Below are 57,671 nucleotides of genomic sequence, written 5' to 3' on the forward strand. Positions count from 1 at the left end.
GGAATCATTTAAAATTAATAGGCTGTACAGGTAATAACTTAAAAAATGTAAGTCTTGATTTACCATTGGGTTCATTGGTATGCATAACCGGAGTATCAGGCAGTGGAAAATCGTCATTAATTACCAATACTTTATATCCCATATTAAATAAACATTTTTATCGTGCTGAAAAAGAACCTCTACCTTACAAGAAAATTGAAGGTATTGAATTTTTAGATAAAATCATAGATGTAGATCAATCTCCAATAGGTCGTACCCCTCGATCCAATCCTGCAACATACACAGGAGTCTTTACAGATATACGAAATTTATTCGCTCAATTGCCAGAATCTAAAATTAGAGGATATCAATTACGAAGATTTTCATTTAATGTAAAAGGCGGAAGGTGTGAAGTTTGTCAAGGTTCAGGACTAAAACTTATAGAAATGAATTTTTTACCGGATATATATGTTCATTGTGAAGCCTGTCATGGTAAACGATTTAATAGAGAAACCTTGGAAGTAAGATATAAAGGAAAGTCTATTTCAGATGTGTTAGATATGACTATAGACGAAGCAGTGGAATTTTTTCAGCCGATTCCTAAAATTCATCGTATTATAAAGACTTTGCAAGAAGTAGGCTTAGGCTATATCACTTTAGGACAGCAATCAACCACCTTATCTGGAGGTGAGGCTCAGCGGGTTAAGTTAGCAAAAGAATTAAGTAAAAAACAAACGGGAAAGACCATTTATATTTTGGATGAGCCCACCACAGGTTTACATTTTGAAGACATCAGAATTTTAATGGAAGTAATTAACCGTTTGGTTAACCTAGGTAATTCAATTATAATTATCGAGCATAACCTCGATGTAATTAAGGCAGCAGATCACATTATTGATATCGGATTAGAAGGAGGAGATAAAGGAGGAAACATAATAGCACAAGGAACTCCTGAAGAAGTGATAAAAAATAAAAGCAGTTATACAGCTAAATTTTTAAAAGATGAATTGTAATTAATACGGTTAGTGATCTATAAGATTTAACTATAGAATTTAATTAGCTGTTTGAGTGTATAAATTTAAAAAATTGATTTGATAAGCTTTTATTGATTGTAATTTAAAAATTATACTCAGTAAATTAATTGTAGTACAACTTCTCTTAGGTATTTATTTTTATTAACATTTATAATTTTTGTTAAGAAAATTTTAAGATAATCAGTAGAAATTTGCAATAATATTTTAAATACATATTATGAATGAGATCTTTCTGAATTATAAATTTTTACAAGGGATATACTTAATGATTTTAAGTGTTTTTCTCTGAAAGTAATAAACAAAAATGAAAATTTTTATTGGTAAACTGCTAAATTGTGTTTATATTTGTTAAAGAAATCTTAACAAAGGTTTAAACTAAACACACAAATACAATTATGAGTAAGAAAAGAATAGCCATTGGTTGTGATGAGGCAGCCTATGCTTTAAAAATTGTCTTAAAAGATCATTTAGAGAAATTGGGATATGAAGTCAAAGACTTCGGAGCTGAAAAGGGAGAAGTGGTTTTATATCCTGACGTTGCTGCAAAAGTAGCGAAAGCAGTAGCGGCAGGAGATTTTGAAAGAGCTGTCTTAACTTGTGGAACAGGTATTGGTATGGCTATCACAGCTAATAAAATACCGGGTGTGAGAGCAGCAGTTTGCCATGATCCATTTTCTGCTGAAAGAGCAAGGAAAAGTAATAATGCTCAAATTATTTGTTTTGGAGAACGAGTTATTGGGCATGAACTTGCGAAAAGTTTGTTGAATACTTGGTTAGATTCAGAGTTTGTCGGTGGCAGTTCTGCTCCAAAAGTTCAACGAATATGTGATTATGAAGAAGAATATTTCAAGAAATAAATTTTCGAATTATATAAAAAAAGATATTTTTATTTATTTTTAGTTACTTTTTAATAATTATTCAATCAAAAAAGAGTAAGTTAATTGAAACCTTACTCTTTTTTATTTTATTTATGCTCTTTTAACTAATCTGATTTTTTAAGAAGATAATTGTTTTTTTAAATTATTTAGATAATTTTTTTCCAAAAGCTAAATCTCCGGCATCTCCTAATCCGGGTATAATATATTGATTATCATCTAATTCTTCATCAACAGATGCAATCCATAACTCTGAATTTTCGGGTAATTTAGTTTTAATATATTCTATTCCCGGTTTAGAGCCTATGGCTGCAACAATATGTACTTTTCCGGGTTTACCTTGACTTAATAAAACTTCATAAACATTAGCTAAAGATTCTCCTGTAGCTAACATAGGATCTGATATTATTAAAGTTTTATTTTGCAAAGAAGGCGTAGCCAAATATTCAACTACTATTTCAAATTCTTTATTACCATTAGAATGATGCCTAAATGCAGATACAAATGTTGTTTCAGCTTGATCAAAAAAATTCATCATTCCTTGATGTAAAGGTAAACCCGCTCTTAAAATGGTGCATAATACCGGTTGTTGGATAACTAATTCTGTAGGTTTAGTTCCTAAAGGAGTATTGATAGTAACAGTATGATATTCTAATGTTTTACTTAGCTCATACCCTAAAATTTCACCAATTCTTTCTAAATTTTTTCTAAATCTCATTCTGTCTTTCTGAATTTTAACATCTCTTAGTTCTCCTACAAAATGATTTATTATTGATTTAGATTTACTGAAATCGTGGACTATCATAACTATTGTTTTTTGTAAATATAATTCATTTGCACTAAATTTTATAATTAACAAGTGGTGATAATTAATTATTATTTAGTACTAATATCCGTAAAAACTTCAATAAATATTTTATTTCTTTTATCTTTTTGATACTTTTGTTCTTTAGTCCAAATATCTAAAACAGTATTTAAATTGTACTTTATTGAATTTCTTGAATACATTTCAAGATTTATACCCAAATAGTTTAAAAGTGAAAATTCATCGCTTAAAGAAATAACTTTAAAAGCTGTATTTATATTTTTTCCATCTCCGTAATCCGCAATTGCCTTCATTAAAATTTCTGCTTGATTTTTTAAGAGTTTTAGTCTTTCATCATTTTCATTATTTTGATTATTCTCACTATAACAAATGATAAGATTCAGAATTATGGTAAGATTGATCGGATCATTTTTAAGCAGTTCTTCCCCCAATATAACAGCTTTAGCATATTTTTTGGAAGCTAATTGCTTCATAAATTTTAAGTGACGAGGTTTTAATTCCGAAGATTTATACTTGTATGAAGAAAATAGCTTACCATAGTAAAGGTAGTACGACTTTTGATACTCTTTATGAAAGGCTGATGTATCGTTTAAGAATTCATATATAAGATGATCATAATAAAAGGGTGAGTTCTTGTCATTAACAAATGCTTTTAATTGTTCAAAATTTATTTGTTGAGAAAATGCAAAATTTAAAGCTAACAAGGGTAAAATAAAATAAATGAATTTCATATAATTTAGTAATGTTATTAGTATTTGAAAGGATAAATATAAATATTATAGTAAGTTTGCTAATTATTAATTATTTTTCTTTTTTTAAAGGAGTATATATACTATTTGAATTTTGGAATGTATGGGGCTTAAAAATTTTGTTATTAAATATTATACCATATTTTTTAACAGTACAAAAAGCTTTTTAAAAAGACAGCTTGTTAACGTCTGATTCGTATATATCTACGTGAAAAAGTAATTTATATGGTAAGTTTTTTATCAATTTTTTATACATTTCTAATATAAACGCATGAAAATTTGTTAATTTAAAGGCATTTAATGAGTTAAGTTTTATTTCATATTAATTATTTATCATTTTTTTAATATTAAAAAAAATCTCTATCCAATGTTGAAATTTTATTTAAATTGAATTAAGTAGTTGACTAATTATATATGCTTCGCTCCAACATGCCTGAAAATTAAATCCTCCAGTAAGTGCATCAATATTTAATACTTCTCCTGCAAAAAATAAATTAGGTATTAATTTAGATTGCATGGTCCTAAAATCAACTTCTTTCAAATCAACTCCTCCGGCTGTTACAAATTCATCTTTATGGATATTTTTTCCACTAATTTGTAATTGTGTGTTAGTAAGTGATTCTGCTATTTTATTAATATCTTTTTTACTTAAGTCAGCTAGATTTTTATCATGAATATGAAGATTTTCTAGAAGATTATTCCAAAATCTTTGAGTCAAATTATATATTTTTAAAGTATATACTGATTTTTTGGGATGTTTTTCTTTTTCCCGAATTAATTCCTCTCTTGCATTATCAAAAGTATCAGAAATCCAATTAACTCTTAAAATAAATTTATAATTCATCTTATAAAGTTCCCGAGCACTCCATGAAGATAATTTTAGAATTGCAGGTCCACTTAATCCCCAATGAGTGATAAGTAAAGGACCAAATTCCTTAATCTTTATTGAAGAAATATGTATTTCGGCTTCAGGAAAAGAAATTCCTTGTAAATTATGAAGCAATGGATCATTACATATAAAGGTAAACAAGCTGGGGACAGGAGGTATGATAGTGTGTCCTAATTGATTTAAGATTTTCCACATTTTCATGGAGCTTCCTGTTGCAATAACTAAAGTATCGGCATAATAGCTAGAATCAGTTGTAATAACTTCAAATTTATCCTTGAATTTTTTAATAGTTATTACTGATGAATTGTAATGAATTTCTATATTTTCTTTTTTAGTTTGCTGAATAAAAGTATCTATAATGGTTTGAGAAGAGTTAGATTCGGGAAAAACTCTATTATCATTTTCAATTTTCAAATTAACTCCTTTTTGCAAAAACCATTCAAACGTATCTGATGGTTGAAAATAATTAAATACACTTACCAGTTCTTTGGATCCTCTAGGATAGTATTTTACAAGTTTATTAGGTGAAAAACAAGCATGAGTAATATTACACCTTCCTCCGCCTGAGATTTTTAATTTCTGTAGTGGTTTTTTAGCTTGTTCCAATATAATAGTTTTCCATTTACTGTGATGGATGTTGGAAGCTAAAAAAAAACCGGAAGCCCCGCCTCCTATAATTATAAGCTTTTTCACTTACATTTAGCTAAATTTTAAACAAAATTTTTTGAGAATATTTATTTTATAATAAAGGTTGGAATATGTTCCAACCTTTTCAATTATCCTTTCTTAAATAAACGTTTTATTCTAGATAATAATGAATTGTCATAGTTTTCATCTTCTTCAAAATATCCATATCCGTAACCATATCCATATCCATATCCGTAACCATAACCGTATCCATAGCCTCCAGGGTTTACGTAATCATTGAAAATAATTCCAATATGATTTACTTCATCATTATTATATTTCTCATTAATTCCTTTTAAAAGCTGCTTATAAGTATAATTGCATCTGGTAACATATATTCTGGCATCAGAAAGACCCATAAGATCATACGCATCAATTACTAAACCTACAGGTGGAGAATCGATGATAATATAATCATACATTCCTCTTAATTTTTTGATTAACTCTTCATTTTCTAAACTAATCAATAGTTCCCCCGGATTAGGTGGTATAGGTCCGGCCGGAATAAGATCTAAATTTTCGTATTCAGTTTTCTTAATAATTTCATCTAGAGAATTTGATCCGGATAAATATCCAGACAATCCGACTTTATTACTGATTTTAAAATCATCAAAGATTCTAGGTTTTCTCAAATCCATTCCAACCAAAACCGTCTTTTTACCACTTAATGCTAAGACTGAAGCTAAATTTATTGCTATAAACGTTTTACCTTCACTCCCAATAGAAGAAGTTATTAAGAAAACTTTACCTCCTTTAACCTCCTTTTCGTTATATAGAAATCTCAAGTTGGATCTAATAGCTCTAAAACTTTCAGATATGCTTGATTTTGGTCTAACTAATACAGCTAAATTATTTTCAGTGTTTTTTGGTCCTATGGTGCCAATAATTGGGATTTTAGTAGTTGATTTTAAATCAGAAATTAATTTGATTTTATTATCCAACAGTTCGATTAAAAATAATAAAATAAAAGGAATAACTAATGAAATCCCAATATATTTATATTTATTTTTCTGGGTGTTAGGTGTAATGGGAGCTTGTCCGGTATTTTTTGCTTTATCTAATACAGTAATATCAGAAATTGTAGTAGCTTTTCTCATTTCTGCCTCAGATAATTTGTCTAAAAGAGTGTTGTAAATTCCATCATTTAATAAATAACCCCTTTGGGCATTTACAAATAATCGTTCTTTTTCCGGAAGAGATTCAATATCTAATTCTAAATTACTTATTTGATTATTGATATTTTTTAAACTAGCAGAAAGATCTTTAGACGAATTATTTAGAAGAGATATAACTTTATTCTTAGCATTATTAATTTTATAATTTATTTCATTAATGGGTTCGGAATTATCTCTGTATATTAATAATAAATCTCTTTTTTCTTGCTCTAATGTTTGAACATTTTGCAACAAACCATCTATATTATTATCCGATGTACCTAAAATATCTCCATTCAAATAGGTATTTTTGTCGAATGATGTTTTTTTAAAATTATTTAAGATTTCTATTTTTGATTTTAACTCTTCTCTTTTAAGATCTAATGTTTGTATTTTAGATAAAATAACACTGATACTTACATCTGATTTTGAAAAAATCTTATTGTCTTTCTGAACCTTCTGAAATACAACTGTTGAACTATCTAATTTCTTTTTAGTTATTTTAAGTTGGTTTTTAATAAAATCAATGGTGTTTAAATTGACTTTATTTTTATCTTCCAGTCTTTTTTTAATTAATTCTTCAACAGACTTATTTAAGAAATTAATCGTTCCATTTAAACTTAATCCTTTTTTAGTAATAATCATAATAGAAGGAAGGTCTTGATCAAAATCAATGGAAACTAAAGATTTTATCTTGGATACGGAATAATTTATAGTTGATAAATAAAAATAAAAACTTAGGTCAGTGATATGATCCCCAAATCTACCACCATATTCTTTATTTTTTACAAATTTAAATTTTAAATTGTTTGTTTTTATCCAAGTATTTAAAGGAACAATAAGTTCTTTAACATACTTGTCTTTACGAAAATAATAATTTTCATTGGTGAAAAGGAAACAAGTTTCATTTAAATAATCAGGAAACGTAAGTTTAAATTTGTTATTAGGAAGTATATCGACTTTAACGTCTGAATATAAAGCTTGGGGATATTTTGTATCTACTACAACTTTAAAAGGAATATCCACATAATCTATTTCTGTAGTTTTAATATTTCCTTTTAAATAATAATTTATAAATAAATCTAGAGACTTAACAAGATTTTCATTATGTGTTCTTGAAGTTAATAATTTTTTATAGTATATTCCTTGTGTAGCTCCAGAATTTCCGCCCCAAATAAAATTTATAGACTGATTGGGAGCCAAGACGCTTGACGTACCGGAAGATATACTAACCGTGGTAGACGATTGGTAAAATCGATCTGAAAAACGATTTACGAGGAAAGCTACAGTCCATCCAAATATAAAAGCGATTAAAAACCAATACCAATTTTTTATAAGCCTTCGAATAAATCTTTCAAAACTAAAAAAATTATTTTCCAAAAAATCGGAATTTTTATTTTTTTGTGATTTATTATGATGAGTATTTTGCTGATCAGTAGTATTCATGTTTCGATACTGGAATTATTATAATGTTTTGAAAAATAAATACGTTGTGATTGCTTGAATACCTACAGATAGGAATTGTGTAACATCTCCAATAGTGGTACCTCCTCCTAAACCAGATATTTTCTCTTTTAGTGGGTCAATAATTATTTGATCTCCAGATTGTAAATAAAAATAAGGGGAATTTAAAATATCATCACGAGTTATATCAAGTACAATATTTTTTTTCCCTTCTGGGTACTCTCTAATTATTCTAATATGTCTTCTGTCTGCGTATCTTGTTAAATCACCGGATTTTGCTATGGCTTGCAACAAATCAACTCTATTGGATAATTCCATTTTTTCACCCGGTGAAGCAATTTCTCCTACCATATAATATTTGATTGCACCTATATTCATTCGAACTTCTGCCTTTCCGTCGTTATATAAAACCTCATTCAGTCTAGCCTGAACTAAATCTGTTATTTCATGTAAAGTTAATCCATACACATAAAATTCTCCTAATCCGTATATGGAAATATAGCCATTAGCATCAACAATTAATCCACTTGTTCTTAATCTGCCATCCCCATTATTGGCACCTCCTTTAAATGCAGTAGTATTTTCTTCACTTAAAAATCTGGAAGCATTTTTATCCGAAGTAATAAGAGTCATAGCTAAAATGTCATCTTTTTTCACCCTGTAATTTTCATAAATTACCGGTACTAATCCATATTGGTTATATTGTAGATTTTCACTGGGCTGAAGATACTTTAAGTCTTTAACTCCAATGCAAGAACTTAAAAATAAAGCAAAAGAAATAATAAAAAAAACTTGATTGAATTTCATATAATAACTTAAACTGCAAAAATAGTTATTTTTTTATTAATTGCATAAGATTAGTAGTTTCTGTTTCAATATTTATTATATCGTAATTATTTAAATCTATTTTTTTATAATCGGAAATATAATCATCGATTTTTTCAAAATGAAAATATAATTCCTCTTCAAATTTTTCAAATTTAGGGATACTATCTAAATATACAATTTTGGGTATGAAATTAAGATCTAATTTTTGTAAAAATGTGTTTAACAGTGCATCAATATTAAAAGAATTTCCCATATTTATTATAAAAATGCCTGAGTAATTAGCAGGAGAAGCTATTTCAATCAATCCCTTTGAAGCTTGATACTTAGAAATAAAGAAACGTTTCATATTTCTATTGGTAATAGTAATTGGTAATTGATTTTCAATTTGATATTTAAATATGGTGAAAACCGATCCGCTACTGTTAAAAACATTACCAAAACGTATTATTTTAATTTTTATATGATTAGGATTTGTATCCCCCAAAATTTTTTTTAATAAATATAATTCCGAAATCCTTTTAGATATTCCCATAATATTTATGGGATTTACAGCTTTATCAGTTGAAATGAATATAAATTGTTCTGTAAAGCAATTATTAGTTGCAATTTCTAATAAATTTATAGTTGCATTTACATTCACAGATATAGATTCATCAACATTATTTTCTAAAATATCTATATGTTTATAAGCAGCTGCGTGGTAGATAATTTGAATCGGAAATAATGAAAAAATTTTTTCCAGTAATTTTTTATTTCTAATATCACCCAGAAATAAATGTAAACGATTGTTTTCAATCTCTTTTTTAAATTTTAGTTTGATTTTGAATATGGCATATTCTGAATGATCGATGATTATAACTTTTTTACACTTATTCTCCAATAATCTTTGTACTAGTATGCTTCCTATTGAACCACCACCACCGGTAACTAAAACAATTTTATGATCAAAATAAGAAAATTCTTTTAATGAATAATCTATTTTTTTATTAAATAATTCTTCAAAAGAAATAGTCTGGTTATAAATTTTGATTATATCTTCTTTATTTGGCATTATTTATTAAATATTTTTATCAATTATAGTAATAATCTTATTTAAATCTTCTTCATTTAAACTATCTCCGGAAGGAAGGCAAAGTCCATTTTTGAAAAGCGTATTTTCAAAATAAGAATCACCATAAAAAGAAAAATTTTTAAAAGCTTTTTGTCTATTTAATGGATTCCAAAGAAATCTTGCTTCAATGTTATTTTTTTCAAGTAAACTTTTAATCTTTTTATTTATGGAAGCAGGAAATATAAAAGCACTCAACCATCTATTGGAAAAACTGTTACTTAATTCTTTTTGATAGTCAATAGCAAATTTGTTTTTTAAGTTTGAAAGGTAATAATTAAAAATATTTCTTCTTCTGTTTACTTTTTTTTCCAATTTGTCAAATTGTGCACTTCCTAAAGCTGATAGAATATTGCTTGACGAATAGTTATATCCTATTTCGTTATGTTTATAATAATCCACTTTTTCTTTCGCTTGAAAAGCTAACTTTTCAGCATAGTTATATTTTTCTTTATTAGGTAATATGAGTGCTCCTCCTTGAGATGTAGTAATAATTTTATTTCCATTAAATGATAAAATACCATATTTGCCTATGGATCCTAGGGGTTTATTATGATAGAACGAACCTAACGCCTCAGCAGCATCTTCAATAATGGTAATGTTATTATTATTGCATATATCAATAATTTTTTTCATTTGTGCAGACATTCCGTAGATATGAGCCACAATTAATACTTTGGTTATAATACCTTTTTTTTTTAAATCTTCAATTGCACATTGGAGAAATTCCGGTGATAGGTTCCATGTTTCTTTTTCAGAACCGATAAAAATGGGAATGGCTTTTTCATATACAATTGGAAAAGCAGTTGCTGCAAAGGTAAAGTTAGAACATAATATATAATCTCCTTCTTTAACTCCGGCTAATTTTAAAGCCAGGTGAATTGATGAAGTTCCGCTGTTAGTCAATAAAATATCTTTATTAAAATAATTTGATAATTTACTTGTAAAATCTTTTGTATAGGAACCATAAGGAGAAATCCATCCACTTTTTAAGGCTCGAACAACATTTTCTATTTCTGAATGATCAATAGTTGGAGGAGATAAATATATCTTAATGTCTTTATTCACGCTTTTTGGTTTTTATCTGGGTTAAAAATAAGGGTAGAAAAGAAAATATAAATCCTAATAATAAAATTATAACGAGTAATAAATGTACATTAATATGTCTTAAAAAATATGCAACCAGGATAACAATAGCATTTTCTGTAACTATAACTAATGATACTTGTTTGTGAGATAAGCCCATACGTAAATATCTATGATGCATATGGTTTTTATCTGCCTTAAAAGGGGAGCGTCTTTTATAAATACGTATTATAAAAACTCCTATTGTATCAATAATCGGAATAATTAAAATGGCAATAACAATGACTGGTGCTGTTTGAATCCAGTAAACAGGAATTCCAAAAGGGTATTGCAATAAAAATAAGTTAAGAAATTTAATTCCCATAAATGAAAGTAAGAAACCTATAATCATTGATCCGGTATCGCCCATAAAAATTTTATACCTTATAGAAAAATTATAATGTAAAAATGCTAGCAAACTTCCTATAATGGTCAATGCAAGTACAATCATGGGATAATTAATTGAGCCCAATCTCCAAAAAGTTATTATAAAAGCGCAACAAACTAATATTGCAATACCAGAAGCTAAACCATCAATACCGTCTATTAAATTGAAAGCATTTATTAAAAATATAAAAATTAAAACGGTAAATAAAATACTAAACCAATAGGGAAGTAAATTTATACCAAAAATCCCGAAGAAATGTCCTATCCTTACATTGGATCCTACAGAAATCATTAAAGCAGTAACGATTTGTGCATAAAATTTTTTGTTGGGGGCCACTACTAATATGTCATCCATTAATCCAATAAAAAAGAGGACAATTATAGCTGAAAATAAAAAAATATAGGAAGAGAATAATTCATAAGCACATATGGATGACATAATGGTAACAGAATAAAAAATTGAAATTCCTCCCAAATTTGGAGTTTCTCTATGATGAGAACTTCTTTCCTTAGGTCTGGCCATTAAATTTTTTTTATAAGAAACTCTAATGATTTTTGGAATGGTCAAATAAGTTAATAAGAAAGAACCTATAAAGCCCAATATACATTTTAGATAGAAACTATTAATGCCTAAAAAATCTTTAATATTTCTTATATCAAATTCTTCCATATTTATTTAAGCTTATTTAATAACTAATGTTATTATGCAATTATTATGAATTTAACAAAGATAGATTTAAAAAATTAATATTTGGAATGTTTTTTATTAGAATTTTAATTGATTTTTATTTTACTAAATAACAATACAAATAAATATAACTGTTATTAAAATTAGAAGATTAAAATTTATGTGATATAAATATAGGGTGCCAGCATGTAAATAAAAACTATAAATATAGTTAAATATAAATTTAATCAAAACTAAATTTTATGTGATATAAATATATAATAATACAAAGTGAATTAAAAATATAAATTATTAAAATTTATATAATTAGTATAAAAATTAAATAATTATATGTTTTAAATTACTTTATATTTGTTAAAAAAATATATATACAAAATAAATATATTTAAAATATTCATTTATATTTGCTTTGTAAATTATAAATAACATAATAATATGAGAAAAATTTATTGGCTTTTTATTTTTTTATTTTCATTAATTAAAGCCCAGGTCAAGGTAATTGATCTAAGTACGGGGCGCTATGACAATGGTACAGTTATGCCTATAGAAATTGTAGATCCGGATTGGACCTATACACGGCCGGACGGATCAGAACATAAAACTATAACCAGGCATACTTATTCCGGTTGGTATTTACCCGCTTTAAGTGATAATACGTATAATGATCGTTGGATTACCGGAGAGCCGGGAGATCCTACGGAAGGCTACTTTATTTATAAAAGTAAAACTTTTGTAGTTCCTAAAGGTTCTAAAGCAAAACTTGAAGTTAGAGCTTTGGCATTTGTAAGACAATGGACCTATTTAGTTCAAAAAAATAATGATGGTACAGAAACAGAAACACAAATTTCTCAGACAACCTGGATGAAAGATGGTGCTAAAGGTTGGTTCAATTCCAGGAACCCTTTAGTGGAGCTGGATCTTACATCGGGAACTTATTGCATTAAAGTCAAAGTTTATACAAATAACGGTAATGTTCGACAATCACTAAATGTAGCCTCAAAAGTTTATATATCGCCATCTAATGAAAAAGATTATACGTTAGCACCCAATAGTTATATTTTCGATATAGACAAAGCAAAGAAAGAGAATTTGGGAGGAATATTCATACCTGTAAAGAAAGCTTTTGCAGTATGGGAAAATAATGAATACTTTAAAAAACCTATTCCTTCCGGAAAATTATCTGCATCTATATATTGGGAAGATGTGCCCGGTTTAATTCGTTCCACGCAAATTAACGGAAAAGGAGAAGATGCTAATATTGAGGTAATGATAGATAAAGCGCGGGGAAAAGGAAATGCTGTAATTGCACTGCATGTTGGATCCAACGGAAATTATAAAGATCCGATATATTGGAGTTGGCATGTATGGGTTACGGATGACCCTTCTAATGGGGCTAAATTTGGTCATAAGATTCCCTTAAGTAACGGTAGGTTTGGTGAGTTTGAAGAAAAAAATATTGAGGGAAAGCCCTTTGAAGTTAAATTTATGGATCGTAATTTAGGAGCATTGAGTACTAATTTAGTTGGACATGGGTGGACAAAAACAGGAGGCTTAATGTATCAATGGGGGCGAAAAGATCCTTTTCCTCCGCTCACCCTTAAAGACGGAAACAAATACGATGTAATAGGAAGTGTATCTCCCGATCCTGTAAAGTATAAAGATTTTGATATAAAGAATAGAAAGTTTGTAGTTTTTAGAGAAAATTTAAGTAATTATACTTATCCGGAAGATATGAAATTTAATATTCAATATTCTGTCCATAACCCACTAACCTATATTAATCGTGACTATAACGAAAATGGTACCAATTATACACAATGGTTTACTAATGTGAGAAAATATAATGAAAAATCAAAAGAGAGTTTTAATTTATGGGGTGATAACACATCAGGAAAATTTAAGAACTCTTTTACCTATCAATTGAAATCTCCATTTGATCCTTGTCCACACGGATGGCGAGTTCCGTCATTTACGGCTCAATCAGGTGATGTTTCAGATACATCTCCTTGGGGGCGCCAAAGAATAGATTTACCAGGAATAACCGGGAATCATCAACTGCCAACAGATGTCTTCACCAAAAATGGCAATAGCTTATATGAAGGAATAAAGATTTATCCCGGATTTGGAATGGATTTTACTCATGAATCCCGTAGAAGGATAGGTAAAATTCCTCTTACCGGTAAATTCAATAAATATTCCGATACCAGAGCTTTGTTTCAAGATCAGAGTAATCAAGGATATTTATTGAGTGCAACTATGGGAGAAAACGGACTTATTAGAAGCCTGATTGTTACCGCTGATCCAGTTGAATTATTGGACGGAGAAGCTAATGTAAGAACTAGGACTAATTTTACTTCTCATGCAGAATCTACCGAAGCCGGAGCGGTACGTTGTATGCAGGATCCTAACTTATTTAGAATAGATGATTTTACAACTGAATATATTGATGCTGATTATATAGATTATTTTACAGGATTAAATAATCCGAATACTTATATTGTTAAAGAGGGTGAAGAATATAAAGAAATACCTGTTAATAAGGCCTATGCTATGTATAATCAGTATTTGACAGACCATGAATGGCCACAAGGAAAACAATCTGTTAATGTATATTGGACAACAAATATGCAGTTAGTAAATGATGTAAGTTTAGTAGGAACCGGAGAAAATGCTATAATTAAGATAAAAATAAATCCGGGACAAGTTGGGAATGCTGTAGTTTCGCTACATATGGGAACTAATGGTAATTCCTTAGACCCTGTAATTTGGAGTTGGCAAATTTGGGTACCAAAAGGGGATCCGGAACAAAATACCTATACTTATGTAACCGATAAAGTAGTGCCGGGAATTTCCTCTCAAATAGTAAATCCCACTACAACGGGGCTACCTCCGTTAACAACAGAATTCATGGATAGAAATTTAGGAGCCGTGGAATCTTATCCTATTGAATTAAAGCAGTTTCCTAATGATAATAATTTGATAGCTAAAGCTAAACTATCGGGTGGAATGCATTACCAATGGGGGAGAAAAGATCCGATACCAACTTTTGGTTCGGATCAATTAAAAATTTATTTAGGATCAACCATTAATGGAAAATTAAAATATTTTCAAACATTAACCGAGTCTACTTATAATAAAAATAATATTCAAAAATATTCGGAATATAGTCGTAATGCTAATTTGAAATCGAATGATAGTCACCATCAAAGAATAAGCAAAATATTAAAGTATTCGGTAAATAATCCTATCGACTATTTATATAATGATAATGGTGAATCTATAGATTGGATATCCGATAAAAATGGAGTAGCGGCTGATCGTTGGGGCCATGGAGATGAAAAATCTCCATTTGATCCATGTCCGGACGGATGGAGAGTACCGGATTTCAGTTTCATAGGGCATATGAAGGGAATAGTAAATAATAAAAAAGGTTTTTCTCCATGGTATAATGGCCATTATAATAATGGGGAAGGATTAGACCAAGGATTAGCTGGTTTAATTCATGGATATGAAGGAACACCTATTAATCATGATGGGAAATGGGGCATAATATTTGATGGTCCGGATTATAAAATAGGAGGATATTTAACTACCGGAATACGGGGTCAATATAGATCATCGCTTCCGGGTATATTTAAAGTGGATCAATCTTTTGGATTATGGTCTTCAACTATGTTTGTAGAAGATAATAAGAAATTTGTACTTAGTGCTTGGGGAGAATATGGAAGAAAAAATGTAAATTGGTTTCAATTTTCAACAGTTGAGCCTGTAAATGCTTTTGCCGCAATGAATGTGCGCTGTGCTCGGGATGTTCCAAGATACGACGGTACTGTAGGCAAAAATAGCCAACCTAAATTGAAAAAGGCAATGTTTGTAAATAATGAAAATGAAAGTAAGGGGAATTTATCTGAATTTGAAATTCAAATTTACCCGAATCCAAATGCTGGTTTGTTCTCTATCAAATTACAAAATATATCAGAAGGAACTATTCAGATTATGAATATTAACGGAACGGTAATATTTTCTAAAAATATTAAGAATAAAGAAGTTGAAGTAAATATTCAAGGACAGCCTGCAGGAATATATATTGTTAAAGTGCAGTCGGGGCAGAAAACATTTATTAAAAAAATAATTAAAAATTAAACTTTTTAATTAATGTAAAATAAAAAACTCCTTAAATTAATTTTTAGGGAGTTTTTTTATGCTCATGCAAAATAAAATTGTAAAAGATATGTGATAGGTAATCATTAACCAACCGCCAGTAAATTATTAAATTAATACATAAAATTATATTATCGCTAAAATAATAAGTTTAATTAATCATAAGTTGCAGAATTAAGTTTAGTTGATGAAGGATTAAACAAAAATAGAGCTAATTACTAGCTTATTTTTCTAAATGAGAAATATTAAAAATATAACTTAAATTTTTTCATATTTTTTTAATCCATTAAGAGCCCATAGAGTTGTATAATACAAAGATTTATATAAAGATAAATTTAAAAAATTATAATAAACCAAAAATTGAAGTTTAAACATTAACCACTTGTTTCTCGAATAAGAATTATGTCTTATTCGGTAAATAACCAAAGGTGATGTAAGTGCTCGGATTTTTCCTATATTTTTTGATAAGTTAATGATCATAGCATAGTCTTCCCTTCTATACACATCCGGAAAATATATTTTTCCGATTCGTTTTGAATCATAAATTAAGGTTGAAATAAATACAGGACAATTTTTTAGCAATCGACTGTATGTAATATGATCTTCTGCAATAAAATCATTAAGACATGGTTCTAGATTTTCATCAACTCTTTTATAAGAGGTATATACAGCTTCCTCATTATTATTTATTAGAAAATTAATTCTTTCTTCTAAGGCATTGGGTAGCCATATATCGTCACTATCAATAAAAGCTATGTATCTTCCTACAGCATTTTTTAAACCATAATTACGGGTAATTGCCGCACCAAAATTTTCCTTTAGTGTAATAAGTTTTATTCTTTTGTCATCATATTTTTTTATTATTTCTATTGAATTATCAGTACTACAATCATCTATAATTAACCATTCCCAATCAGTAAAAGTTTGTTTTAATACAGATTCAATTGTACCAACGATAAAACTGGCAGAATTGTAGTTAGCCGTAATAATTGAAATGGACGGAATGTAATTCATTTTGTTATTGACTTATAAATTTTTACATTTTATTATTTAAATAATTAAAAATACTGAAAAGGAGAATAGGTTAATTTTCATTAATAAAATGAGTAGGAATGAAATAATGAATATCTATAGGTGAGTTAAAAATATTGGACATTTTATCGAAACCTAAAGCAACAGAATTTGGCCAAATTCTCCAACTCATTAAATAAATATATATGATAAAAAAATAATATATTATAATTCTATAACTTTTATTTGAATATTTTATAATCATAGCTATAAGAATAGTCCAAAAGTCACCATATACAGCAGGAAGCCTAATCGAAAATATTGAATTTTCTCTTAAAGAATAATACAAGAAATAATAAGTGACTATTAAATTCCTAATCATTTTATAATTCTTATCATCAGTTGTATTGCATATATATTTATCGTTTATTAAAAGAATAGTTATAAAAATTAGTTTTACAATATCATTCAATCCCCATCCAAAGCCTTCCAAACTTCTATAAGAATAAAAACCACCAGTAGCTTCTGATATAAGATCAGAAGAAATATTTGAAAATATATTTTCAAATATTAAATAAGGCTTAAAAGGAGAAATGATGATGGCAAAAATAATAATTAAAAAACATGAAAATGTTGATAAATTCAACTTGGAAATCCAATATGCGGGGATAAATATTAATGCAGTTTTGTGAAAATAATAACCAATAAAAACACAGATTAAGAATTTTAGTAATTTTCTTTGTTCAATATATTGATAAGAATATAAACAAAGTGCAATTGACGCTGCTTGCCTAATATGCCCGGAATCACTAAAAAAATAATTGGGCATAAAAAAATACATGAGCGACAGCATGGGATAGGGCGAATATTTAAAGTAAGAATAAGTTTTTAAGGAAATTGAAATAAGCCCAAAAATGAATAATAAAACAAAAAAAGGCATTTTAAAATACCCTAAAATTTTGGAAATTATTACATAACTTACTTCAATATCTGCATTGAAAACATTATCCCATTTTACATATTTATTAATACCCATATATAATTTATAATAGGGCCAGTAATCTGCACCTTGAGCAATACGTATTCCACAAAGAAATATCAAAATCGAAGATATAACTAGGTAAGGAACTTTAACTCGAGCCTTAGTACCGTTGTTGAATATTTCTATGTAAGAGTAAAAGGTTATTACAAATAAAATAATATAATATACAGGATGAAGCATTTATTTATAATTTAATTAGTTGTAATACATAGAATATTATTTTTTTCAGACTTAGTGTACTTAGATAATTTTTTCCGAATCTATTATAATTAAAGATTTGCTGTTTGGAAATATCTTCACTTTTTACTATTTCTTTAAGTTTAGAGAACATTTGTTTTCTACTGGTAGAATCTTTTACATAGGCATAGTAGGCCAGAAAACAATAAAATCCTTGAAAGATGGTAAATTTATTCCAATCCTTAATATTTTTTTTATAAGTGCTTATAAGAAAGTCTTGTTTTACCATTTCTATTGCGTCAAACATATGTATTCCTTTAATGGTATAATTTCTTGTAATCGATCCCTCCCTAATGAGGTATTGATAGAAAAATTTATTAGTTTTCGCAACAGTTTTAGCTTTAAAAAATAATCGAGGAATAGTTGCTACATCCTCAAAATGCATATTTTTAGGAAAAGAGATATTATTAAATAGCTCTCTTTTAAAAATCTTATTACATGCAAAACAAGACATTTCACCAAAAATGCTAAAATCTTGGGAAAGAATTATTTTTTCCGGCAGATGATGTAATTCAGGTAGTTTTTTTAGTATTTTATCCTGATTATCTATATTTTGAAGACTACAAACTACTATCTCTGCTGAGTGTTTTATGGCAAGATGATACATTTCCTGTATCATTTCTCTTTCAATCCAATCATCGCTATCAACAAAAGCTAGAAACTTTCCGGAGGCATGTTTAATTCCGGTATTTCTCGCTTCACTTAATCCTTTATTACTTTGAATAACAGATCTTATATTATCATATTTTAATGCATATTCATCTATAATTAATTGAGAATTATCTGTGGACCCATCGTTAATAATAATAATTTCAATTTCTTTAAATGTTTGATTGATAATAGAATCTAAACATTTACGAAGATATGGTTCTACATTATATACAGGTACAATTACAGAAACTTTATAAATCATAGATATATAAAAAACTCAAAGGTACTGTTTTAATTTTATAATATTAAATAGATATCTTAAATTAAAGTATTCAAAATAAGAAATATATTAAACTATGAAAATAGCGTTAATGTTTAATTCCATACATTTTCAGATCATTCCAAAATTCAACATATGATTTTTCTACAACATTAGGATTTTTAATAGTTAAGGGAAACAATAATTGTAAAGGAGCAAAGCTCATAGCCATGCGATGATCATTATACGTTTCAATTATTTGATTTTCGCGAAAAGAGTTAATTCTTTTAAGCTCAAAAGAGCAATCAGTAATTTCAACATTTCCCCCACATTTTTCAATTTCGTTCTTTAGGGCAATTAAACGATCAGTTTCTTTAATTTTCAAGGTTTCAAGACCTGTCATTTTTATCGGTATACGTAATCCGAAAGCAGTTATAGCAACTGTTTGAGCAATATCCGGACAATCATTCATATCCAGTTCAATGAAATTGGGATATTGGAAATTTTCAATTTTATTTATAGTAATTACATTTTCATGGAATAGAGTATTTATTCCAAAATATTTTTGATAAATATCTGCAATTTTTCTATCGGCTTGCAAAGAATCTTTAAATAAATATTTTATTCGGATTTTTAAATCTTTGCTTAATGCACATATAGAATAATGATAAGAAGCAGAAGACCAATCACTTTCAATAATGAAATCTTGTTTTTTAACTTCATTTATAGGTTCTATTGAAATTTTATTTTGATAAAAAGAAGTAATAATACCAATTTTATTTAAAATTTGAAGCGTCATATTAATATAAGGCTTTGAGGTAATTTTACCTTCCAAATTTATAGTCAATCCTTTATCAAGTTTTGCCGCTATTAAACACAAAGCAGTAATATATTGGCTACTTATGTTTGCAGGTAAATGAATTACATTGTGGTTAATTTTCTTTCCTTTAATTTCCAAAGGGGGAAATCCTTCATTTTCTACGTATGAAATATGTGCGCCCAACTGATTTAATGCATCAACTAAAATTTTTATGGGACGTTCTTTCATTCGATGAGAACCGGTAAGAATAATATTTCTGTTTTCTTGTATAGAAAAATAGGCGGTTAGAAATCTCATAGCCGTACCGGCATGATAAATATCGATGATTTGCTCCTTAGAAGAAAGAGCTCGTTCCATCATATAAGTATCTTGACATTTCGATAGGTTTTGTAATTGAAGTGAATTATGAAACAAAGAGTTTAATACTAATAAACGATTACTTATACTTTTTGAGCCCGAAAGATTGATCGATATTTCTTTCATTTTAATTTTTTATTGTTAATGTGTCTGTTGTTATCACGTTGAGTGGTAGCATCCAGTTTTTTTTGAAACGCCTTTTCCAAATCAATACCGGTTTGATTGGCTAAACAGGCTACAACAAAAATGACGTCGGCTAATTCTTCACCTAAATCTTTATTTTTATCTGATTCTTTTTCAGATTGTTCTCCGTATCTCCTGGCAATTATTCTGGCGACTTCTCCCACTTCTTCAGTTAATTGTGCCATATTGGTTAATTCATTAAAATACCTAACACCGAACTCTTTAATCCATTGATCTACCTGTAATTGTATATCTTTTAAGCTCATATATATAAATAGGTTAATAAATTGTATTAGTTAAATTTTATAAATTAATCGGTTATTTAACACTATTAAGTTAGTTTTATTCTTACTTCTATAAAGAAGTAGAATTTAAACAAATTAAATATTCTTGTCAAGTAATGGAATAAATGAATAATTATTTAATATATTTTATCTCACCAATTCCTGTTTAATAATCGAAATACTTTTTTCTGTACACGTCAGATAATGAATAATAGATATATGGTTATTAACGTTTTATTTTATGTATATAATAGCAATCTTTCTTATAACAGAATTATCAACAGCTAAATTAAATAAATTTATTATTACTTATGAAATATCTTAAGTAAAAATAGAGTATATTTTTAATATACATTTAGTAAATTTTTCGCAATAGATGCTATTTAGATGCAAAGAATTTAAAAATAACTTTTCCATAAGATAGGGAATCCTTAGAATATTAAATTAAGAAATATTATAATTTTTTATAAATTTATAACTTTGATAAAATGGAATGGAACTTAGCAATAAATAATTTTCAAGAATATTTATTACTTGAAAAAGGTCTTTCTCAAAATACTCAATTAGCTTATGTAAGAGACATTAAAAAACTTCAAACATTTACCTTACAGGATCATTCCGTTACCCCATATAACATAAATAGATTTTCAATTCAAGATTTTATTTATGATTTTGCAAAAAAATCTTCCTCAGCAAAGTCACAGGCACGATTAATATCATCATTAAAATCTTTTTTTAAATTTTTACAGGTAGAAGGTAAGAGACAAGATAATCCTGCAGAATTACTGGAAAGTCCTAAAATCGGTCTATATCTCCCCGATGTTTTAAGCCATGAAGAAGTCATGGCAATTATTCAATCCATAGATTTATCCAAACCGGAAGGACAGAGGAATCGCACTATGGTAGAAACGTTGTATGGATGTGGTCTTCGAGTGTCAGAATTAATTAATTTACGCTTGTCTGATTTGTATTTCTACGATAATTTTATTAGAGTTACCGGAAAGGGGAATAAACAAAGATTAGTACCTATCTCAAATTGGACTATTAAATTTATAACTCTTTATAGGGATTCTATTCGTGTACATGTAAATCCTAAACCCAAATGTGAAGATGTGCTTTTTTTAAATAGAAGAGGGGGAAAGCTGACGAGGGAAATGATTTTTATTATAATAAAAAATATGGCTGAACTGGCAGGAATTAAAAAGAAGGTTTCTCCTCACACGTTCAGGCATTCTTTTGCGACGGTGTTATTAAAAAATGGTGCTGACCTACGTTCAATCCAACAAATGCTTGGGCATGAAAGTATAACCACAACAGAAATTTATACACATTTAGATAATAAACAACTTAGAGATACTATTGAAAAGTATCATCCTTTTTCCATTAGTAAAACCTAATATTTAGGGATAAATTATATAAAGTTTAAAATATAATGAATATAGATAAATATAAGAATGATGCATTAAGAAAAGCTTCAGAGCATCAAAAATATTTAGAAAAGCTAAAACATAAGAAGCCAAGAAAATTGGATGAAAAAATGCTTGAAATTCACAATAAAGTTTTCTCGAATATAGATTGCTTAGAATGTGCGAATTGCTGTAAAACTACCGGACCTTTATTATTGGAAAAAGACATTGAAAGAATATCCAAGTATTTACGAATGAAACCTGTTGATTTTATAAATCAATATCTGTATAAAGATGAAGATCAAGATTGGGTCTTTAAACAATTACCCTGTCCATTTCTAAATAATTCCAATTATTGCCTAATCTATGAGGTTCGTCCTAAAGCATGTAAAGAATATCCCCATACGAATCGTAAAAAATTTTATCAGATTAATAAATTAACTTTAAAAAATACAATTATATGTCCTGCTGCCTATGAAGTTGTTGAACTCTTAATTAAAAATGAACGATTCTGGTAATTAATTACTTTTTTGTGAATTAATTATTTTTTTATTTTGTAACCATTCAACAATTTTAGCTCCCAGCCATGAAAATGGAAAAAATATAAAAAACATGCTTATTATATACCAGGTTGGATGTCCTTTAAATGTAAATACTGAAATAATAGCAGTTATTAAAAGTATAAATCCAATTAACATGGCATAAGCAGTTTTTGCAGTTTTTACCAATAGAGCGCAAACTATTCCCCCTAATAAAGATCCAATACCGGAAGAAATTAATAAGGCTATGAAAAATTCACCTTTAGCAGTACGAACAATAGATCTCCAGTATTCTATAGGTAGTCCCTTATAATTATAAGGTATCCAATAAGAATTTATCATAACTGAAAGAGTAATAATGGTAATGGCTACTAAAAGCCCGGATATAACCGCAATAGTATTTCTTATCATTTCGTTTTATAATTCTGTTGCGATAACTGAGATTTCAATTAAAACATTTTTAGGTAAGGCAGAAACTTGTATACATTCTCTGGCAGGATAGGTATCTGAAAAATAAGAAGCATATATTTCATTGACAATAGTAAAATTATTTAAATTTTGTAGAAAGATAGTTGTTTTAACTACGTTATTCCAATTTAAATTAGCTTCAATAAGAATTGCTTCTATATTTTTCATTACTTGATGAGTTTGTTTATCAATAGAAACGGGAACTTCACCGGTTTTAGGGTTGACAGGTATTTGTCCGGAAATAAATAAAAAGTTGTTAACCTTTATCGCTTGAGAATAGGGTCCAATAGCAGCCGGAGCCTTATCAGTATTAATTATTTTTTTAATCATGAATTAAATATACAAATTTTTCAAAAACTTGCATGATCATTAAAATTTTTAGCTTCATATTTTACTGCATCTTTTAATATAGCCGCTTTAACACCTATATAAAAACTCCAAGTTTTATTATAGCTTGAAGAGATGGGAACCCAATTAAAATTAATGTTAAAACTTCTCAAATCCCTCATAAATCCTAATCGAGTATATCCAAATTCTTTGCTTTCCAAATCGTAATTGGTTGATGCATTAATTTTCCAATACGGAGACGGAGAAATTTCTCCCGTAAGATTTACCGTTGCCGATACTTGGGTATTTCTATTATATTCTTTTGTAGAAGCGTAATTTAAGCCCACATCCAATTTCCAAGGCATATCGAAATGAGCATAATTTTCATCATCAAAATAATATTTCTCATACCTAACCGTTCCTCGTTTCTTATATTGAGTTACTTTTTTTTCACCCAATAAAGATTCGTCCAATGAAAAGTTTAGTCCCATAGTATAACTGGCTATGGTAAAATATCCAAATTTATCAATTGCATGACCCACTGTTGATTGGGGAGTGTCAAATACTATTTTATAAGGATTTATCCTCATGGCATAATTAATACGTAAATTTGAATTAAATAAAGAAGAGGATCCCGAAGCATTAATTGGGCTCCATTTTAAAGAATCTGCTGCAAAATTATAAGAAGTATTGATATTTAGAGATTCGAATATTTTTATTTTCTTAAAGCCGCTTACTTCTTTTTTATTTCTGACCTTCATTTCAAGATTATTTGCCAATGATAGGTTTATGGCACTGTTTTCATAATTGGAAGGATTTCCCATGATATTTCCTTCAAAATAAGAATATTTTATTTTTTTACCATCTTTATCCGTGTACGTTCCATAATATCCCCAAGAATCTTTTGAGAAGTCGGGCATAAAACTATAGCTGATGGTAGGAGAGATCATATGACGTATTGCCTGAATCATACTCCCTTTTTTGAAATTGGCAATACCATACAAAGTAGTTGTTAAATTAAGAGATCCGTCAAAAGTTCGGAAAGTTTTAAATCCATCTTTATTATTAGTCTCTACTTTATCTGTAATAGAATTATAATCTTTTCTAATGCTCTTTGTGGTCCAGATTTCCCGATAATTACCGTTGATTCCTAACTGAAAATAATTAAATAGGGTAGAAGTAGTTCCAAAGCTCGTAGAATTTTTCATTCCGTTCTTTGAATTTTTAAACATTTTAGAGGTAAACATATCATCTGTGGACGTGTTTAAAGAATTTTGAAGATTCATCTTATAATCCATATAGATATTATGCCAAATAGTTTTCTTAGGTCCAGATTTAGGTTTGAATGGATATATTTGAGGCATCGTTACCGTTAAATTGGGAAGCACCATAGTCACATCCCCGGTTGAAATATTTTGTGAAGCTGAAGTATTAAGTGAAATTGTTAAAGGATTATTATTAAATCTTTTAACCAACGAAATCGATGAAGATGTCTGATTATTATTCACATTACCGTGTAAAGCATTTTGATTATATATGCTGTTGTTGTAGTAATTCTGACTCATAAAATTCACTGTGGCATTAAATGATAAATTCGGATTGGCTTTGGCATCTTGTAAATGAGACCAAGTAATTCGGTAGTTTTCAATCTCAGAATAATCATCCAATCCTTTTGTGCTGTTTATATTTTTTTCATAAATGAGGTTTAAATTTCCTGAATATTTATATCGATTCAAATATCTTATACGGTTATCGATCATCCAACTGCCTTTAGTATAAAATCCAAAACGACTTTCCCAATCCAAATATTCTCCAATAGGAACATATATACCCCATCTTTCCAAGTAAAAACCTTTAGCTTGACGTTCTCCAAAAGTTCCAATTAAAATACCGGCCTGTCTATTGCTTCCGGTAGAAGGTAAATATAAAAACGGTAATATAAAGGGAGTTGGAACTTGTTCAATATACATAGTGGTAGGTCCGGCAATAATAGTTTTTTGATTGTTTCCGGTGATCACTTTCATTTTACCGGTCGATAAAGCATAATCAGGAACAGAATCCTTTTTCGCTTTGAAATATTCATCTGTTGTCATAAATCCATTCCTCATGTAATATTCTTGATCATTCATCCTTTTAGCCTTTTTTGCAATAATTGCCATTTCATCCTCTTCAGTTCGAATATTAAAAGCCATACCTTGTTTGGTGTTCATATTAAATTGGGCTTCTGTATATTCGTATTCTTTTCCTCCCTGAATAAACCTTATATTATCGATGATTTGTCCAAGACTATCAACTTTCCCTCGGGCTAAAATATCACCTGTGTTCCAATCCATAACAATATAATCCGCCTTAATTGTCATATCCTGGTAGCTGACTTGTGCATTATGTATAAGATAAGTTAATTTTTTTGAGAAAATATTGCGAATTTCGTCCCCCTTGGTATCAACAATATTTTCAAGTTTTTCTTTACTGACTGATAAAGTGTCAGAAGAAATTTTTACAGTGTCAGAAAGGGTTTTAACTCTTTTTTCCTGTGCTAAGAGAATGTTAAAAATTAGAAAAAATAAATAAAGTATATTATATTTGAAACTTGAATTGATCAAAGCATATAAATTCAGAAAAAATTTTGCTGTCAAAATTAATCAAAAAAAAGAATTAATGAGAGTTTTAACCATATTTTACTTAAAAAATATACTACTGATAACTTTAATTTTTTTAGCCAGCTCTTTATACTCCCAAAAAAAAGATTTTACCTTAGTTTTGGATGCCGGACATGGTGGTCATGACAATGGAGCCAGAGGAGCTTTCGCAAATGAAAAAGATGTGAATCTTTCATTGGTTTTAAAAATAGGATCGATGATTGAAAAGAACAATAAAGATGTAGAAGTTATTTATACCAGAAAGACGGATGAGTTTATTCCATTAATGACACGTGCCGATATTGCTAATAAAGGAAAAGCCAACTTATTTATTTCCATACATTGTAATTCAAGTCCTAAAAGTGCCCCATACGGCACGGAAACCTTTGTGTTAGGAGCCCATCGAAATAGAGATAATTTCGATGTAGCTAAGAGAGAAAATGAAGTTATATACATGGAAAAAGATTATCAAACCACTTATGAAGGTTTTAATCCTTCATCACCTGAATCTGTTATAGGACTCACTTTAATGCAAAATATATATTTAGAAAATAGTTTAAAAATAGCCAGCTATGTGGAAAACAATTTTAAAAAAGAAAATAGATTTTCCAGGGGAGTAAAACAAGCCGGTTTTTTAGTTTTAGTTCAAACAGCCATGCCTTCCGTTTTAATTGAAACCGGTTTTATATCCAATCCGCAAGAAGGTCAATACCTGGCATCTGAAGAAGGACAGAATGCTATAGCTAAAAATATATATGAGGCCTTTTTAAGCTATAAAAAAGAATATGATAAAAAATCAGAGAAAAAGGCAGAGGAAGAAAATCAACAAATTGTTGAAAAACCGGTTGATAATAATATGGTATTAAAAGTACAATTTTTAGCATCTTTTAATAGATACAATCCTAATTCCGCACAACTTAGAGGTATGAAAAATGTTGAGATAGTTAAAATTAATGGTAAGTATGTATACTACGCAGGAAGCACGAATTTAAGGTCTGAAAGTGAAGCAACATTAAAAATAGCTAAAGAAGCAGGATTTACAGATGCATCTATAGTTGAATTTAATGAGAAAGAGGTTATAAATAATCAGTACTTTACCATAGAACTATTTATATCACCAAAAAAATATAGGGAAAGAGATTCTATTTTTAAAGGATTAAACAATGTGGTAAGACAAAAAAATGATAACAATGGCTATATATATACCAGCGGAAAAGTAAGTAATTACGACTCTGCCAAAAAATTATTGGAAATCTATAAAAAAATAGGATTTACAGATGCTATTATTTCAAAAACTTTATCTTAATTGAAATTTATAGATATTAAATAAGATTTAAAGTTTTTAATAAGGATGTAAATTTTTTCTCATTCATTAGCTCATGTGTTAAAAAATCTCCTTTATAATATATACCTAAAGTTCCCCAAGCGGATCCTTTTTTTTGAGTATTTTGCTAACTATCCAATTTAATGACTGTTGAAGGAATATTATATTCATTACAAACTATTAAAATACGATAAATGTACTCTTCCATAAAAGGACATTGATTGGAAAATGTAAAAGTAAAACCATTATTATTATCAGTTTTTCCATTTTTTGAATTTTCTGTAAACTTCGGACTATTACCGCTCTTGGTTAATTTTAATTCTAGTAATTCAAAGTAAGGATAAGCAGTGTCTACAACTGAGAACCTATGTTTTAGGTAAAATTTTTTATCAGTTAAATAAGGTTTTGGCTTAGTACTGCTCACTATTATTGGCCGGATATCCATAAACAATTAATAACCAAGTAATATTACCAATAATTATACAGTTTTAATGGTATATATTCTATTAAAACTTTTCTATTGTTTATTTATTTCATTTTTCATTAAAAGATATAAGATTCAATCTTGTAAAAACTTATTTTTGTACCATGAAAGAAAATACTATTTTATCTATAGTTGTACCGGTATTTAATTCAGGTGTTTATTTAAATGAAACTATTAAAAGTATTAAAGAAGTTAATTTTTCATACCCTTATGAGGTCATATTAGTTAATGACGGATCAACAGATCAGACAACTTTAAATATATTAGATCAATACAAGAATGAATATACCATTATAAATCAAGAAAACGGAGGAGCGGCAAAGGCTAGAAATAGGGGAATTTTTCATGCCAAAGGTCAATATATTTTACCTTTCGATTCTGATGATATAATGAATGGGAATTATTATGATTTAGCGCTACAAATAATGATGAATGATAAATCTATCGATATATTATATGGAGATTATTGGGTTTTTGGCAGTGAGAACAGATATAATAAATCAAGTAACTATAACCGTTTACGCTTAATTCATAGCGGATGTTTTTTGCCCAGTTCAAGTATTTATAAAAAATGTGTATGGGAAGATAATGGAGGTTATGATATAAATTTGTCCTATGCGGAAGATTGGGATTTTTGGTCCAGATCTGCAGTAGTCGACTATAAATTTTTCTATTTTAATAAGCCCTTGTTTAAATATAGAAGAATCTATGATGGAAAATCCTTAAGTCAAACCAAAGCAAACAAACATAATGAAGCCATAAAAATTCTGAAAAGTAAAATCCCTGCTTCTGTATTTAATCAAGAAACTATAAGTGATTATGTAGTACAATCTGTAAGAGAAAATAGAAAATTAAAGATAAAACTTTTATTACGAATATTTTTCCCAAGATTATTCGATTATCTGAAAAAGAATAAACTATTTCCCAATGGAATAGTGGTAGAATAATATGGCTTTTATTATGAGTAATAAAAGCCATGAAAAATAAATCTAAAACTAAATTGCGTCAGTATGGACCGTTTTTACGGCTCTTCCTGAAGGGTCAGGATTATTTTTAAATGCTTCATCCCATTCTAAAGCCACTGCAGAACTACATGCAACTGAGGGTACGGAAGGAACCGTTTGTGCGGCAGCCTGAGATGGAAAATGTTCTTCAAATATACTTCTAAACCAATATTCTTCTTTAGACATCGGAGGGTTTATGGGAAAACGTTCGGAAGCCCTTTCCATTTGTTTATCAGATATTTTTTTATCGGCGATTTCTTTTAAAGTATCAATCCAGGAATAACCGACTCCATCCGAAAATTGTTCTTTTTGCCTCCACGCTACTTCTTCGGGTAAATAATCTTCAAAAGCTTTCCTTAAAATATGTTTTTCGATTTTTCCGTTACCACACATTTTATCTTTAGGGTTTAAGGTCATTGCTATGTCCATAAATTCCCTATCTAAAAAAGGTACACGCCCTTCAACACCCCATGCCATGAGTGATTTATTGGCACGAAGGCAATCATAAAGGTGAAGTTTATCTAATTTTCTCACGGTTTCTTCATGAAATGCTTGAGCATCTGGTGCTTTATGGAAATATAAATATCCCCCGAAAAGCTCATCGGATCCTTCACCGGATAGGACCATTTTTACTCCCATAGACTTTATATATCTTGCTAAAAGATACATAGGAGTAGATGCCCGTACTGTTGTTACATCATAGGTTTCAATATGGTAAATTACATCACTAATTGCATCTAATGCTTCTTCAATAGTGAAATGTATTTCATGATGTACAGTACCGATATGGTCGGCAACTTTTCTGGCTGCCAACAAATCCGGAGCATTTTTTAATCCCACAGCAAAGGAGTGTAGCTGAGGCCACCAAGCATCAGAATTATTGTTATCCTCAACTCTTTTACTCGCATATTTTTTAGCTATTGCGGAAATAATAGATGAATCCAAACCTCCGGATAGAAGAACACCGTAAGGGACGTCAGACATCAGTTGTCTGTGAACAGAATCTTCTAGCCCTTTTCTCAATTTTTGAATATCTGAAGTATTATCTTTAACAGAGTCAAAGTGCATCCAATCTCTATGATACCAAGTTTTTATCTCTCCATCCGGACTATATAGGTATTTTCCGGGTTCGAATTCTTTGATATCCGGACAAACTCCTTCTAATGATTTGAGCTCACTGGCTACATAAAATTGTCCCTTCTCATCATACCCCATATACAAAGGAATGATTCCCATATGATCTCTGCCTACTAAATATGCATCTTTTTCTTGATCATATAATACAAAAGCATAGATACCTGTAATATCTTCAAATAATTTTACGCCTTTTTCTTTATATAAAGCTAATATTACCTCACAGTCAGATAACGTTTGAAAATCGTATTTCCCTTCAAATTTTTTTCTAATTTCTTTATGATTGTAAATTTCACCGTTTACAGCTAATATTAATTTTTTATCGCTGCTATATAAGGGTTGTCCACCGGAAGCAATGTCCACGATGGATAATCTTTCATGAGCAAGGATTGCATTTTTATCGCAATGGATCCCGGACCAGTCCGGACCTCTATGACGAATTTTTTTTGCCATTTTTAAAGCTTGAGGTCTCAATGTTTCACTAACTTCTTTTAAATCGAAAATACCTACAAATCCACACATTTTTGTTTATTTAATTATTTTATGTAAAATTAATGCAAAATACCTTTAATTTAAAGTTAACTTATGCTTTCTGTTCTTATAATAAATTTTTTTATCAGTTTTAATTTATTTAATAAACTTTTTTTTAATAAAAAAGAAAAATAAGTTTAGATTAAAAATAAATGTTGATAAATACAGTAGTAATAAAATTATTTTTTTAAATCAATTCATCTTATACTAATTCATTTTAGAAATACTCTTTAAAAATAAAAATTTTTTTTCTTGAATATTTTGAAATTAAGATAATTTTTTTGTTGGAAAGAGAATAAATTAACGTATTTTATCTACATAACCGATATTTTTTTCTATTTTAAAATGATACGTTCTCCTTGTTTTGGAAATATATAATTGATAGAATAGGGATTGTTATTTACTAATTCATTTTTAATTTTTTGTTCATGATCTTCTTTAGGTTTGATATGTGTAACAATGATCGTGAGATTTTTTAAATTTTTTTTACCAACTAATTGGGCTAATTTCTCTATTTCTTCGTTAATTAAATAGGGAGTTAAATGACCGAATAATAATTTTTCTGACTGCGAATTAGGAAAAGAAACTTCAAGCATCATAGTTTTTAATTTTCCTGATTTTATTTTAGGTGCAATTTCATTCCATATTTTGTTTAGATTATTGGATTTCTCAACTCTATCAGCTCCGGTATCTCCAAAATATAAAACAGCATGCTTGTCATTTTCAACTAAAATTGCCGAACTTTTCAAGGGATTTACATGGCTTAATTCATAAACCGTTCCTGTTAAATTTGTGTTGAAAATTGGAAAAGATTTTCCTATTTCTGCATAAATATATTGATATTTATTGAGTATGGGACTTTCTCCTTCATTAGCAAAATTAATCCATGCTGCATTGGTAAAATACTTATTTTTTAAAACATCTATGGTTTCCTTTATTGCATAAATAGGTTTAGAAGAATCTTCCGGCGAATTAATCAACATTCCGGATAAATGGTCTAAATGACCATGAGATATAAAATATCCTTTTATGTTATCTTTTAAAACCTTTTCAATTGTTTTATTTGTAAATGTTCCTTTTTCAATTGCCTTGTTAATTCCACTGTAAATGGTACCGGCATCCAAGGCTAAATAGTCAGTTGTATTTTCTTCTGCTATTAGATAAGATGAAAGGTTACTTTCATTACTCCCTCCATATACTCCTAAAGGGATAATTTGTAAATTTTGAGCAGAAGTAATTATAGAAATTCCAACACATACATTAAATAAATATTTTTTCATGGTTTTTAAATTTTAGGTAAAAATATAATTGAAATGTTTTTTTAAGAATAGAAAAGACAGCCTTTTTCTTAAATCTATAGTAAGTTCATAAGATATAAACTAAGTATTATAATGAGTTAATTGATAAACTTATTTAAAAAAAATTCAATCAAGAAAATTCAATCCTCTCATTATTAATTAGCTAGTAATATATTAATAGATCAATAAACAATAATCTTTACATATGGATATTGAAATTTGCTAATATTGTTTTAAAAAGTTAGTAAACTTTTTTAAAGCTATAGACCTATGACTTATCATATTTTTTTCTTTAGAAGAAAATTCTGCAAAACTTTTTAAATAGCCATCGGGAATAAAGATCGGATCATATCCGAATCCATGTGCTCCTTTGATTTGAGTAGATATAGTTCCAAAAATTTTACCTTCAAAATATTTAACTTCTTCCTTAGTTACCAAGCAAATAACGCTAATAAAATAAGCTTTTCTATGGGAACAATTTTTCATTTTTTTTAGCACTTTGAAAATATTATCGTCAAAAGATCCTGTACCGGCATAACGGGCAGAATAAATTCCCGGTTCTCCATTCAGTGCTTCAATTACCAACCCGCTGTCATCAGCAAAACAAGGTATATGGGTTAAATCATATCCGAATTTAGATTTAATAAATGCATTTTCACGGAAAGTTGACCCTGTTTCTTCTATAACTCCTTCAAAATTATAATCAGCCAAGGTTTTAAGTTGAAAATTATCGGGAAGAATTTCAATTATTTCAGCTTTTTTATGTTCGTTTTGCGTTGCTAATAGGATTTCCATGATTGATTTTTGGTTAATTTCATATAAATGCTTCCAAATATAGCTATTATAATAATTCCTACCATAAACAGAGTACAATCACTAAAACCTAAGTCGGGAGATTCTAACGATTTATATCGTATAAAAAATAAAAAGCCTATAGAGTTATTCATGCAATGAAGTATGGTACAGGTTAGAAGAGAACCCGTTTTGTAAAAAGTTATTCCTAAGACTATGCCGGCTAAAATTCCACCGATCACTTGCCATGGGAATATATGTATTCCCCCGAAAATTAAAGCAGAAATTAAAATTGCTTTTTGTGGCTTAATTTGATTATTAAGCATCCCCTTTAAAATAAATCCTCTGAAAAATAATTCTTCAAAAATCGGTGCAACGATACATACCGATATAAAAGTTATAACAGGATAATGACTCGCATTACCCAATAAGGCATATGACATTGTCTTATACATTTTCTCTAATATGCCTCCTTGTGTAGGAATTAAACCTGTTAAAAATTCGGAAACTAAATATTGACCGAAAAATAGTAATAGGGCAATTGGAAATAGTCTAATATTTTTTAAAGAATAACTGATTCTAAAATTTTCCTTTCTAGGTTTTAGAACAATAAAATAATATGTTATATAGACTAATAGATAACTTCCAATTGTGATAATTGGTGTAAATACGTAAGGGGTAATATTTAATTTTTTAGCCAGAAATGAAATTAATGGATTAAGTAATAAAGCTCCGAGAAAAAACAATATAATTAATAAAATTATGTCGTACCATTTTAATTTAAGATAATTATTCATTATGATAAGGTTTTCCTTGTAAAATACTAAAGGCGCGATATAATTGTTCAATAAAAAACAAACGCACCATTTGATGAGTGAATGTCATCTTGGATAAAGCCAATTTTAGAGGATTAAGACTATAAATTTTATCAGAAAATCCATAAGCCCCTCCAATACAAAAAACTAAATGCTTAACAGAATTATTCATTTGCTTTTCTAGAAAACATGAAAATTCAGTCGAAGTATACTCTTTACCTTTTTCATCTAAAATTATGAGAGTATCACCTGAAGCCAAATGGTGAATAATGCATTCTGCTTCAGCATTTTTCAACTCATTTTCGGATAAATTTTTAGAATTTTTTACATCCGGTAATTCTTTTCTTTCAAATTTTATAAAGGTTGGTAAGCGTTTTTCTAAATCTTCCATTAGAATTACCAGTTCTTTAGAATTGGTTTTGCCAATTGATAGTAATGTAATTTTCATGCCACATTAATAAGTACAAAAATAAGAGATTATTTAAAATTAAGATTCTTAATTTAACTTTAGTAAATAATATACATTTATAGTCATCAACAGGGTGTAGAATGGTATAAAGTTTATTTATTTAAAATAAAATGCCGGTATGATGTTAATTTATCCGGTTATCTGTTTAGTAAATTTAATCTTGTTTTAAATAAAAGATTAAATTATAAAACTGTTTAAATTTCTTAGTTCTTGGGTATATAGACGTTCTTTTTATGTGTATTTTTATATCAATTTTATTAATATATTGCTATAAATAGTAATAATTTATATTAATTGTTATTTTTTCTAATTAAAAAGTTCAGAAATCCTTTTTATAATAATTTTTGGAACGATATCTACTGTTTCATATAGTTTTTTATCTTTGTTAACGCTATAAATATATAAACATTATAAAGATGAAAATTAATATCGTTGCAGGCATCCTTGCTGCCTCAGTAATTTTGGGGTCTTGTGATTCGAAACATTCAGAACAAGCCCAAAAAATTAATAGAGATAACTTTAGTTATAAAGTAGATCGTTTTGCCGATATAGAAGTTTTAAGATATAAAATACCTGAATGGGATAAACTGTCTTTAAATGAAAAAAAATTGGTTTATTTCCTCTCTCAAGCCGGATTGGCTGGAAGGGATATTATTTGGGATCAGAACTATAAATACAACTTAAAGATAAGAAAAGCACTTGAAACTATATACCAAAATTATAAAGGAGATAAAACCTCAAAAAATTGGAATAATTTTGAAGCATATTTGAAAAGAGTTTGGTTTTCAAATGGTATACATCACCATTATTCCAACGATAAAATAAAGCCTGAATTTACACAAGAATATTTGGAAGAATTACTTAAGGAAACACAAACTTCATTAAATCCATCAATTGTTTCTATTTTATTTAATGAAAAAGATTCCAAAAAGGTAAACTTGGATGAATCTAAAGGATTAATTTCCGGATCTGCCGTAAATTTTTATGGAGATGGAATTACTGAAAAAGAAGTTGAAAAATACTATGCAGCTAAAAAAAGTCCTGATATTTCCCGGCCCTTATCTTTTGGTTTAAATTCTAAATTAGTTAAAAACAGCAAGGGGGCATTGGAAGAAAAAATATGGAAAAGCGGAGGAATGTATGGGACAGCCATAGACCAAATTATTTTTTGGTTGGATAAGGCAGTGACAGTTGCAGAGAATAAAGAACAGGCAAATGCTCTTAAACTTTTAATAGAATATTATAAAACAGGAGATTTAAAAACATGGGACGATTATAACATAGCATGGCTACAAGCTACTAAAGGAAATATAGATTATATAAACGGATTTGTAGAAGTGTATAATGATCCCCTGGGGCACAAAGGTTCCTATGAGAATATTGTTCAGATTAAAGATTTTGATATGTCTTCGAAAATGGAAGTAATATCCAAAAATGCACAATGGTTTGAAGATCATTCTCCTCTAATGCCGGAACATAAAAAGAAAAATGTAGTAGGAATTACTTACAAGACAGTTAATGTAGCTTCTGAAGCCGGAGATTCTTCACCTGGCACACCTATTGGAGTAAATTTACCTAATGCAGATTGGATACGTGCGGAATATGGTTCTAAATCAGTTTCCTTAGGTAATATTATAGATGCTTATAATTTGGCAGGAGGAAGTGAAAAGCTAAAAGAATTTGCTTACAGCAAAGAGGAAATAGAATTAACGGAAAAATACGGAGAATTAGCAGATAAACTTCACACAGCCTTACATGAAGTAGTAGGACATGCCTCAGGTCAAATTAATAAAGGAGTTGGAACACCCAAAGAAACCTTGAAAAGTTATGCATCTACCATGGAGGAGGGAAGAGCCGATTTAGTGGGTTTATATTACTTATATGATCCTGAACTTCAAAAGCTAGGATTAGTGGACGATTGGAAGAAAGTAGGTATGACAGCCTATAATGATTATATACGCAATGGATTAATGACACAGTTGGTTCGAATTGAACCAGGAAGAGATTTAGAAGAAGCGCATATGAGAAACCGTCAATGGGTAAGTGCTTGGGCTTATGAGAGGGGCAAAAAAGAGAACGTAATTGAAAAAGTGGTTAAAGATGGTAAAACCTATTTTAAAATTAATGATTACGAAAAACTTCACCGTTTATTTGGAGAACTGCTAAAAGAAACTCAAAGAATTAAATCTGAAGGAGATTACAATGCTGCAAAGAATTTAGTAGAAACCTATGGAGTAAAAGTGGATAAAGAATTGCATGAAGAAGTTTTAAGAAGAAATTCTAAATTTAATACAGCAGCTTATAAAGGCTTTATTAATCCCATTTTAGTTCCTAAAACCAATGAACAAGGAGAAATAACCGATGTTGAGGTTACCTATCCGGAATCATTTGCCGAAGAAATGATTTACTATTCCAAAAATTATGGATTCCTGCCGTTAGAAAACTAATTAAGTAGTAAACTAAACTTTATTTAACATGTAAATGGAGTTTCAATATATTTTTATCGAAAAAGAAAATGTATATCCCACATTGCCACGTCGTAAATATAAAAAGCAAATTTCATAATTTGCTTTTTATTTTAAATAAAAAATGGTTCCGTGAGGTAATTTAAACAACTATAGAATAAAGTTGAATTAACCCGAATAATGATATAACAATTAATTTAATTCAAAAGTAAAAAATATAGCTGCCCTAATTAAGTTATATCTCAATATGACATTAATAATAACCATATCACCAAATATTTGATAAAAAACCTGCATGTAGGAAATATTATTTACTATTTGTCATAGATGAATAAAACAGTGAATTTACCCTACCTATATTTTGGAACCTATTATTTTAAAATAGATGATGAAAAGAATAATGATTAACATTATAAGCAATTACAGTTACTATAATCTTACATAAAATTCATATTCCTGAGCCAAAATTTTTTCATGCGATAAACCTAATTGAGATTACATTTTTCAAAATGAGACGTTTATTTTTAAACAGTAAAAACTATAATTATAAGACTAAAACAGACCTCATAAGATTTTAAAATTAAGATATAATATAATTAAATATGGGACAAATTGAAGCGTTAATTTTTGCATATTCAGATATATTCTTTAGTTATTACCTGAATACCGAATCCGTCTGTACTAAAATGGTACGGAATCATTCGTTGGTATATATTTATTCAGGAGAATATATATTAGAAGAAAATGGAGTACAAACAGCTATTGGAGCCGGTGAATGTATCTTTTTACGAAAAGATAACCGTGTAAAGATGACAAAATTACCCAAAGACGGAGAATGGTTTAAAAGTATTTTTATGATATTTAAACGAAATTTTTTGAAAGAAGTATTTCAGAAACTAAATAAACAAGAAATACCCTTAAATGTCGAACGATTTGAATCCAGTATTGTTAAGTTACCCAAAGTACCATCCATAGAAAGTCTGTTTTTATCTCTTACGCCCTATTTTAATTCATCTATAAAACCACAAGATGATATAATGAAGCTAAAGCAAATGGAAGGACTCTATTCGTTATTGAAAATCGACAAGAAATTTTACTCCTCGTTATTTGATTTCAACGAACCATGGAAAATAGATATCATGGAATTCATGAATGGAAATTATATGTATAATCTTTCCTTGGAAGAAATTGCTCATTTTACGGGGCGAAGTCTTGCTTCATTCAAACGAGATTTTAAGAAGATAAGTCCCTTATCGCCACATAAATGGTTAATGCAAAAACGACTTCAAGTAGCACGCGAAAAAATCATGATTGAAGGTAAAAAAGTTTCGGATGTATATCTCGAAGTTGGATTTAAAGACCTTTCTCACTTCTCAAGGGCCTATAAAGAAACTTTCGGTTATTCTCCTACCCAAAAGAATTGAACCTTACAGGCTAATTTTTTGAGCCGCTCAAGCAAATTGATTAATCGGATACCTCTTTATCTTTGTACTAGATAAAGTAAAAATTATACCTTAAAAATAATAATGAAAAAGAGAACGTTATGAAATATGAAAGTGTCTACCTCAGGCATGGGATGTATGAAACTAAGTTTTGGTACAGGAGAAGCTACTGATATAGATGAACCTATAAAAATAGTTCGTACACCTTTTGATAAAGGTATTACATTTTTTGATACGGCGATTGTCTGAAGCCGGAGTGGAAACCATTAGACAAGCACATGCCGTTCAACCGGTAACCGCAGTTGAAAGCGAATACTCCTTATGGTGGAGACGACCGGAGGATCAACTTATTCCTGTGTTGAAATAATTAGGTATTGCACTTGTTCCATTCAGTCCATTAGGAAAAGGATTTTTAACGGGTAAAATTAATAAAGGTGTAACTTTTGAAAAGGGAGATTTTCGTAGTTATAGTACCTCGTCTCACTACAAAAAACCTTGAGGTTAATCAGAAACTTATAAAGTTATTGGAAAAATTTGAGCAAGAAAAGAATGTAACCCCCGCACAAATTTCGTTAGCTTGGTTGTTAGCTCAAAAACCATGGATTGTACCTATATCGGGTACCACTAAATAGAATCGCATGAAAGAAAATAACCAAGCAGCAGAAATTCAATTAAGCGCTGATAACTTACAAGAAATAAACTCAGCGCTGGCTAAAATTAAAATAGAAGGAGAACGGTATCCGGAAGAGCTTGAGAAAAGAACAGGTTTGTAATAAAATAGCTAGTAATTTTATATATCTAGCTTAATATAGTAGGGTTATACTAGTAAATTGCGAACAGGATCCTATCATGACCTATCACGGTATTGACTAATATAACGACAATGAACATACTTAAGGAGGTTATTCCAAAGATTATGTAGTGACTGAAGACTTTGCTATTAAAATACCTTCCCATGCACCAATGGAAAAGGTAGCTCCCTTACTTTACGCAGGGATTACAACCTATTCGCCAATTAAATATGCAGGAGTAAAAAAAGGAGATAAAGTAGGAATTGCAGGATTGGGAGGTCTGGGGCATATGGCCGTGGAATATGCCGTTGCACTTGAAGTAGAGGTTACCGTGTTTAATATTACGGAAGACAAACGCGAAGACACTCATAAAATGGGAGTATAACGTTATGTAAATGTAAACAATATCGAAGATATGAAAAATTTGAACAATTCGTTTGATTTTATACTTAGCACTATACCTACCCATTATGATATGAATATGTATTTAAAAATGTTAAAATATGACGGTCAAATGGTAATAGTAGGTTTACCTGCTTTTGCCACTATGCCGACCATTAGTCTTGACAAGTTTATTTGGCATGGTAATCGCAAAATATTTGGTTCACAAATTGGAGGAATTAAAGAAACGCAAGAAATGATTGATTATTCAGTAAAAAATAATATTTATTCGCAAGTACAAAAAATTAATGCTGAAGGAAAACTTATAGATGAAGCTTATCAAAATATTCTGGATGGTAAAGTTAAATTCCGATATGGAATAGATATGAACACCTTAAAATAAAAATTCTAATAATATAATTAAATATAAATAATAAAGACATGCAAACAAAAAATTCGAAAGCATTTGGAGCAGAATCTGCACAAGCACCATTGAAAGAAATGAATATCCAACGACGTGAAGTTACTCCCACAGATGTTGAGATAGAAATACTTTATTGTGGAGTTTGCCATAGTGATTTACACTCAGCTCGCAACGATTGGGGCGGCACTATTTATCCCGTAGTTCCGGGACATGAGATTGTTGGACGAATCACTAAAATTGGTAATCAAGTAACCCAATTAAAAGTAGGAGATATAGGAGCAGTTGGTTGTATGGTTGATTCATGCGGACAGTGTGACAGTTGTGAACATGGACATGAACAATACTGTCGAAATGGTCATACTTTAACCTATAACGGCCCAGATAAATATCTTGGAGGAGTTACCTATGGAGGTTATTCCGAAAGAATAATTGTTGATGAAAAGTTTGTATTGAAAGTACCCAAGAATCTCGATTTGCCCGCTGTGGCTCCATTACTTTGTGCCGGAATCACCACATGGTCCCCTCTTCGTCATTGGGGTGTAACCAAGGGTAGTAAAGTAGCTGTGATAGGGTTAGGAGGCTTAGGACATATGGCAATCAAACTGGCCCATGGTTTAGGAGCTGAAGTAACTTTGTTCTCCAGAACTCCCAATAAAAAACAAGATGCTCTAAAATTAGGTGCCCATCATGTTATAATATCCACAGATGGAGAACAAATGCAATCAGTAAAAGGTAAATTTGACTTAATAATAGATACTGTACCTTACGTTCATGATATAAATCCTTATGTAACGACATTAAATTATAACGGAACATTGGTATTAGTAGGCTATTTAGGTGATCTCAATCCGATGTTGAATACAGTTCCTCTAATTATGGGAAGAAAATCGGTTGCAGGTTCCGTTATAGGCGGAATTGCCGAAACACAGGAGCTTCTTGATTTTTGCGGAGAGCACAATATCGTTTCTGATATTGAAATTATTAACATACAGGATATTAATGCAGCCTATGAACGAATGCTTAAAAGCGATGTGAAATATCGTTTTGTTATAGATATGGCATCGTTGAAAAAATAATAATCGAAAAAGATAGAAGATATAAAAATGTATTAAATATGCCCAATCTATAAAGACTATACGTTTATGTAGGGAGGGCATTTTTTCTTTTACCAAAATGATTCACGTTTCTAAGCTAAGTCTATTTATTCAAAGCTTGTTTCACTATATTGTTATATATTGCAACAAGCTTGATTTATTGTCCTACAAATAACAGAGGACAATTATATAGGTAAAGGGGTTTTAGTGATTATTATTAATGATAGAAGCTATGTATAGGGCCTTATTATTATTTTTTTAGAGGAAAATAAAAATTATAAAAGCTAAAAAAAGAAAATATTTCACATGAAAGATGTAATGATTCTGACAGGAGCCGGTCAGATAGGAATGGCAATAGCAAGAAGATTGGGTTATGGCAAAAAAATTATTGTTGGCGACAAGAAAATAGAAAATGCCAATACCATAGTACAAATTATGAAAAATGCGGGATTTGATGCATTTTCCCTAGAGATAGATATTTCATCTCGAGAATCTATCTTAAATTTGATTGCAACAGCTAAAAAATATGGAGATATATCCATGCTAATTAATGCAGCAGGAGTTTCGCCTAGTCAGGCTCCCATAGATGTTATTTTAAAAGTGGATTTGTACGGTACAGCCGTTTTATTAGAAGAAATAGGCAAAGTTATTAAACAAGGAGGGGTAGGGGTAACTATTTCCAGCCAGTCGGGGCATCGCATGCCTGCCCTTAGTGCTAAAGATGATGAGTTGTTAGCAATGACACCGACAGATGAATTGCTGGACCTCAATATTCTTCAACCTCAAAATATACAAGATAGTTTGCATGCCTATCAAATAGCTAAACGCTGTAACGTAAAAAGGGTAATGGCAGAAGCAGTGAAATGGGGAGAAAAAGGTGCACGTATTAATTCCATCTCTCCGGGTATTATAGTTACGCCTTTGGCAATTGATGAATTTAATGGTCCAAGGGGCGATTTCTATAAAAATATGTTTGAGAAATGCCCGGCAGGGCGTCCCGGTACAGCCGATGAAGTCGCTAATGTAGCAGAGCTACTTATGAATGATAGGGCAGGGTTTATAACCGGAGCCGATTTTCTTGTAGATGGCGGTGCTACGGCATCATACTTTTATGGCGCGTTGAGACCAGATAAATAAATATATATAATAATTTTTTACAACCATGTTATCTGATAGATCTAACAAATAAGATAACAGAAACTGATACCACGACATATACTATTTTTTGCATTATTTAATAGAAATTTTGTAATACTAAAAATAGTATTCGAAGGTGAGAAATTCATCGCACAAGAAAGTTTGTTACCTATACAATCAATAAATGTATTCTTGTGAGTCTCTTACTAAGAATGACACATTTTCTAACTCAAAATATTATACAAGGCCCTTAGAAATAGAATATTTTAGTTAATTTATTAAGTAATTTTATAAAAAATAACATAAGATAACATAAATTATGAGATTTAAAATTTGATATAAGATGCACGAATTAAATATTTTAAGAGAGAAGCTAAATCGAACGGTAGGTACTTTAGTTAATAATTTGAATCCAATATTCGAATTAAATGAAAATTGCAGATTAAGTTATTAGTTTTCTTCTCGTTCTTATTGACTACAAGAATATAATATCTTTAGTCAACAAAGAATCTTTTCATTTAGCGATCCGGACGGGACTCGAACCCGCGACCACCTGCGTGACAGGCAGGTATTCTAACCAACTGAACTACCGGATCAGGGTAGATTGCATTACGCAACTATATAAATAAAGAAATTTATCTTATTTAGCGATCCGGACGGGACTCGAACCCGCGACCACCTGCGTGACAGGCAGGTATTCTAACCAACTGAACTACCGGATCTCTTCTGAATACTTATTTTTTTATAACTTCAGTGGTGCAAAGATAAACCCATTTTTCAACTTCACAAACTTTTTTGATTGAAATATTCATATTTTTTCTTACCAATAATGATTTTTCATTGAGTAAATATCGTTGAGTATAATCAAATCAATGAATTTCAACAGAATATTAAATTGGATGAATTATAATTTTTTATCGATTTTATTCTTCACCTATGACAGTTTAATAGTTGCCTCTAAAAAATAAAAGAAAATAATTTCATATAAAGATATCCAATTTTATATATAATTAAGGTATAGTTATCACATTTTAAAACTTTAGTTATCAAAAATAAACTCGGTATAAGAAAATAATTATTTTTATTTTGATATAATTGCAGTTAAATCGACTTCAGTCCAAGTTTTACCTTCATGTAAATCAAAACAGGCTCTATGTAAACTGGTAAATGCCCTTTGAGAATCAAAGTCTTTCAGTAAATCAATAGAGCCTTGAATTGTAATGATATTTTTTTCCAATTTATACGAGAATTCTTTGGATATTGTTTTTCCATTCAAAGTTATGGTGATCATGACCTTATTATTTTCAAATTTTCCAAATGATCCGTAAATTTCAGAAGAGGCCAACCTTTTAAAGAAAAATAGAGTTAATGTTCCATCTCTGGACGAATCTCCGGAAGTAACAGTAGTTCCATCTATATAAAATTTTGCTCCTTCCAAGGATTCTTCTAAAGGTTTATCTTCTTTAGTATTGGTTAAAGAAAGATTTTTAAAACTACCGTTAACAGGTATTTTGTTGGGCGTTTTATAAGCAGTCCATAACAATTCCTTTTTTAAACCGGACTCTTTTTCTTTCGGATTATTGTTTTTAATAGAACTTTCGGTTGTTTGTCCGACATCAGAAGAAGAGTTTGTAGACTTAGAGCTTTTATCATCTCCACAAGAAAACATAAGAAGTAGAATTGATAAAAAAATACTATTAAATTTATTATATAACATATTAAAGCCTTTATTGTTTATTAAAGAATTGTATGAATAAATCAAATTATTTTTTAAACTTTTTTATATGGGTTTCAGGGGAATGTAATGAATCTTTTGAAAGATTTTTTTGCGTAATAGAGTCTTTAGAAGGTTCATTTTTCAAAGAATCAATAACAATCGGGGGATTATTTATAGAATCATTTGATTTAATAAGAGAATTTTGATTTTGTTCTGTATCGGCCGGGATAATATTTTTATTTCCGCTTGAAGCTTTATCGCATGAAACCAAAAAACAAGCAATAATTGATAAAACAAAAAAAATTTTTTTCATAAACTTTTAATTTTATCAAATATAATAAAAAACAGTGATTTAAGTATTCGTTATTTATAAAAATAGAGGGTAATTATTCCTTCATATGACCGATGATGAGTAAAAATAACTATAAAAACAGGTAAAAATGATATAATTTTTTTATTAAAAGTAGGTAATTGATTATACAAATTAAAAATTTGAACTATTAAATGATTACTTTTGTAAATAAAATTAGTTAAATGAAAAAAATATATATAGTAATATTCACCCTTGTTATACTATTTTCCTGTAAAGAAAATAATAAAAATAAAGTGTTGAGTTCTAATACCACTCATGCTAATACTGCAGATCATCCGGCAATGGAAATAAATAATCAGGAAATTAAAATTATAAATTCTGATTTTGCAAAAATTCAAAATTTGTTGGATACTAAGAGTGACACTTTATATATTATCAATTATTGGGCAACTTGGTGTCCTCCTTGTGTAAAGGAAATACCGCACTTTGTAGATGTTCAAGAAAAGTACAAAAATGAAAAAGTTAAATTTATTTTTGTAAGCATAGATGAAGCTGATACCCAAAGTAAATTGCAATTATTCGTTCAAAAAAATAAAATGAAAAACGTATATAATATATCACCAAAAGAAATGAAAACAAATATCGGTTCGATTAGTCCGGACTTAGTTGGTGGTATACCCGTTACTGTAATCCAAAAAGGAAATAAAAAAGAAGGATTTTTAGGTGATCTATCCAAACAATTCATTTTAGGTAAGATTGAAGAATATTCAAAATAATTATAAGATATAAACAAAATTTATATGTCGTTAATTAAAAGTATATCTGGAATTCGGGGGACAATAGGAGGTAAAATAGGAGAAAATCTAACACCGATAGATACGGTAAAATTTGCTTCGGCTTATGGGACCTGGTTGAAATGTAAACTTAATAAAGAAAAGATAAAAGTAGTACTTGGGAGAGATGCTCGCATTTCAGGCCCAATAATATCAGATTTAGTTTCTTCAACCTTACAGGGTGTAGGAATAGATGTAATTGATTTAGGACTTTCAACGACACCAACGGTGGAAATTATGGTCCCTTATTTACATGCAGACGGAGGAATTATTATAACGGCCAGTCATAATCCTAAGCAATGGAATGCATTAAAGCTATTGAATGCAAAAGGAGAATTTATATCCGATAAAGATGGCAAAGAATTATTAAATATAGCAGATACTGAAAATTTTGATTTCGTTGAAGTGGATGGTTTAGGATCTTATATAAAAGAAAATCATGCAATAGAAGTCCATATAGATAAAATTTTAGATCTGCCTTTAGTAGATGTTGACTTGATTAAAAAAGCCGGTTTTAAGATCGTGGTAGATGCCGTGAATTCAACAGGAGGTATATCAGTAGTGCCATTACTGAAAAAATTGGATGTTGAAGTGATTGAAATGTATTGTACACCCAATGGTCAATTTCCACATAATCCGGAACCTTTGGAAGTTAACTTAGGAGAAATTATGAAAAGAGTTCCTAGAGAAAAAGCAGATTTAGGTATAGTGGTAGATCCGGATGTAGATCGATTGGCCTTTATTTGTGAAGATGGAACCATGTTTGGTGAAGAATATACATTAGTTGCAATTTCAGATTATGTTTTAAGTGTTACTCCTTCAACTACCGTATCTAATTTATCCTCATCACGAGCTTTGCGTGATATTTCAGAAAAATATAATCAAGAATACCAAGCATCAGCTGTAGGGGAGGTAAATGTTGTTTCAAAAATGAAAGATACAAATGCACTTATTGGAGGTGAAGGTAATGGGGGTGTTATATATCCTGAATTACATTATGGGCGCGATTCTTTAGTGGGAATAGCCCTTTTCCTTTCATATCTTGCTAAAAGGAAGACTTCTGTAAAACAACTTAGAAATACCTATCCTTCCTATTTTATGGGAAAGAAAAAAATTGATTTAAGTCCTGAAATTAATACAGATTTGATATTACAAAAATTAACCGATAAATATAAAAATGAAGATATAAAAACTTATGATGGTTTGAAAATCGATTTTCCTGATAATTGGGTACATTTAAGAAAATCAAATACAGAACCTATTATCCGTATATATACTGAAGCTCATACGCAACAAGAAGCTGATCAATTAGCAGATAGATTTATAGAAGAAATTAAGCAGATTTCCAGGTGAGTTTATATGTATTTAATGAATATCAAAAGCAGTAATAAAAGATTGTACTTTAAAGAAAACAAGTAAGACAAAATTTTTAAATTTCATATGATTACTGCTATATTTGAATCAACTATACAGCATTAAAAAGTATATATTCGAATCAATATATCATTACATATTAAATTTTTTATTGTTATGAGAATTAGCTATCCTTATAAAAATTAGGTAAATAAGATCCTATGATAAAATTTTTTTTATTATCACTCACAATTTTTTTATATTTTTTAGCTAACTTTTATGTTTTCAATCATCTATATACTTTATTATCCGGTTTGTCATTTCCCATAACCGGTATATTTTTCCTTTTGGTTTTTTTTCTTCCTTTATCTTTCATTTTATTTTTACTTTTATCAAAAAAATTACCCATAGTACCGGCAACCTTTTTTTATAAAGTATCAACAGGTTGGCCGATAGTCCTTATATATTTGGTTTTTCTTTTTATTATATATGATGGATTACACTTATTAAATAGATATGTGGACTTTATTTCTGAAAATATACTGAAAAGCAAATATAACATAGTACTAATCTTATGCTTGGTAGTTTGCATTTGCATATATGGATATAGGAATTATTTGAATAAAAGAAGAATTCATTTAAAATTATCAATCCATAAAAAATTAACTAATCCTTTAAAAATAATAGTTATCAGCGATCTTCATCTTGGATATGCCATACAAAAAAGAGAATTGATCTGTTGGATTAATAAAATTAATAATGAACAACCGGATCTTGTCCTTATTGTCGGAGATATTATTGATACTAATGTTATACCTTTAAGATATTTTGAGCTGGAAAAGTATTTAAAAAAAATAAAATCTCGTTTAGGTATTTACAGCTGCTTAGGAAATCATGAGTATTTAAGTGGAGTTACTGACAGTATTGATTTTATTAAAAGTGCCGGAATTAATTTATTAAGAGACTCTTCAGTTTTAATTGATACTGGTGTTTATATTGTAGGAAGAGATGATCGTACTAACGGATTAAGAAAACCACTTAGCGAACTGATTAAAGATTTAGACACTTCCAAACCTATAATAGTCTTGGATCATCAACCGTATCATCTCGAAGAATCTGAGCTTAATCAAGTAGATGTGCAATTTTCAGGACATACACATCAAGGACAAGTTTGGCCTATCTCTTTAATTGCCAACTCTATTTTCGAAAAATCTCATGGTTATCTTAAAAAAGGAAATACACATATTTATGTAAGTTCCGGAATTGGAATTTGGGGAGGAAGATTCAGAATAGGAACTAATTCTGAATATGTAGTAGTGGATCTTTTTCAAGACTAACACATAAAATAAAGTATATCTTATAGTATTTAATGTGTATAAGCATTAAATTTTAAATGAATTTTTCAACCTATATTTTATTATTTTTTATAGTTTATGTTAATCTAAAGTACTATTGTTCTATACAATTTTACTTTTTTATATTTTTAATTTTTAAAAGATCAATTATGACCAAAAAAATTGCTGTTATTTGTTACGATCAGCCAACAAGAAAAATACAAGAAGTATTATTGCGCTTAAAAGGAAAAGGGTATGATCAGGTGGATGCATATGCAATACCTTTTCTTAACAGAAAACCATTACGTGCGCTTATTAAACATCGTCCTTCAGAATTACTACTTAACATAGGAAATGAACAATTGACTGCGAATTTAAACTATAAGTATATAAATAAAGAAATAGGAGAGTTGGAAGACTGTTTCAGTGAAATTCCATATCATTCAATTGTAATAGCCGGAGCAGGTTTGTTGCCTGAAAGTTTAGTTAACCGTCATAAAATCATAAATTCTCATCCGGGTTATCTTCCCTATGTTCGTGGTTTAGATGCTTTGAAATGGGCTGTATATGAAAATTTGCCCATTGGTGTCACGGTTCATTATGTAGACAAGGATACAGATTCCGGTCTTTTAATTGTTCAAAAAAAAGTAGAAATAACCTCTGAAGATACTTTCCATTCGATGTGCTATAAAAGTTGGAATTTAGAAATGCAATTGTTGGTAGATTCCATTGAAATGGTGGATAGTATACATGAGTTTGCTACTTTACCCACACATGTAACCGAGCCTCATCGAAGAATGCCTAGAGAAAAAGAAGAAAAATTATTTCAGAAATTCGAAGAATATAAAAATAAAAATATAAAATAAGCAGGCTTAAAAAGCCTGCATCACTAAATAGAATTAAATTAACATGTTGTTGAATTTGAATTAAATGAATCTACAAATTTGTTAAGTGAATTTTTTCAATATAATTTTAATTAGTCTTTTATTTTTGATTCTTTCATTATCTAATGTACTAATTCATTCATAGCATATTTTATCTAATCGAATCTATCAATTATCATATTTCATCATCTGCAGTAGATATCAATAAAAAACCTTAATAATAAAGCAGTCATTTATTTATAAACAATATTCGATGTAATTAAATATCTGTCTAGATTTACAGGAAATATCAAGTTGAGTATTTTAAAAAATCTCTTAGAAAGTTGGTTCTGTATATTAAGAAAGTTTTTTTGGATTGAAAAACTAACATGATGTGTTTAATAAAATTACGACATAAGTAAATCTTTTTATTTATGGAGAAAGGATCAAAACATGTATCGATATAAAATTTTATATTAATAGACATTCGGTTTAATAAGGCTTTCATTATAAATAATGTTTAGTTCCAGCTTTATTTATAAGTAAAGATAGTAATAAATTATGTTCAGCATATCTACTTTTTTTATTTGCAAACAATATGCTTTTAAAAAAATAAGCCAAATTATTTTTCATAATAGATGTATTTGTATATTTATCTAATGCTAAATTCATGCCAAAATTTATATAATAATAAAGTAGATTTTTGATGTATATTTTGAATACTATATAAATATAGTAAAAATTGAAGATTGATACACTTTTTTAGTATAATATAAAAAATAAAAACCTTCTGAATTTTACTTCAGAAGGTTTTTTATATAAAATTTAAGTTTATAAACTATACTTTAATCTCCACTTCGACACCGCTAGGAAGCTCTAATTTCATTAATGCATCAACAGTTTTAGAAGAAGAACTGTAAATATCCATTAATCTTTTATGAGAATTCAATTGGAATTGTTCACGAGATTTTTTGTTAACGTGTGGCGAACGCAATACAGTAAAAATTCTCTTATGAGTAGGTAATGGAATAGGACCATTAACTACAGCACCGGTTGCTTTCACGGTTTTTACGATTTTTTCAGCTGACTTATCAACTAAATTATAATCGTAAGATTTAAGTTTTATTCTTATTTTTTGACTCATTGTTGTAAAAATTAAACGTTTGTACCCTTAGCTTTAGCAATTACTTCATCAGCTATATTCTGAGGAGCTGCTTCATAGTGGTCAAATTCCATAGTTGAAGTAGCACGTCCGGAAGATAAAGTTCTTAAGGAAGTTACGTATCCGAACATTTCAGATAATGGAACAAATGCTTTAATAACTTTAGCATTATTTCTATCATCCATTCCACTCACTGTTGCTCTACGACGGTTTAAGTCTCCTACAATGTCCCCCATATATTCTTCGGGAGTTAATACTTCCAGTTTCATAATAGGTTCCATAATAACCGGTTTTGCTTTCTTAGCTGCTTCTTTGAAACCAAGTTTAGCTGCCAATTCGAAAGATAACTGATCGGAGTCAACCGCATGGTAAGATCCGTCTTTCAAAGTTATTTTCATACCGTCAATTTCATATCCTGCTAAAGGACCGTTTTTCATAGCTTCTTTAAAACCCTTTTCAACCGATGGTATAAATTCTCGAGGAATGTTACCACCTTTGATTTCATTTACAAATTCTAATCCGGTTTTGCCCTCATCAGCAGGACCGATTTGGAATACAATATCAGCAAATTTACCACGACCACCGGTTTGTTTTTTGTACACTTCTCTGTGATCTGCAACTCCCATTAAAGCTTCTTTATATTCAACCTGAGGTTGTCCTTGATTTACTTCAACTTTGAATTCTCTTCTTAAACGGTCTACAATGATATCAAGGTGAAGCTCACCCATCCCTGAAATTACAGTTTGTCCTGAAGCTTCATCTGTTTTTACTTGGAAGGTTGGATCTTCTTCAGCTAATTTAGATAAAGCCATACCCAATTTATCAACATCTGCTTTTGTCTTTGGTTCTACAGCGATACCGATAACCGGATCCGGGAATACCATACTTTCCAAAATAATCGGAGATTTTTCATCACAAAGTGTATCTCCTGTTTTAATATCTTTAAATCCAACCGCTGCACCAATATCTCCGGCTTCGATATATTCGATAGGATTTTGTTTATTGGCATGCATTTGATAGATTCTTGAAATTCTTTCTTTATCTCCGGATCGAGTGTTTAATACATAAGACCCGGCGTCTAAATGACCGGAATAAGCTCTAAAGAATGCTAAACGACCTACATAAGGATCGGTAGCAATTTTAAATGCTAATGCTGCAAAAGGTTCTTTTGCATCCGGTTTTCTAGCGATCGGTTCATCCGTTTTAGGGTCTGTACCTTCAATAGCTTCTTTATCCAATGGAGATGGCAGATAACGGCAAACAGCATCTAACATAAATTGAACTCCTTTATTTTTGAAGGATGATCCGCAAACCATCGGTATAATGCTGATATCTATGGTTGCTTTACGAAGTGCTTCATGAATTTCTTCTTCCGAAATGGAATCCGGATCGTCAAAGAATTTTTCCATCAAAGTTTCATCGTATTCAGCTACCGCTTCGATAAGGTTTTGACGATATTCCATTACCTCATCTTTCATATCTTCTGGGATATCTACAATATCAAAAGTAGATCCGAAGTTATCATTATGCCATACGATAGCACGGTTTTTAACTAAATCTACTACTCCTTTAAAATCTTCTTCTGACCCGATAGGCAATACAATAGGAACAGCATTGGATCCTAACATTTCTTTAACCTGACGGCATACATTAAGGAAGTCAGAACCTTGTCTATCCATCTTATTTACAAATCCCATTCTTGGAACTTTGTAATTATCTGCAAGTCTCCAGTTAGTTTCAGATTGAGGTTCAACACCATCAACAGCACTAAATAAGAAAACTAAGCCGTCTAATACCCTTAATGAGCGGTTTACTTCAACGGTAAAATCAACGTGTCCCGGAGTGTCAATGATATTAAAGTGGTAAGATTGTGTATCCGGTAGTTTTTTACCGTCATCTGTTAATGGGAAATTCCAATTACAAGTAGTGGCTGCAGAAGTAATGGTAATTCCTCTTTCAGCTTCTTGAACCATCCAGTCCATCGTTGAAGCTCCATCATGAACTTCTCCGATTTTATGGTTTACTCCGGTATAAAATAAAATTCTTTCCGTTGTAGTTGTTTTTCCTGCATCAATATGAGCAGCAATACCTATATTACGTGTATATTTTAAATCTCTAGACATAATTTCTTTAGAATTTGAAATGTGAGAATGCTTTATTAGCTTCAGCCATACGATGCGTATCGGTTTTCTTTTTAACTGCAGCACCTTCCTCTTTAGCAGCAGCAATAATTTCAGCAGCTAACTTTTGAGACATAGACTTTTCATTTCTATCTCTTGAATATTTAATTAACCATTTCATCGCCATAGAAATTTTTCTATCCGGACGAATAGGCATTGGAATCTGAAAGTTAGCTCCTCCAACTCTTCTGCTACGTACTTCAACGTGAGGCATTACATTCTCTAAAGCATCTTTCCAAATTTCCAGAGATGTTTTTTCCTGATTTTCTTTTTTAGTTTCTACGATTTCCAAAGCATCGTAAAAAATTTTAAAAGCTATACTTTTTTTACCGTCTTTCATTAAGTTGTTAACGAAACGAGTTACTAACTGATCGTTAAACTTAGGATCCGGTAAAAGCGGACGTTTTTTTGCTTTCGTTTTTCTCATTTTACCTGAATAATTTCGTTACTACTATTTTTTCTCTTTAGGTCGTTTAGCTCCGTATTTACTTCTTCTTTGTAAACGTCCTTGAACACCAGCTGTGTCTAAAGCTCCTCTGACAATGTGATAACGAACACCCGGTAAATCTTTTACCCTTCCGCCTCTCACCAATACTATCGAGTGCTCTTGCAGATTATGTCCTTCTCCCGGGATGTATGCATTCACCTCCTTACCGTTTGTTAAACGAACTCTGGCTACTTTTCTAAGTGCAGAATTCGGTTTCTTAGGTGTAGTGGTATATACACGAGTACATACTCCACGTCTTTGTGGACAAGAATCTAAAGCAGCCGATTTACTCTTCTTGGTAAGTGTGGCTCTTCCTTTTCTTACTAATTGTTGAATAGTTGGCATTTATGCTCTTTTAATTTTTAAGTTCGCAAATGTAGTGCTTTTTATTTATAAATACAAAAATAATACGCTCATAATCTACTGATTAATATTGCAAATTATTAAAAATTTTATCTTTTTAGTTATAAATTATTTAAATTAAAATTAAAAAAATCATTTAATTCATAAATTTTTCATCGAGTATCTAAATTTAAGTTTTTAACTTTGAGCCTGCCTTTAGGGATTATACATACAATTAAATGAAAGTGAACTATTTAAAATCGCTATTTTTTGTAGCATTTGCTGCGGCTTCGTATGGAGTTTTGGCAACTTTTGTGCGTCTATCTTATAACGATGGGTACACTACTGCTGAAGTTACCTTTTCTCAAGCTGTCCTTGGACTTTTAGGTCTTATTATACTTCATGGTTTCAGTAAAAATAAAAAGGAAAATAAAGAAAAAAAGTACGCCTTAAGTGATAAGTTACATTTAGTTTTGTGCGGTACCTCTTTTGGTCTGACCAGCACTTTTTATTATCTGGCTGTGCATTATGGAATTCCTGTATCGATATGCATTGTCTTACTTATGCAGGCTGTCTGGATGGGAGCGTTGGTTGATTTTATTATAAATCATAAAAAACCTACATTAGTAGAAATTGTAGCTATAGTAACGATTCTTTTAGGAACCTTGTTAGCTACAAATCTTATCAACGAATCTCATGTTCAATTGAATGCAACAGGAGTAATTTTTGGTATTTTAGCTGCTCTATCGTATACGTTCTCAATGTTTACATCCAATAAAATAGCGTTAACTATGCCGTCGGCCCTACGTTCAGTTTATCTGCTTGTCGGAGCTACCCTTATGGTTTCGTTAATTTGGGCACATGCTCTAATAACACAACCTTTCCATTTTTCAATATTTTATACATGGGGTATTATTTTAGCTGTGTTTGGAACTATTCTTCCACCTTTTTTATTTACCAAAGGTATGCCTATTGTTGGAATAGGAATAGGAAGTATAATAGCTTCTTTGGAACTCCCGGTTTCAGTCATGATGGCGAAGTTCGTACTTAATGAAAAGGTGACTTTATTGCAATGGTTGGGAATTGTACTCATACTTATAGCCATAGTTTTGCTTAATTTAGGTTTAATTATTCCTAAAAGATTTAAAAAAATAAAAAATAAATAAGATAAAAAACAGGTGGTTTTTAAATAACTATAAATTTCATGTAAAAATTATTTTTATAGCTTAAATTCAACCTTTGTCCGGTATAACAAGTATTGTTTTCCATTTATATTTTAAATAACTTGCAATGCAATGAAACAGGATACATTAAAACATAAAGGAAAGAGAAATAAACTAATTAATTTACTTAAGCAAAAAGGTATTAATGATGAAATTGTATTGAATGCCCTAAATAAAATTCCTCGTCATCTTTTTATAGACTCCATATTTGAAGATTTAGCTTATGAAGATCGAGCTTTTCCCATATTATCTAATCAAACCATTTCCCACCCGTATACAGTAGCTTTTCAAACTCAATTATTACATATTCAAAAAGGAGAGAAAGTTTTAGAAATCGGCACAGGCTCCGGGTATCAAACTTCCGTTTTAGTGGCTTTAGGAGCACAAGTTTTTACCATTGAAAGACAAAAAGAATTATTTGAATTCTCCAAAAAAATACTTAGAAAAATTAATTTCACACCGAAACATCAAATTTTTGGTGATGGGTATTTAGGCCTTCCTTCCTTTGCTCCTTTTGATAAAATTATAGTTACAGCAGGAGTTCCAACCATGCCTAAAAAATTACTGGAACAATTAGCCATAGGAGGTATAATGGTTATCCCAATTGGAGAGAAAGAACAAAAAATGTATACCGTACTTAAATTAGACGAAAATACATTTGAAACCATGGAATTTGGTGATTATCAGTTTGTTCCTATGTTAGAAAATAGGGTGATAGAATAAACAAAAGGGTATTATAAAATATCTTTCAAATTTTATATAAATGAATAATTTTTAAATAATCTAAAATAGTATTGTATACAATAGTATATTTTTCAAGTAAGTTATGTATCTAAGTAAATCATAGTCATGATATCTAAACATCCGTGCTACTTTTTGTTAAATACGTATAGATAATCAAAGATAACATGATCTTTAGATAGTATTTGATAGTACTTCTTCAAAAAAGAGTATATTTGTTTAACTAAATAGAAGAATATGGTCCATTATTTACTTAGAGAGCCTAAGTCAGCTACCGATTCACCTTCATTAATACTTTTGCTGCATGGATATGGAAGTAATGAGCAAGATTTATTCAGTTTTGCAGAAGAATTACCCGATGATGCTTATGTAATCAGTTTACGTGCAGTAAAAGAAATTAGTATGGGAGGATATGCTTGGTATGATTTAGATTTTACTTCAGGCGCTAAAATGATTAATTCGGAACAGGCGATAGAATCACAAAAGATTATTATGAAATTTTTAGATCAAATAAGTAATAAATATACTTTTAATACTAATTCTATAACATTGTTAGGTTTTAGTCAAGGAGCCATACTTTCTTTCTCATTAGCTTTACACTATCCTAAAAGATTTAAAAAAGTCGCCTGTTTAAGTGGATACCCCGATCCTGAATTATTAAAAGATATCAATATGGGGGATGATTTTTCACAATTGGAATTTTTCTTTTCCCATGGAAAACAAGACCCTGTCATTCCAATTATATGGTCTCGACAATTTAAATCTATTGGTGAAGAATTAGATTTGGATTTTGAATATCATGAATACAATGAAGGGCATGGCATAAATTCTGAAAATTATTATGATCTTTTAAATTTTTTACAATAAGATGAAAATCGGAATTGTTTGTTATCCTACTTTTGGCGGGAGCGGTATAGTTGCCACTCAATTGGGAATGGAGATGGCTGCATTAGGCAATGAAGCACATTTTATAAGCTATAGTATTCCGGCAAAGCTGGATGTCACCTTACCCAATATATATTTTCATCAGGTATGCGTTAAACAGTATCCTTTATTTGAATATCAACCTTTTTCTTTAGCATTATCTACCATTATTGTAAATATTGCAGAAACCTACGGATTGGATTTGTTGCATGTACATTATGCAATTCCCCATGCCTATGCAGCTTATTTTGCTAAGCAAATTTTAAAAGAGAAAGGTATTGAATTACCGGTAATCACTACTTTGCACGGTACGGATATTACCTTAGTAGGAAGTCATCCTATTTATAAATCCGGAGTAGAATTTTCAATAAATAAATCCGATTATATAACTTCCGTATCTCAAAGTTTGAAACAAGATACTTATGAGGCGTTTATAATTAAAAAGGATATAGAAGTAATCCCGAATTTTATTGATAATTCCATAAAAATTTCAAGCCCTTGTGTCAGAAGGAATTTTGTTGCTGAAGATGAAAAACTGATGATACATGTTTCTAATTTGAGAAAGGTAAAACGTATTGATGATGTAATGTCTATTTTCAATTTAGTACAGAAGGAAGTTAAATCGAAATTATTAATTGTTGGAGAAGGACCTGAAACAGAAACTGTAGAGCATTTAACTCAAGTTTATCATGTAGAGGATAAAATAAAAATGCTGGGTAAAATAGTGGATGTATCATCTATTTTAAGCATTGCAGATTTATTTTTACTACCCTCAGAACAAGAAAGTTTCGGGTTGGCAGCTTTAGAAGCCATGTCTTGCGGCATACCTGTTATTTCAAGTAATGCCGGAGGAATCACTGAAGTTAATAAAGACGGTTTTTCCGGATTTGTATCACCGGTTGGTGATGTTCATTCCATGGCAAAAAATGCCATAAGGCTACTGAAAGATGAAAAGATGCTTTCACTTTTTAAAAAACAAGCTAAAGAACAAGCTCTACTTTTTGATAATTCTAAGATCATTCCAATATATAAAGAATTATATGATAAGGCATTAAATAATAATCACAATTAAGATCAGCTGAAAAAAATAACATTTATATTAGTATCATTAATCCATGAGGAGTGAGCTAATTTGCGTAAGCAGATATGTCCTATCAAGTAGTTGCCTAAGATACTGCTGTATTGTTCTTCAATAGAATCAAAATCATTAAAACCGGAAAATGGATCAGGATATCTTACATAAACCTTATAAATTTTAGTATCAACTAATTTCAATTGTTTGTTAAGATGTATGTATTTTTTGTTTTCATACCTGTAATCATATGTTAAAGCAGAAATGTCCGAAAGCACGGCAGAACCTGTCGGCTTATCTCCGGCACCTTTACCAATCATCAATTGCTTTTCTGAAAAAGCACTTTTTAAAATCACCCCGTTATATTCATAGTTTACATGAGCTAATGTATTTTCTTTCTCTATAAAAGTAGGTGCACATAAACCGGTAATTTCATTATTATTTTTATTGCATCTGGCTATCAACTTAATGGTAAAATTTCTTTGACGAGCAAATTCCAGATCAAAATCGCTAATTCTAGATATCCCAAAATTAAATATAGATTCAGGTTTAGTAATAAGTCCGAAAGCATGGAAAAGAATTATGCACAACTTATATTTAGGGTCAATTCCCTCTACATCCAGGGTAGGGTCTGATTCTGCGAATCCCTTGGCTTGTGCCTCTTGTAAAACTACAGGATAAGAAAGTTTTTCATGGATCATTTTAGTTAAGATAAAATTAGTTGATCCGTTAAAAATTCCTGATACTGAGGTTAGTAAATCATTGTCGTAGTATTCTTCTAAATTTCTAATAATGGGAATACTGGCACAAACAGAAGCTTCATAGAGTAGGGGAACTTGATATTTTTTTTCAAGCTTTACTAGTTCGGGTAAATGTTCAGCGATCATTTTTTTATTGGCTGATACTACGGATTTTCCGTTTTTCATTGCCTCTGAGACAATAGCAAAGGCAGCATCTGCATCGTCAATTAATTCAACAATGACTCCAATTTCAGAGTCGTATAATAATTCATTTTTATCAGTAGTAAAATATTTTTTATCAATAGGTCTAGGTTTATCGGGGTGCTTAATACAAATTTTTTTAATAGTTGCATCAACACTTTCTGCTTCTTCCAACACTTTATACAATCCTGTTCCTACACAGCCGAATCCAAAAATTCCCAATTTAAGTTTATTTCTTGTCATAATATGGTATTACTATAGTTATTTATCAATCTAATGCTTGTTTGATATCATTAATAAGATCATCTACATTTTCAATTCCTACTGATAAACGAATTAAAGAATCTTGAACTCCTGTTTCTTTACGCACTTCTTCAGGAGTTGATTTGTGAGTCATGGTAGCAGGATGACTTCCCAGACTTCT

At 29.7% G+C, this 57,671-nt stretch carries 55 protein-coding genes, 2 tRNA genes and 1 pseudogene (2 of these 58 cut by a window edge); 25 read left to right on the plus strand and 33 right to left on the minus strand.

Annotation, left to right across the window (positions count from 1 at the left end):
• Positions 1–992, plus strand: the final stretch of a protein-coding gene (gene uvrA, locus ASC36_RS06250; protein WP_055425638.1) for an excinuclease ABC subunit UvrA. Its footprint begins 1,831 nt before the window's first position; 992 of the gene's 2,823 nt are visible here — the last part of the coding sequence; the start codon falls outside the window, past its left edge; the stop codon is at positions 990–992.
• A gap of 416 nt (positions 993–1,408) precedes the next feature.
• Positions 1,409–1,870: a ribose 5-phosphate isomerase B gene (rpiB, locus tag ASC36_RS06255; RefSeq protein ID WP_055425639.1), complete on the plus strand. Its 462-nt coding sequence runs from the start codon at positions 1,409–1,411 to the stop codon at positions 1,868–1,870.
• 163 nt (positions 1,871–2,033) lie between these two features.
• On the opposite strand, the gene upp is transcribed toward rpiB, so the two are convergent.
• From upp to ASC36_RS06295, 8 genes are all read right to left on the minus strand, one after another.
• Complete coding sequence (gene upp / locus ASC36_RS06260) at positions 2,034–2,693, minus strand: uracil phosphoribosyltransferase (RefSeq protein WP_055425640.1); 660 nt, start codon at positions 2,691–2,693, stop codon at positions 2,034–2,036.
• Positions 2,694–2,764: 71 nt separating this feature from the next.
• Positions 2,765–3,445 (minus strand): DUF4919 domain-containing protein, encoded by a 681-nt coding sequence (locus tag ASC36_RS06265; protein ID WP_055425641.1) that lies wholly within the window; start codon positions 3,443–3,445, stop codon positions 2,765–2,767.
• Positions 3,446–3,845: 400 nt separating this feature from the next.
• A complete protein-coding gene (locus ASC36_RS06270) occupies positions 3,846–5,045 on the minus strand; it encodes a BaiN/RdsA family NAD(P)/FAD-dependent oxidoreductase (RefSeq protein WP_055425642.1) in 1,200 nt (399 codons plus the stop codon).
• Positions 5,046–5,128: 83 nt separating this feature from the next.
• Positions 5,129–7,639 carry an exopolysaccharide transport family protein gene (locus ASC36_RS06275; protein ID WP_055425643.1) on the minus strand — a complete coding sequence of 837 codons (2,511 nt, stop codon included), beginning with the start codon at positions 7,637–7,639 and terminating at the stop codon, positions 5,129–5,131.
• A gap of 18 nt (positions 7,640–7,657) precedes the next feature.
• The gene (locus ASC36_RS06280) at positions 7,658–8,464 is read right to left on the minus strand and encodes a polysaccharide biosynthesis/export family protein (protein ID WP_055425644.1); all 807 of its coding nucleotides are present in this window, start codon (positions 8,462–8,464) and stop codon (positions 7,658–7,660) included.
• 25 nt (positions 8,465–8,489) lie between these two features.
• Complete coding sequence (locus ASC36_RS06285; protein WP_055425645.1) at positions 8,490–9,536, minus strand: SDR family NAD(P)-dependent oxidoreductase; 1,047 nt, start codon at positions 9,534–9,536, stop codon at positions 8,490–8,492.
• 6 nt (positions 9,537–9,542) lie between these two features.
• Positions 9,543–10,661 (minus strand): DegT/DnrJ/EryC1/StrS family aminotransferase, encoded by a 1,119-nt coding sequence (locus ASC36_RS06290; protein ID WP_055425646.1) that lies wholly within the window; start codon positions 10,659–10,661, stop codon positions 9,543–9,545.
• On the minus strand, positions 10,654–11,775 hold the full coding sequence (locus ASC36_RS06295) for a glycosyltransferase family 4 protein (RefSeq protein ID WP_055425647.1): 1,122 nt from the start codon (positions 11,773–11,775) through the stop codon (positions 10,654–10,656). The genes ASC36_RS06290 and ASC36_RS06295 overlap by 8 nt, the downstream gene beginning before the upstream one ends.
• 453 nt (positions 11,776–12,228) lie before the next feature.
• On the opposite strand from ASC36_RS06295, the gene ASC36_RS06300 reads away from it, so the two are divergent.
• Positions 12,229–15,936, plus strand: a complete 3,708-nt coding sequence (locus ASC36_RS06300) for a T9SS type A sorting domain-containing protein (RefSeq protein WP_055425648.1) — start codon at positions 12,229–12,231, stop codon at positions 15,934–15,936.
• Between the two features lie 276 nt (positions 15,937–16,212).
• Here the strand turns inward: ASC36_RS06300 and ASC36_RS06305 are convergent, their stop codons facing one another.
• The 5 genes from ASC36_RS06305 to ASC36_RS06325 form a co-directional block, all read right to left on the minus strand.
• Positions 16,213–16,968, minus strand: coding sequence for a glycosyltransferase family 2 protein (locus ASC36_RS06305; protein ID WP_055425649.1), 756 nt, complete (start codon positions 16,966–16,968; stop codon positions 16,213–16,215).
• A gap of 70 nt (positions 16,969–17,038) precedes the next feature.
• Positions 17,039–18,187, minus strand: a complete 1,149-nt coding sequence (locus ASC36_RS06310; protein WP_055425650.1) for an EpsG family protein — start codon at positions 18,185–18,187, stop codon at positions 17,039–17,041.
• A gap of 4 nt (positions 18,188–18,191) precedes the next feature.
• Positions 18,192–19,157 (minus strand): glycosyltransferase family 2 protein, encoded by a 966-nt coding sequence (locus tag ASC36_RS06315; RefSeq protein WP_245630751.1) that lies wholly within the window; start codon positions 19,155–19,157, stop codon positions 18,192–18,194.
• A 106-nt stretch (positions 19,158–19,263) separates the two neighbouring features.
• A complete protein-coding gene (locus ASC36_RS06320; RefSeq protein ID WP_055425652.1) occupies positions 19,264–20,457 on the minus strand; it encodes a 3-phosphoshikimate 1-carboxyvinyltransferase in 1,194 nt (397 codons plus the stop codon).
• Complete coding sequence (locus ASC36_RS06325; protein WP_055425653.1) at positions 20,454–20,780, minus strand: nucleotide pyrophosphohydrolase; 327 nt, start codon at positions 20,778–20,780, stop codon at positions 20,454–20,456. Before ASC36_RS06325 ends, ASC36_RS06320 begins: the two co-directional genes overlap by 4 nt.
• Before the next feature lie 506 nt (positions 20,781–21,286).
• Here ASC36_RS06325 and xerD point away from each other — a divergent pair.
• Both xerD and ASC36_RS06335 read left to right on the plus strand, forming a co-directional pair.
• On the plus strand, positions 21,287–22,195 hold the full coding sequence (xerD, locus tag ASC36_RS06330) for a site-specific tyrosine recombinase XerD (RefSeq protein WP_055425654.1): 909 nt from the start codon (positions 21,287–21,289) through the stop codon (positions 22,193–22,195).
• A 35-nt stretch (positions 22,196–22,230) separates the two neighbouring features.
• Positions 22,231–22,722: a YkgJ family cysteine cluster protein gene (locus ASC36_RS06335; RefSeq protein ID WP_055425655.1), complete on the plus strand. Its 492-nt coding sequence runs from the start codon at positions 22,231–22,233 to the stop codon at positions 22,720–22,722.
• Here the strand turns inward: ASC36_RS06335 and ASC36_RS06340 are convergent, their stop codons facing one another.
• From ASC36_RS06340 to ASC36_RS06350, 3 genes are read right to left on the minus strand one after another with little or no spacing between them, the layout of a single operon-like run.
• Complete coding sequence (locus tag ASC36_RS06340) at positions 22,723–23,154, minus strand: hypothetical protein (protein WP_055425656.1); 432 nt, start codon at positions 23,152–23,154, stop codon at positions 22,723–22,725.
• A gap of 6 nt (positions 23,155–23,160) precedes the next feature.
• Positions 23,161–23,538, minus strand: coding sequence for a RidA family protein (locus ASC36_RS06345; RefSeq protein ID WP_055425698.1), 378 nt, complete (start codon positions 23,536–23,538; stop codon positions 23,161–23,163).
• 23 nt (positions 23,539–23,561) lie between these two features.
• Entirely contained in the window at positions 23,562–26,174 is a 2,613-nt protein-coding gene (locus ASC36_RS06350) for a putative LPS assembly protein LptD (protein ID WP_141656215.1), read from the minus strand.
• A gap of 22 nt (positions 26,175–26,196) precedes the next feature.
• Here ASC36_RS06350 and ASC36_RS06355 point away from each other — a divergent pair, with 22 nt between their 5' ends.
• The gene (locus ASC36_RS06355) at positions 26,197–27,483 is read left to right on the plus strand and encodes an N-acetylmuramoyl-L-alanine amidase family protein (protein WP_073961230.1); all 1,287 of its coding nucleotides are present in this window, start codon (positions 26,197–26,199) and stop codon (positions 27,481–27,483) included.
• Positions 27,484–27,499: 16 nt separating this feature from the next.
• Here the strand turns inward: ASC36_RS06355 and ASC36_RS11220 are convergent.
• Together ASC36_RS11220 and ASC36_RS06360 are read right to left on the minus strand one after the other, a co-directional pair.
• Positions 27,500–27,607: pseudogene (locus ASC36_RS11220) on the minus strand (YoaP domain-containing protein); the annotation flags it as partial.
• A gap of 21 nt (positions 27,608–27,628) precedes the next feature.
• Positions 27,629–27,946 carry a hypothetical protein gene (locus tag ASC36_RS06360; RefSeq protein WP_055425659.1) on the minus strand — a complete coding sequence of 106 codons (318 nt, stop codon included), beginning with the start codon at positions 27,944–27,946 and terminating at the stop codon, positions 27,629–27,631.
• A 143-nt stretch (positions 27,947–28,089) separates the two neighbouring features.
• Between ASC36_RS06360 and ASC36_RS06365 the strand changes: the two genes are divergently transcribed.
• Positions 28,090–28,932, plus strand: coding sequence for a glycosyltransferase (locus ASC36_RS06365; RefSeq protein WP_055425660.1), 843 nt, complete (start codon positions 28,090–28,092; stop codon positions 28,930–28,932).
• A 48-nt stretch (positions 28,933–28,980) separates the two neighbouring features.
• Here ASC36_RS06365 and asnB read toward each other — a convergent pair whose 3' ends face one another.
• The 5 genes from asnB to rlmH form a co-directional block, all read right to left on the minus strand.
• Positions 28,981–30,645 carry an asparagine synthase B gene (asnB, locus tag ASC36_RS06370; protein ID WP_055425661.1) on the minus strand — a complete coding sequence of 555 codons (1,665 nt, stop codon included), beginning with the start codon at positions 30,643–30,645 and terminating at the stop codon, positions 28,981–28,983.
• A 344-nt stretch (positions 30,646–30,989) separates the two neighbouring features.
• Entirely contained in the window at positions 30,990–31,934 is a 945-nt protein-coding gene (locus tag ASC36_RS06375; protein ID WP_055425662.1) for an MBL fold metallo-hydrolase, read from the minus strand.
• A gap of 240 nt (positions 31,935–32,174) precedes the next feature.
• Positions 32,175–32,747: an RdgB/HAM1 family non-canonical purine NTP pyrophosphatase gene (gene rdgB / locus ASC36_RS06380; protein ID WP_055425663.1), complete on the minus strand. Its 573-nt coding sequence runs from the start codon at positions 32,745–32,747 to the stop codon at positions 32,175–32,177.
• A complete protein-coding gene (locus ASC36_RS06385; RefSeq protein ID WP_055425664.1) occupies positions 32,732–33,541 on the minus strand; it encodes a CPBP family intramembrane glutamic endopeptidase in 810 nt (269 codons plus the stop codon). Before ASC36_RS06385 ends, rdgB begins: the two co-directional genes overlap by 16 nt.
• Positions 33,534–34,007, minus strand: a complete 474-nt coding sequence (rlmH, locus tag ASC36_RS06390; protein WP_055425665.1) for a 23S rRNA (pseudouridine(1915)-N(3))-methyltransferase RlmH — start codon at positions 34,005–34,007, stop codon at positions 33,534–33,536. Before rlmH ends, ASC36_RS06385 begins: the two co-directional genes overlap by 8 nt.
• Before the next feature lie 437 nt (positions 34,008–34,444).
• Here rlmH and ASC36_RS06395 point away from each other — a divergent pair, with 437 nt between their 5' ends.
• The 10 genes from ASC36_RS06395 to ASC36_RS06425 all read left to right on the plus strand — a co-directional run bounded on the left by ASC36_RS06395 (position 34,445) and on the right by ASC36_RS06425 (position 41,762).
• A complete protein-coding gene (locus tag ASC36_RS06395; protein WP_055425666.1) occupies positions 34,445–36,475 on the plus strand; it encodes a dipeptidyl-peptidase 3 family protein in 2,031 nt (676 codons plus the stop codon).
• Between the two features lie 620 nt (positions 36,476–37,095).
• The gene (locus tag ASC36_RS06400) at positions 37,096–37,917 is read left to right on the plus strand and encodes a helix-turn-helix domain-containing protein (RefSeq protein ID WP_055425667.1); all 822 of its coding nucleotides are present in this window, start codon (positions 37,096–37,098) and stop codon (positions 37,915–37,917) included.
• A 126-nt stretch (positions 37,918–38,043) separates the two neighbouring features.
• Positions 38,044–38,184: a hypothetical protein gene (locus ASC36_RS11065; protein ID WP_167336873.1), complete on the plus strand. Its 141-nt coding sequence runs from the start codon at positions 38,044–38,046 to the stop codon at positions 38,182–38,184.
• Positions 38,177–38,302: a hypothetical protein gene (locus tag ASC36_RS11070; RefSeq protein WP_260182346.1), complete on the plus strand. Its 126-nt coding sequence runs from the start codon at positions 38,177–38,179 to the stop codon at positions 38,300–38,302. The genes ASC36_RS11065 and ASC36_RS11070 overlap by 8 nt, the downstream gene beginning before the upstream one ends.
• 76 nt (positions 38,303–38,378) lie before the next feature.
• On the plus strand, positions 38,379–38,567 hold the full coding sequence (locus tag ASC36_RS11075) for an aldo/keto reductase (protein ID WP_055425668.1): 189 nt from the start codon (positions 38,379–38,381) through the stop codon (positions 38,565–38,567).
• 6 nt (positions 38,568–38,573) lie between these two features.
• Positions 38,574–38,708, plus strand: a complete 135-nt coding sequence (locus ASC36_RS11080) for a hypothetical protein (RefSeq protein ID WP_260182347.1) — start codon at positions 38,574–38,576, stop codon at positions 38,706–38,708.
• A gap of 148 nt (positions 38,709–38,856) precedes the next feature.
• Positions 38,857–39,111 carry an MDR/zinc-dependent alcohol dehydrogenase-like family protein gene (locus ASC36_RS10905; protein WP_176696537.1) on the plus strand — a complete coding sequence of 85 codons (255 nt, stop codon included), beginning with the start codon at positions 38,857–38,859 and terminating at the stop codon, positions 39,109–39,111.
• Between the two features lie 30 nt (positions 39,112–39,141).
• Complete coding sequence (locus tag ASC36_RS10910) at positions 39,142–39,510, plus strand: zinc-binding dehydrogenase (protein ID WP_073961224.1); 369 nt, start codon at positions 39,142–39,144, stop codon at positions 39,508–39,510.
• Positions 39,511–39,548: 38 nt separating this feature from the next.
• The gene (locus ASC36_RS06420) at positions 39,549–40,607 is read left to right on the plus strand and encodes an NAD(P)-dependent alcohol dehydrogenase (protein ID WP_055425671.1); all 1,059 of its coding nucleotides are present in this window, start codon (positions 39,549–39,551) and stop codon (positions 40,605–40,607) included.
• A 324-nt stretch (positions 40,608–40,931) separates the two neighbouring features.
• Positions 40,932–41,762, plus strand: a complete 831-nt coding sequence (locus ASC36_RS06425; protein ID WP_055425672.1) for an SDR family oxidoreductase — start codon at positions 40,932–40,934, stop codon at positions 41,760–41,762.
• 522 nt (positions 41,763–42,284) lie between these two features.
• Here ASC36_RS06425 and ASC36_RS06430 read toward each other — a convergent pair.
• The 4 genes from ASC36_RS06430 to ASC36_RS06445 form a co-directional block, all read right to left on the minus strand.
• Positions 42,285–42,358: transfer RNA gene (locus ASC36_RS06430), tRNA-Asp, on the minus strand.
• 52 nt (positions 42,359–42,410) lie between these two features.
• Positions 42,411–42,484 (minus strand) — tRNA-Asp (locus ASC36_RS06435).
• A 359-nt stretch (positions 42,485–42,843) separates the two neighbouring features.
• On the minus strand, positions 42,844–43,431 hold the full coding sequence (locus ASC36_RS06440) for a hypothetical protein (protein ID WP_055425673.1): 588 nt from the start codon (positions 43,429–43,431) through the stop codon (positions 42,844–42,846).
• Positions 43,432–43,525: 94 nt separating this feature from the next.
• A complete protein-coding gene (locus ASC36_RS06445) occupies positions 43,526–43,792 on the minus strand; it encodes a hypothetical protein (protein ID WP_055425674.1) in 267 nt (88 codons plus the stop codon).
• A 221-nt stretch (positions 43,793–44,013) separates the two neighbouring features.
• Between ASC36_RS06445 and ASC36_RS06450 the strand changes: the two genes are divergently transcribed.
• The 4 genes from ASC36_RS06450 to ASC36_RS06465 all read left to right on the plus strand — a co-directional run bounded on the left by ASC36_RS06450 (position 44,014) and on the right by ASC36_RS06465 (position 48,178).
• Complete coding sequence (locus ASC36_RS06450) at positions 44,014–44,568, plus strand: TlpA family protein disulfide reductase (protein ID WP_055425675.1); 555 nt, start codon at positions 44,014–44,016, stop codon at positions 44,566–44,568.
• Between the two features lie 24 nt (positions 44,569–44,592).
• Complete coding sequence (glmM, locus tag ASC36_RS06455) at positions 44,593–45,978, plus strand: phosphoglucosamine mutase (RefSeq protein ID WP_055425676.1); 1,386 nt, start codon at positions 44,593–44,595, stop codon at positions 45,976–45,978.
• A gap of 617 nt (positions 45,979–46,595) precedes the next feature.
• The gene (locus ASC36_RS10800; RefSeq protein WP_055425677.1) at positions 46,596–47,315 is read left to right on the plus strand and encodes a metallophosphoesterase; all 720 of its coding nucleotides are present in this window, start codon (positions 46,596–46,598) and stop codon (positions 47,313–47,315) included.
• Between the two features lie 167 nt (positions 47,316–47,482).
• Positions 47,483–48,178 (plus strand): formyltransferase family protein, encoded by a 696-nt coding sequence (locus ASC36_RS06465; protein WP_055425678.1) that lies wholly within the window; start codon positions 47,483–47,485, stop codon positions 48,176–48,178.
• A gap of 835 nt (positions 48,179–49,013) precedes the next feature.
• Here ASC36_RS06465 and rpsJ read toward each other — a convergent pair.
• From rpsJ to rpsL, 4 genes are read right to left on the minus strand one after another with little or no spacing between them, the layout of a single operon-like run.
• Positions 49,014–49,319: a 30S ribosomal protein S10 gene (rpsJ, locus tag ASC36_RS06470; RefSeq protein ID WP_055425679.1), complete on the minus strand. Its 306-nt coding sequence runs from the start codon at positions 49,317–49,319 to the stop codon at positions 49,014–49,016.
• A gap of 11 nt (positions 49,320–49,330) precedes the next feature.
• A complete protein-coding gene (gene fusA / locus ASC36_RS06475; RefSeq protein ID WP_055425680.1) occupies positions 49,331–51,460 on the minus strand; it encodes an elongation factor G in 2,130 nt (709 codons plus the stop codon).
• A 7-nt stretch (positions 51,461–51,467) separates the two neighbouring features.
• On the minus strand, positions 51,468–51,944 hold the full coding sequence (gene rpsG, locus ASC36_RS06480; protein WP_055425681.1) for a 30S ribosomal protein S7: 477 nt from the start codon (positions 51,942–51,944) through the stop codon (positions 51,468–51,470).
• A 24-nt stretch (positions 51,945–51,968) separates the two neighbouring features.
• Positions 51,969–52,349, minus strand: coding sequence for a 30S ribosomal protein S12 (gene rpsL / locus ASC36_RS06485; RefSeq protein ID WP_055425682.1), 381 nt, complete (start codon positions 52,347–52,349; stop codon positions 51,969–51,971).
• A 236-nt stretch (positions 52,350–52,585) separates the two neighbouring features.
• Here rpsL and ASC36_RS06490 point away from each other — a divergent pair, with 236 nt between their 5' ends.
• The 4 genes from ASC36_RS06490 to bshA all read left to right on the plus strand — a co-directional run bounded on the left by ASC36_RS06490 (position 52,586) and on the right by bshA (position 56,306).
• On the plus strand, positions 52,586–53,512 hold the full coding sequence (locus tag ASC36_RS06490; RefSeq protein WP_055425683.1) for an EamA family transporter: 927 nt from the start codon (positions 52,586–52,588) through the stop codon (positions 53,510–53,512).
• A gap of 129 nt (positions 53,513–53,641) precedes the next feature.
• Positions 53,642–54,292: a protein-L-isoaspartate(D-aspartate) O-methyltransferase gene (locus ASC36_RS06495; protein ID WP_055425684.1), complete on the plus strand. Its 651-nt coding sequence runs from the start codon at positions 53,642–53,644 to the stop codon at positions 54,290–54,292.
• Positions 54,293–54,547: 255 nt separating this feature from the next.
• Positions 54,548–55,177: an alpha/beta hydrolase gene (locus ASC36_RS06500; protein ID WP_055425685.1), complete on the plus strand. Its 630-nt coding sequence runs from the start codon at positions 54,548–54,550 to the stop codon at positions 55,175–55,177.
• Between the two features lies 1 nt (position 55,178).
• Positions 55,179–56,306, plus strand: coding sequence for an N-acetyl-alpha-D-glucosaminyl L-malate synthase BshA (gene bshA, locus ASC36_RS06505; protein ID WP_055425686.1), 1,128 nt, complete (start codon positions 55,179–55,181; stop codon positions 56,304–56,306).
• Between the two features lie 2 nt (positions 56,307–56,308).
• Here the strand turns inward: bshA and ASC36_RS06510 are convergent, their stop codons facing one another.
• Entirely contained in the window at positions 56,309–57,490 is a 1,182-nt protein-coding gene (locus ASC36_RS06510; protein WP_055425687.1) for a homoserine dehydrogenase, read from the minus strand.
• Positions 57,491–57,515: 25 nt separating this feature from the next.
• On the minus strand, positions 57,516–57,671 hold the end of the coding sequence (locus ASC36_RS06515; RefSeq protein ID WP_055425688.1) for a trans-sulfuration enzyme family protein. It continues 981 nt past the right edge of the window; the window shows 156 of its 1,137 coding nt (coding positions 982–1,137); its start codon lies beyond the right edge, outside the window — the gene reads right to left on this strand; it ends in the stop codon at positions 57,516–57,518.

The organism is Apibacter mensalis, assembly GCF_001418685.1.
Taxonomy (GTDB): Bacteria; Bacteroidota; Bacteroidia; order Flavobacteriales; family Weeksellaceae; genus Apibacter; species Apibacter mensalis.

Excerpts from the sequence above, each read along its gene's own strand:
- ASC36_RS06355 (WP_073961230.1), top strand. The coding sequence starts at position 26,197 with ATGAGAGTTTTAACCATATTTTACTTAAAAAATATACTACTGATAACT.
- bshA (WP_055425686.1), top strand. The coding sequence starts at position 55,179 with ATGAAAATCGGAATTGTTTGTTATCCTACTTTTGGCGGGAGCGGTATA.
- ASC36_RS06445 (WP_055425674.1), bottom strand. The coding sequence starts at position 43,792 with ATGAAAAAAATTTTTTTTGTTTTATCAATTATTGCTTGTTTTTTGGTT.
- ASC36_RS11065 (WP_167336873.1), top strand. The coding sequence starts at position 38,044 with ATGAAAGTGTCTACCTCAGGCATGGGATGTATGAAACTAAGTTTTGGT.
- ASC36_RS06265 (WP_055425641.1), bottom strand. The coding sequence starts at position 3,445 with ATGAAATTCATTTATTTTATTTTACCCTTGTTAGCTTTAAATTTTGCA.
- ASC36_RS06420 (WP_055425671.1), top strand. The coding sequence starts at position 39,549 with ATGCAAACAAAAAATTCGAAAGCATTTGGAGCAGAATCTGCACAAGCA.
- ASC36_RS06365 (WP_055425660.1), top strand. The coding sequence starts at position 28,090 with ATGAAAGAAAATACTATTTTATCTATAGTTGTACCGGTATTTAATTCA.
- ASC36_RS06500 (WP_055425685.1), top strand. The coding sequence starts at position 54,548 with ATGGTCCATTATTTACTTAGAGAGCCTAAGTCAGCTACCGATTCACCT.
- ASC36_RS06385 (WP_055425664.1), bottom strand. The coding sequence starts at position 33,541 with ATGAATAATTATCTTAAATTAAAATGGTACGACATAATTTTATTAATT.
- ASC36_RS06425 (WP_055425672.1), top strand. The coding sequence starts at position 40,932 with ATGAAAGATGTAATGATTCTGACAGGAGCCGGTCAGATAGGAATGGCA.
- ASC36_RS06340 (WP_055425656.1), bottom strand. The coding sequence starts at position 23,154 with ATGATAAGAAATACTATTGCGGTTATATCCGGGCTTTTAGTAGCCATT.
- ASC36_RS11080 (WP_260182347.1), top strand. The coding sequence starts at position 38,574 with ATGAAAGAAAATAACCAAGCAGCAGAAATTCAATTAAGCGCTGATAAC.
- ASC36_RS06465 (WP_055425678.1), top strand. The coding sequence starts at position 47,483 with ATGACCAAAAAAATTGCTGTTATTTGTTACGATCAGCCAACAAGAAAA.
- ASC36_RS06400 (WP_055425667.1), top strand. The coding sequence starts at position 37,096 with ATGGGACAAATTGAAGCGTTAATTTTTGCATATTCAGATATATTCTTT.
- ASC36_RS06300 (WP_055425648.1), top strand. The coding sequence starts at position 12,229 with ATGAGAAAAATTTATTGGCTTTTTATTTTTTTATTTTCATTAATTAAA.
- glmM (WP_055425676.1), top strand. The coding sequence starts at position 44,593 with ATGTCGTTAATTAAAAGTATATCTGGAATTCGGGGGACAATAGGAGGT.
- ASC36_RS06315 (WP_245630751.1), bottom strand. The coding sequence starts at position 19,157 with ATGATTTATAAAGTTTCTGTAATTGTACCTGTATATAATGTAGAACCA.
- ASC36_RS06440 (WP_055425673.1), bottom strand. The coding sequence starts at position 43,431 with ATGTTTTCTTGTGGAGATGATAAAAGCTCTAAGTCTACAAACTCTTCT.
- rpiB (WP_055425639.1), top strand. The coding sequence starts at position 1,409 with ATGAGTAAGAAAAGAATAGCCATTGGTTGTGATGAGGCAGCCTATGCT.
- rlmH (WP_055425665.1), bottom strand. The coding sequence starts at position 34,007 with ATGAAAATTACATTACTATCAATTGGCAAAACCAATTCTAAAGAACTG.
- upp (WP_055425640.1), bottom strand. The coding sequence starts at position 2,693 with ATGATAGTCCACGATTTCAGTAAATCTAAATCAATAATAAATCATTTT.
- ASC36_RS06285 (WP_055425645.1), bottom strand. The coding sequence starts at position 9,536 with ATGCCAAATAAAGAAGATATAATCAAAATTTATAACCAGACTATTTCT.
- rdgB (WP_055425663.1), bottom strand. The coding sequence starts at position 32,747 with ATGGAAATCCTATTAGCAACGCAAAACGAACATAAAAAAGCTGAAATA.
- ASC36_RS10910 (WP_073961224.1), top strand. The coding sequence starts at position 39,142 with ATGAAAAATTTGAACAATTCGTTTGATTTTATACTTAGCACTATACCT.
- ASC36_RS06275 (WP_055425643.1), bottom strand. The coding sequence starts at position 7,639 with ATGAATACTACTGATCAGCAAAATACTCATCATAATAAATCACAAAAA.
- ASC36_RS06320 (WP_055425652.1), bottom strand. The coding sequence starts at position 20,457 with ATGAAAGAAATATCGATCAATCTTTCGGGCTCAAAAAGTATAAGTAAT.
- ASC36_RS06280 (WP_055425644.1), bottom strand. The coding sequence starts at position 8,464 with ATGAAATTCAATCAAGTTTTTTTTATTATTTCTTTTGCTTTATTTTTA.
- ASC36_RS06360 (WP_055425659.1), bottom strand. The coding sequence starts at position 27,946 with ATGGATATCCGGCCAATAATAGTGAGCAGTACTAAGCCAAAACCTTAT.
- ASC36_RS06295 (WP_055425647.1), bottom strand. The coding sequence starts at position 11,775 with ATGGAAGAATTTGATATAAGAAATATTAAAGATTTTTTAGGCATTAAT.
- fusA (WP_055425680.1), bottom strand. The coding sequence starts at position 51,460 with ATGTCTAGAGATTTAAAATATACACGTAATATAGGTATTGCTGCTCAT.
- xerD (WP_055425654.1), top strand. The coding sequence starts at position 21,287 with ATGGAATGGAACTTAGCAATAAATAATTTTCAAGAATATTTATTACTT.
- rpsG (WP_055425681.1), bottom strand. The coding sequence starts at position 51,944 with ATGAGAAAAACGAAAGCAAAAAAACGTCCGCTTTTACCGGATCCTAAG.
- ASC36_RS06395 (WP_055425666.1), top strand. The coding sequence starts at position 34,445 with ATGAAAATTAATATCGTTGCAGGCATCCTTGCTGCCTCAGTAATTTTG.
- ASC36_RS06495 (WP_055425684.1), top strand. The coding sequence starts at position 53,642 with ATGAAACAGGATACATTAAAACATAAAGGAAAGAGAAATAAACTAATT.
- ASC36_RS06490 (WP_055425683.1), top strand. The coding sequence starts at position 52,586 with ATGAAAGTGAACTATTTAAAATCGCTATTTTTTGTAGCATTTGCTGCG.
- ASC36_RS06375 (WP_055425662.1), bottom strand. The coding sequence starts at position 31,934 with ATGAAAAAATATTTATTTAATGTATGTGTTGGAATTTCTATAATTACT.
- ASC36_RS06305 (WP_055425649.1), bottom strand. The coding sequence starts at position 16,968 with ATGAATTACATTCCGTCCATTTCAATTATTACGGCTAACTACAATTCT.
- ASC36_RS06510 (WP_055425687.1), bottom strand. The coding sequence starts at position 57,490 with ATGACAAGAAATAAACTTAAATTGGGAATTTTTGGATTCGGCTGTGTA.
- ASC36_RS06325 (WP_055425653.1), bottom strand. The coding sequence starts at position 20,780 with ATGAGCTTAAAAGATATACAATTACAGGTAGATCAATGGATTAAAGAG.
- rpsL (WP_055425682.1), bottom strand. The coding sequence starts at position 52,349 with ATGCCAACTATTCAACAATTAGTAAGAAAAGGAAGAGCCACACTTACC.
- rpsJ (WP_055425679.1), bottom strand. The coding sequence starts at position 49,319 with ATGAGTCAAAAAATAAGAATAAAACTTAAATCTTACGATTATAATTTA.
- ASC36_RS06310 (WP_055425650.1), bottom strand. The coding sequence starts at position 18,187 with ATGCTTCATCCTGTATATTATATTATTTTATTTGTAATAACCTTTTAC.
- ASC36_RS06450 (WP_055425675.1), top strand. The coding sequence starts at position 44,014 with ATGAAAAAAATATATATAGTAATATTCACCCTTGTTATACTATTTTCC.
- asnB (WP_055425661.1), bottom strand. The coding sequence starts at position 30,645 with ATGTGTGGATTTGTAGGTATTTTCGATTTAAAAGAAGTTAGTGAAACA.
- ASC36_RS06335 (WP_055425655.1), top strand. The coding sequence starts at position 22,231 with ATGAATATAGATAAATATAAGAATGATGCATTAAGAAAAGCTTCAGAG.